The sequence below is a fragment of the Pseudomonas sp. JC1203 genome (assembly GCF_056175065.1).
Map to the genome: position 1 here is coordinate 1 of NZ_JBWCAM010000019.1, position 54,900 is coordinate 54,900.

General features: G+C 66.1%; 57 protein-coding genes (1 of these 57 only partly in view). 29 read left to right on the forward strand and 28 right to left on the reverse strand.

Annotated elements, in window-relative coordinates; genetic code table 11:
* From AC0SZ7_RS24415 to AC0SZ7_RS24455, 9 genes are all read right to left on the reverse strand, one after another.
* Window positions 1-460, reverse strand: a 460-nt coding sequence (locus tag AC0SZ7_RS24415; RefSeq protein WP_475506787.1) for a contractile injection system protein, VgrG/Pvc8 family, incomplete at its 3' end; no start/stop codon positions are given.
* Window positions 461-991: 531 nt separating this feature from the next.
* A complete protein-coding gene (locus tag AC0SZ7_RS24420; RefSeq protein ID WP_475506788.1) occupies window positions 992-1,732 on the reverse strand; it encodes an AraC family transcriptional regulator in 741 nt (246 codons plus the stop codon).
* Between the two features lie 7 nt (window positions 1,733-1,739).
* Window positions 1,740-2,237 carry a hypothetical protein gene (locus AC0SZ7_RS24425; RefSeq protein WP_475506789.1) on the reverse strand — a complete coding sequence of 166 codons (498 nt, stop codon included), beginning with the start codon at window positions 2,235-2,237 and terminating at the stop codon, window positions 1,740-1,742.
* Window positions 2,238-2,251: 14 nt separating this feature from the next.
* The gene (locus tag AC0SZ7_RS24430; RefSeq protein WP_475506790.1) at window positions 2,252-2,755 is read right to left on the reverse strand and encodes a nucleoside 2-deoxyribosyltransferase; all 504 of its coding nucleotides are present in this window, start codon (window positions 2,753-2,755) and stop codon (window positions 2,252-2,254) included.
* A 17-nt stretch (window positions 2,756-2,772) separates the two neighbouring features.
* Entirely contained in the window at window positions 2,773-3,213 is a 441-nt protein-coding gene (locus tag AC0SZ7_RS24435) for a spore coat protein U domain-containing protein (RefSeq protein WP_475506791.1), read from the reverse strand.
* 12 nt (window positions 3,214-3,225) lie between these two features.
* Complete coding sequence (locus tag AC0SZ7_RS24440; RefSeq protein ID WP_475506792.1) at window positions 3,226-5,514, reverse strand: fimbria/pilus outer membrane usher protein; 2,289 nt, start codon at window positions 5,512-5,514, stop codon at window positions 3,226-3,228.
* Window positions 5,511-6,236, reverse strand: a complete 726-nt coding sequence (locus AC0SZ7_RS24445; RefSeq protein ID WP_475506793.1) for a fimbrial biogenesis chaperone — start codon at window positions 6,234-6,236, stop codon at window positions 5,511-5,513. Before AC0SZ7_RS24445 ends, AC0SZ7_RS24440 begins: the two co-directional genes overlap by 4 nt.
* A gap of 19 nt (window positions 6,237-6,255) precedes the next feature.
* A complete protein-coding gene (locus tag AC0SZ7_RS24450) occupies window positions 6,256-6,762 on the reverse strand; it encodes a Csu type fimbrial protein (RefSeq protein ID WP_475506794.1) in 507 nt (168 codons plus the stop codon).
* A gap of 155 nt (window positions 6,763-6,917) precedes the next feature.
* Window positions 6,918-7,634 carry a LexA family transcriptional regulator gene (locus AC0SZ7_RS24455; RefSeq protein ID WP_475506795.1) on the reverse strand — a complete coding sequence of 239 codons (717 nt, stop codon included), beginning with the start codon at window positions 7,632-7,634 and terminating at the stop codon, window positions 6,918-6,920.
* Between the two features lie 217 nt (window positions 7,635-7,851).
* Between AC0SZ7_RS24455 and AC0SZ7_RS24460 the strand changes: the two genes are divergently transcribed.
* Window positions 7,852-8,934 (forward strand): GlxA family transcriptional regulator, encoded by a 1,083-nt coding sequence (locus AC0SZ7_RS24460; protein ID WP_475506796.1) that lies wholly within the window; start codon window positions 7,852-7,854, stop codon window positions 8,932-8,934.
* 82 nt (window positions 8,935-9,016) lie between these two features.
* Here the strand turns inward: AC0SZ7_RS24460 and AC0SZ7_RS24465 are convergent, their stop codons facing one another.
* Window positions 9,017-10,288: a serine/threonine transporter gene (locus AC0SZ7_RS24465; protein ID WP_475506797.1), complete on the reverse strand. Its 1,272-nt coding sequence runs from the start codon at window positions 10,286-10,288 to the stop codon at window positions 9,017-9,019.
* Between the two features lie 344 nt (window positions 10,289-10,632).
* On the opposite strand from AC0SZ7_RS24465, the gene AC0SZ7_RS24470 reads away from it, so the two are divergent.
* From AC0SZ7_RS24470 to pseH, 11 genes are all read left to right on the forward strand, one after another.
* Complete coding sequence (locus AC0SZ7_RS24470) at window positions 10,633-11,184, forward strand: hypothetical protein (protein ID WP_475506798.1); 552 nt, start codon at window positions 10,633-10,635, stop codon at window positions 11,182-11,184.
* Window positions 11,174-11,359 (forward strand): hypothetical protein, encoded by a 186-nt coding sequence (locus tag AC0SZ7_RS24475; RefSeq protein WP_475506799.1) that lies wholly within the window; start codon window positions 11,174-11,176, stop codon window positions 11,357-11,359. Before AC0SZ7_RS24470 ends, AC0SZ7_RS24475 begins: the two co-directional genes overlap by 11 nt.
* Before the next feature lie 184 nt (window positions 11,360-11,543).
* Window positions 11,544-12,179 carry a histidine kinase dimerization/phospho-acceptor domain-containing protein gene (locus AC0SZ7_RS24480; RefSeq protein ID WP_475506800.1) on the forward strand — a complete coding sequence of 212 codons (636 nt, stop codon included), beginning with the start codon at window positions 11,544-11,546 and terminating at the stop codon, window positions 12,177-12,179.
* A gap of 566 nt (window positions 12,180-12,745) precedes the next feature.
* A complete protein-coding gene (locus AC0SZ7_RS24485) occupies window positions 12,746-13,168 on the forward strand; it encodes a DUF1810 domain-containing protein (RefSeq protein WP_475506801.1) in 423 nt (140 codons plus the stop codon).
* 66 nt (window positions 13,169-13,234) lie between these two features.
* Window positions 13,235-15,376, forward strand: a complete 2,142-nt coding sequence (gene egtB / locus AC0SZ7_RS24490) for an ergothioneine biosynthesis protein EgtB (protein ID WP_475506802.1) — start codon at window positions 13,235-13,237, stop codon at window positions 15,374-15,376.
* A 178-nt stretch (window positions 15,377-15,554) separates the two neighbouring features.
* On the forward strand, window positions 15,555-15,746 hold the full coding sequence (locus AC0SZ7_RS24495; protein ID WP_268140763.1) for a con-10 family general stress protein: 192 nt from the start codon (window positions 15,555-15,557) through the stop codon (window positions 15,744-15,746).
* Between the two features lie 65 nt (window positions 15,747-15,811).
* Window positions 15,812-16,369 carry an ATP-dependent Clp protease proteolytic subunit gene (locus AC0SZ7_RS24500; RefSeq protein WP_475506803.1) on the forward strand — a complete coding sequence of 186 codons (558 nt, stop codon included), beginning with the start codon at window positions 15,812-15,814 and terminating at the stop codon, window positions 16,367-16,369.
* 79 nt (window positions 16,370-16,448) lie between these two features.
* Entirely contained in the window at window positions 16,449-16,673 is a 225-nt protein-coding gene (locus AC0SZ7_RS24505; RefSeq protein WP_475506804.1) for a DUF6555 family protein, read from the forward strand.
* A gap of 125 nt (window positions 16,674-16,798) precedes the next feature.
* Window positions 16,799-17,734, forward strand: coding sequence for a ketopantoate reductase family protein (locus tag AC0SZ7_RS24510; protein WP_475506805.1), 936 nt, complete (start codon window positions 16,799-16,801; stop codon window positions 17,732-17,734).
* Between the two features lie 37 nt (window positions 17,735-17,771).
* Entirely contained in the window at window positions 17,772-18,350 is a 579-nt protein-coding gene (locus AC0SZ7_RS24515) for a TetR/AcrR family transcriptional regulator (RefSeq protein ID WP_475506806.1), read from the forward strand.
* Window positions 18,347-18,898 (forward strand): UDP-4-amino-4,6-dideoxy-N-acetyl-beta-L-altrosamine N-acetyltransferase, encoded by a 552-nt coding sequence (gene pseH, locus AC0SZ7_RS24520; protein ID WP_475506807.1) that lies wholly within the window; start codon window positions 18,347-18,349, stop codon window positions 18,896-18,898. Before AC0SZ7_RS24515 ends, pseH begins: the two co-directional genes overlap by 4 nt.
* 133 nt (window positions 18,899-19,031) lie before the next feature.
* Here the strand turns inward: pseH and AC0SZ7_RS24525 are convergent, their stop codons facing one another.
* A complete protein-coding gene (locus tag AC0SZ7_RS24525) occupies window positions 19,032-19,799 on the reverse strand; it encodes an AraC family transcriptional regulator (protein ID WP_475506808.1) in 768 nt (255 codons plus the stop codon).
* An 82-nt stretch (window positions 19,800-19,881) separates the two neighbouring features.
* Between AC0SZ7_RS24525 and AC0SZ7_RS24530 the strand changes: the two genes are divergently transcribed.
* Complete coding sequence (locus tag AC0SZ7_RS24530) at window positions 19,882-20,775, forward strand: ATP-binding protein (protein ID WP_475506809.1); 894 nt, start codon at window positions 19,882-19,884, stop codon at window positions 20,773-20,775.
* On the opposite strand, the gene ptrR is transcribed toward AC0SZ7_RS24530, so the two are convergent.
* Window positions 20,745-21,623 (reverse strand): putrescine utilization regulator PtrR, encoded by an 879-nt coding sequence (gene ptrR, locus AC0SZ7_RS24535; protein ID WP_475506810.1) that lies wholly within the window; start codon window positions 21,621-21,623, stop codon window positions 20,745-20,747. The genes AC0SZ7_RS24530 and ptrR overlap by 31 nt on opposite strands.
* 102 nt (window positions 21,624-21,725) lie before the next feature.
* Here ptrR and AC0SZ7_RS24540 point away from each other — a divergent pair, with 102 nt between their 5' ends.
* Both AC0SZ7_RS24540 and AC0SZ7_RS24545 read left to right on the forward strand, forming a co-directional pair.
* On the forward strand, window positions 21,726-23,117 hold the full coding sequence (locus tag AC0SZ7_RS24540; protein ID WP_475506811.1) for an aldehyde dehydrogenase family protein: 1,392 nt from the start codon (window positions 21,726-21,728) through the stop codon (window positions 23,115-23,117).
* Between the two features lie 92 nt (window positions 23,118-23,209).
* Window positions 23,210-23,500 (forward strand): hypothetical protein, encoded by a 291-nt coding sequence (locus tag AC0SZ7_RS24545; protein ID WP_475506812.1) that lies wholly within the window; start codon window positions 23,210-23,212, stop codon window positions 23,498-23,500.
* 134 nt (window positions 23,501-23,634) lie between these two features.
* On the opposite strand, the gene AC0SZ7_RS24550 is transcribed toward AC0SZ7_RS24545, so the two are convergent.
* From AC0SZ7_RS24550 to AC0SZ7_RS24560, 3 genes are all read right to left on the reverse strand, one after another.
* A complete protein-coding gene (locus tag AC0SZ7_RS24550; protein ID WP_475506813.1) occupies window positions 23,635-24,177 on the reverse strand; it encodes a diguanylate cyclase domain-containing protein in 543 nt (180 codons plus the stop codon).
* Between the two features lie 153 nt (window positions 24,178-24,330).
* The gene (locus tag AC0SZ7_RS24555) at window positions 24,331-25,449 is read right to left on the reverse strand and encodes an L-dopachrome tautomerase-related protein (protein WP_475506814.1); all 1,119 of its coding nucleotides are present in this window, start codon (window positions 25,447-25,449) and stop codon (window positions 24,331-24,333) included.
* Between the two features lie 30 nt (window positions 25,450-25,479).
* Window positions 25,480-26,634, reverse strand: coding sequence for an SMP-30/gluconolactonase/LRE family protein (locus tag AC0SZ7_RS24560; protein WP_475506815.1), 1,155 nt, complete (start codon window positions 26,632-26,634; stop codon window positions 25,480-25,482).
* A 191-nt stretch (window positions 26,635-26,825) separates the two neighbouring features.
* Between AC0SZ7_RS24560 and AC0SZ7_RS24565 the strand changes: the two genes are divergently transcribed.
* The 7 genes from AC0SZ7_RS24565 to AC0SZ7_RS24595 all read left to right on the forward strand — a co-directional run bounded on the left by AC0SZ7_RS24565 (window position 26,826) and on the right by AC0SZ7_RS24595 (window position 34,323).
* On the forward strand, window positions 26,826-27,350 hold the full coding sequence (locus AC0SZ7_RS24565) for a GlcG/HbpS family heme-binding protein (RefSeq protein WP_475506816.1): 525 nt from the start codon (window positions 26,826-26,828) through the stop codon (window positions 27,348-27,350).
* Between the two features lie 44 nt (window positions 27,351-27,394).
* Window positions 27,395-27,913: a hypothetical protein gene (locus AC0SZ7_RS24570; RefSeq protein WP_475506817.1), complete on the forward strand. Its 519-nt coding sequence runs from the start codon at window positions 27,395-27,397 to the stop codon at window positions 27,911-27,913.
* Between the two features lie 128 nt (window positions 27,914-28,041).
* Entirely contained in the window at window positions 28,042-29,049 is a 1,008-nt protein-coding gene (locus AC0SZ7_RS24575; RefSeq protein ID WP_475506818.1) for an iron ABC transporter substrate-binding protein, read from the forward strand.
* A 1-nt stretch (window position 29,050) separates the two neighbouring features.
* A complete protein-coding gene (locus AC0SZ7_RS24580; protein ID WP_475506819.1) occupies window positions 29,051-30,640 on the forward strand; it encodes an ABC transporter permease in 1,590 nt (529 codons plus the stop codon).
* Window positions 30,637-31,677, forward strand: a complete 1,041-nt coding sequence (locus AC0SZ7_RS24585; protein ID WP_475506820.1) for an ABC transporter ATP-binding protein — start codon at window positions 30,637-30,639, stop codon at window positions 31,675-31,677. Before AC0SZ7_RS24580 ends, AC0SZ7_RS24585 begins: the two co-directional genes overlap by 4 nt.
* A gap of 154 nt (window positions 31,678-31,831) precedes the next feature.
* Complete coding sequence (locus AC0SZ7_RS24590) at window positions 31,832-33,646, forward strand: monovalent cation:proton antiporter-2 (CPA2) family protein (RefSeq protein ID WP_475506821.1); 1,815 nt, start codon at window positions 31,832-31,834, stop codon at window positions 33,644-33,646.
* Between the two features lie 110 nt (window positions 33,647-33,756).
* On the forward strand, window positions 33,757-34,323 hold the full coding sequence (locus tag AC0SZ7_RS24595) for a DUF4337 domain-containing protein (protein ID WP_475506822.1): 567 nt from the start codon (window positions 33,757-33,759) through the stop codon (window positions 34,321-34,323).
* Between the two features lie 255 nt (window positions 34,324-34,578).
* Here AC0SZ7_RS24595 and AC0SZ7_RS24600 read toward each other — a convergent pair whose 3' ends face one another.
* Window positions 34,579-35,718, reverse strand: coding sequence for an N-acetylmuramoyl-L-alanine amidase (locus tag AC0SZ7_RS24600; RefSeq protein ID WP_475506823.1), 1,140 nt, complete (start codon window positions 35,716-35,718; stop codon window positions 34,579-34,581).
* A gap of 174 nt (window positions 35,719-35,892) precedes the next feature.
* On the opposite strand from AC0SZ7_RS24600, the gene AC0SZ7_RS24605 reads away from it, so the two are divergent.
* From AC0SZ7_RS24605 to AC0SZ7_RS24615, 3 genes are all read left to right on the forward strand, one after another.
* Window positions 35,893-36,570, forward strand: a complete 678-nt coding sequence (locus tag AC0SZ7_RS24605; RefSeq protein ID WP_475506824.1) for a response regulator transcription factor — start codon at window positions 35,893-35,895, stop codon at window positions 36,568-36,570.
* Entirely contained in the window at window positions 36,548-37,921 is a 1,374-nt protein-coding gene (locus AC0SZ7_RS24610; protein ID WP_475506825.1) for an ATP-binding protein, read from the forward strand. The genes AC0SZ7_RS24605 and AC0SZ7_RS24610 overlap by 23 nt, the downstream gene beginning before the upstream one ends.
* 155 nt (window positions 37,922-38,076) lie before the next feature.
* Window positions 38,077-39,252, forward strand: a complete 1,176-nt coding sequence (locus tag AC0SZ7_RS24615) for a D-alanyl-D-alanine carboxypeptidase family protein (protein ID WP_475506826.1) — start codon at window positions 38,077-38,079, stop codon at window positions 39,250-39,252.
* 291 nt (window positions 39,253-39,543) lie between these two features.
* On the opposite strand, the gene AC0SZ7_RS24620 is transcribed toward AC0SZ7_RS24615, so the two are convergent.
* The 6 genes from AC0SZ7_RS24620 to AC0SZ7_RS24645 form a co-directional block, all read right to left on the reverse strand.
* A complete protein-coding gene (locus AC0SZ7_RS24620; protein WP_475506827.1) occupies window positions 39,544-40,899 on the reverse strand; it encodes an MATE family efflux transporter in 1,356 nt (451 codons plus the stop codon).
* A 62-nt stretch (window positions 40,900-40,961) separates the two neighbouring features.
* Window positions 40,962-41,417 carry a DUF5625 family protein gene (locus AC0SZ7_RS24625; RefSeq protein WP_475506828.1) on the reverse strand — a complete coding sequence of 152 codons (456 nt, stop codon included), beginning with the start codon at window positions 41,415-41,417 and terminating at the stop codon, window positions 40,962-40,964.
* A gap of 174 nt (window positions 41,418-41,591) precedes the next feature.
* Window positions 41,592-42,425, reverse strand: a complete 834-nt coding sequence (locus tag AC0SZ7_RS24630) for a sugar phosphate isomerase/epimerase family protein (protein ID WP_475506829.1) — start codon at window positions 42,423-42,425, stop codon at window positions 41,592-41,594.
* 2 nt (window positions 42,426-42,427) lie between these two features.
* On the reverse strand, window positions 42,428-43,660 hold the full coding sequence (locus AC0SZ7_RS24635; protein ID WP_475506830.1) for an NAD(P)/FAD-dependent oxidoreductase: 1,233 nt from the start codon (window positions 43,658-43,660) through the stop codon (window positions 42,428-42,430).
* Window positions 43,657-43,977, reverse strand: coding sequence for a MocE family 2Fe-2S type ferredoxin (locus AC0SZ7_RS24640; RefSeq protein WP_416425545.1), 321 nt, complete (start codon window positions 43,975-43,977; stop codon window positions 43,657-43,659). The genes AC0SZ7_RS24635 and AC0SZ7_RS24640 overlap by 4 nt, the downstream gene beginning before the upstream one ends.
* Window positions 43,974-45,065, reverse strand: a complete 1,092-nt coding sequence (locus AC0SZ7_RS24645) for a fatty acid desaturase family protein (RefSeq protein WP_475506831.1) — start codon at window positions 45,063-45,065, stop codon at window positions 43,974-43,976. Before AC0SZ7_RS24645 ends, AC0SZ7_RS24640 begins: the two co-directional genes overlap by 4 nt.
* A gap of 169 nt (window positions 45,066-45,234) precedes the next feature.
* Here AC0SZ7_RS24645 and AC0SZ7_RS24650 point away from each other — a divergent pair, with 169 nt between their 5' ends.
* Window positions 45,235-46,275: a LacI family DNA-binding transcriptional regulator gene (locus AC0SZ7_RS24650; protein ID WP_475506832.1), complete on the forward strand. Its 1,041-nt coding sequence runs from the start codon at window positions 45,235-45,237 to the stop codon at window positions 46,273-46,275.
* A gap of 90 nt (window positions 46,276-46,365) precedes the next feature.
* Here the strand turns inward: AC0SZ7_RS24650 and AC0SZ7_RS24655 are convergent, their stop codons facing one another.
* The 3 genes from AC0SZ7_RS24655 to AC0SZ7_RS24665 form a co-directional block, all read right to left on the reverse strand.
* Entirely contained in the window at window positions 46,366-47,559 is a 1,194-nt protein-coding gene (locus tag AC0SZ7_RS24655) for an amino acid aminotransferase (protein ID WP_475506833.1), read from the reverse strand.
* A gap of 27 nt (window positions 47,560-47,586) precedes the next feature.
* The gene (locus AC0SZ7_RS24660) at window positions 47,587-48,198 is read right to left on the reverse strand and encodes a YitT family protein (RefSeq protein WP_473003505.1); all 612 of its coding nucleotides are present in this window, start codon (window positions 48,196-48,198) and stop codon (window positions 47,587-47,589) included.
* A gap of 199 nt (window positions 48,199-48,397) precedes the next feature.
* The gene (locus AC0SZ7_RS24665) at window positions 48,398-48,856 is read right to left on the reverse strand and encodes an Lrp/AsnC family transcriptional regulator (protein WP_475506834.1); all 459 of its coding nucleotides are present in this window, start codon (window positions 48,854-48,856) and stop codon (window positions 48,398-48,400) included.
* Window positions 48,857-48,988: 132 nt separating this feature from the next.
* Here AC0SZ7_RS24665 and AC0SZ7_RS24670 point away from each other — a divergent pair, with 132 nt between their 5' ends.
* The 3 genes from AC0SZ7_RS24670 (at window position 48,989) to AC0SZ7_RS24680 (ending at window position 52,327) form a co-directional block, all read left to right on the forward strand.
* On the forward strand, window positions 48,989-50,362 hold the full coding sequence (locus tag AC0SZ7_RS24670; protein WP_475506835.1) for an amino acid permease: 1,374 nt from the start codon (window positions 48,989-48,991) through the stop codon (window positions 50,360-50,362).
* Between the two features lie 55 nt (window positions 50,363-50,417).
* Window positions 50,418-51,383, forward strand: a complete 966-nt coding sequence (locus tag AC0SZ7_RS24675; protein WP_475506836.1) for a 5'-nucleotidase — start codon at window positions 50,418-50,420, stop codon at window positions 51,381-51,383.
* Window positions 51,384-51,454: 71 nt separating this feature from the next.
* Window positions 51,455-52,327: an undecaprenyl-diphosphate phosphatase gene (locus AC0SZ7_RS24680; protein WP_475506837.1), complete on the forward strand. Its 873-nt coding sequence runs from the start codon at window positions 51,455-51,457 to the stop codon at window positions 52,325-52,327.
* A gap of 54 nt (window positions 52,328-52,381) precedes the next feature.
* On the opposite strand, the gene AC0SZ7_RS24685 is transcribed toward AC0SZ7_RS24680, so the two are convergent.
* The 3 genes in view from AC0SZ7_RS24685 to AC0SZ7_RS24695 are tightly spaced (at most 20 nt apart) and all read right to left on the reverse strand, a layout consistent with a single transcriptional unit that may run on beyond the window.
* Complete coding sequence (locus AC0SZ7_RS24685) at window positions 52,382-53,494, reverse strand: acetoin dehydrogenase dihydrolipoyllysine-residue acetyltransferase subunit (RefSeq protein ID WP_475506838.1); 1,113 nt, start codon at window positions 53,492-53,494, stop codon at window positions 52,382-52,384.
* Window positions 53,494-54,510: an alpha-ketoacid dehydrogenase subunit beta gene (locus AC0SZ7_RS24690; RefSeq protein ID WP_475506839.1), complete on the reverse strand. Its 1,017-nt coding sequence runs from the start codon at window positions 54,508-54,510 to the stop codon at window positions 53,494-53,496. The genes AC0SZ7_RS24685 and AC0SZ7_RS24690 overlap by 1 nt, the downstream gene beginning before the upstream one ends.
* A 20-nt stretch (window positions 54,511-54,530) precedes the next feature.
* On the reverse strand, window positions 54,531-54,900 hold the 3' portion of the coding sequence (locus AC0SZ7_RS24695) for a thiamine pyrophosphate-dependent dehydrogenase E1 component subunit alpha (protein WP_475506840.1). The gene runs 608 nt beyond the window's last position; the window shows 370 of its 978 coding nt (coding positions 609-978); the start codon falls outside the window, past its right edge; it ends in the stop codon at window positions 54,531-54,533.

The following is a 54,900-nucleotide window of genomic DNA, read 5'->3' on the forward strand; positions in this document are numbered from 1 at the left end:
TGTGGAACTCGTAGCCTTCGAAATAGTGGCGGCGCAGGATGCTCTCGACGATTTCCGGCACGCTCTGCCGCTGGTAGATGCGGTACTGCTTGCCGCGCGCCAGCAGCGCCAGCTTGGGTTGCAGGGTGACTTCGTAGCGCGCCTCGTCGCGCGAGCCGGACAGCCGTCGGAAGCCGGTGATCACCCCGCGCACGCTGCGCAGCGGCTTGGGCGGCGGCACCACGTGGCCGCGGTACAGCGGTTTCACCGGCAACGGGAACAGGCGGAAAATGGCGTCGCAGCGCAGTACCTGTTCGGGTGAGATGTCCTGCACCGGGCTGGTGAATTCGATGCGGTAGGTGAAGCACTGGCTCAGGCGCTCTTCGCCTGCGAAGGCCAGTACGTCCAGGGGCGCTTGCAACTGGCTGATGCTGAGGCGGTGGCGGGTGTGGTCGAAGAGGATGCGCGGGGCTTCAGCCATGGTCAGGCCTCCTGGGTCAGCGGGTGATAGTGCGGATGCAGATTTCGAATACTTTGGTGCATCAGATACGGGCGCACGAATATAAAACTCGCCACCCCATACATCATTTACGGACAGGAATTGCTGCACACCGAACATCGCCGGTGCAACCAGTAAAGTGTTCGACTCTGTATCTGTTGCGCCGCGTAAAATGCGGGCAAACCCCTTGATAGATGAGCAAGAAAAACTAGGGCAAGATTGCGGGAATTACTACCCTATACCGCCACTAGAGAGGCATCCCACGAAGCGAGTTGATAATTCCTACAGATAGCGCCCGCAGACTTGACGAGTTACAAACCGCAATACAAAAAACAAGTAACAACAATTAAGCAACATATTGAAACCAGACAAAGAACTGAGATAGTTAAAAACAAAACAAATAGGCCAACTGGGAATCAATAAATGTGAATCCCGCATCGAAGGAATACTGGAGATAAACGCCGTGCTCGAAGGCCAGCGCAGCCTGGCGGCAGCGGCTACGCAGCCGGCAGGTCAGGCAGGTTGATAATGACTCGGCGCATGCCCCAGTTCGCGCTTGAACATGGCGCTGAAGGCGCTGGGGCTCTGGTAGCCGTGTTCCAGGGCCACTTCGAGAATGGATTTGCCCGAGGCCAGGCGTTGCAGGCTGAGGATCAGCCGCGTGCGGGTGCGCCATTCGCCGAAGGTCATGCCCAGCTCACGCTGGAACAGCCGCGCCAGGGTGCGCGAGCTCATGCTGCTCTGGTCGGCCCAGTCCTGCAGGCAGGACTCGCGCGACGGGTCTGCGACGAAGGCTTCGCACAGGGCCTTCAGCCGTGGCTGGCTGGGCAGCCGCACGTGGGCGGCCAGCGGCGGCGCGGTTTGCAGTTCGGCGAACAGCAGGCCCAGCAGGCAGTGGTCACGCCCCTCGCGCTGGGCCTGGCCCAGGCTGCCGATAGCGGCCAGGATCAGCTCACGCACCAGCGCCGTCACCTGCACCACCTGGCAGGCAGGCACGGCGAAGCCCAGCGCCGTGGGGTCGATGAACAGCGTGCGCATGCGCACCTCGCCGGTCATGCGGATGTCGTGTTCCACCGCCGCCGGTACCCACAACCCGTGGCCCGGCGGCACCACCCAGCTACCCTGGGCGGTCGTCACGCGCATCACCCCGCCGATGGCATGGATGAACTGGATCTGCGCGTGGCAATGGGGGGCGATCACCTCGCCGTGAACATAGTCGTCGGCGCAGGCCTGCACGGGGTAGCGGTCGAACATGCTGGCGTCAGTCCCGATGCGGCCGAGGGATGAGCGCCTGCAGCTGTTGCGCCAGGTAGTCGGCGGTCAGCGCGTGGGTCTCGGCTTCCTTGACGCCACGGTCCTTGCGCCACTGCCAGTCCTCGGACGGCGGCGTGCACACCAGGCTGATGCTGCCGTAGCGGTCGGAGGTCAGGCCCATCACTGCCAGCGAGATCACGCCCTTGGCGCCCATTACCTCGGGCACGAATTCAACGCTGCGCAGCGCCAGGGTAATACTCAGCTTGTGGCTGGCGAAGGGCGACAGCGGCGCCGGGAAGCTGGCGTTGGCGGCCAGGTAGGGCTCGCGGCTGATCTCCACCAGGCCGCCTTCGCGCAGCGGCTGCAGCCACTGTTCGATGCGCTGGTACAAGGCATTGATGCTTTGGGTCCAGTGGCTGCACTGGGCCTCGAACTGCTGCTTCTTGTGTTCTTCACTCAGGGCGTATTGTTTGAGCATTTCGCCCAGTTGCTGGACTTCGTCCATTGCCGTCTGTCTCCTCAAGGTGCCGATGCCAGGTGCCGGCGCAAATCGCCAACAGCCTGTTCGACCGTAGCACTGTACCCTGCCCAGCTGGCCGCCAGCATCAAATTGCGCGGCAGGTTGAAATCTTCCACCGCGAAACCCTGGGCGTCATAGCCCTGGACATCGTGGGGCACCTGTTCGCGCAGGCTGCGGTCGGGGGCGAAATAGGCCCACACCGGCTTGCCCAGGGCCACTGCCAGGCCTACTTCGAAGGCAGTGCCGGAGTCCGGTTCCTGGCCGCGAAACACATTGAGATTGGCCAGCACCGCGTCGCTGCGGCGGATCATCTCGATGTTCTGCGCACAGATCCAGCGCGCCGCCGGCAGCCCCGCAAGGCCCGCGGGCAGGTCGTTGTCGAAGGGGTAAAGACCGTCCAAGCCCTGCTCGGCGCACAGGCTCTTGAGGTATTGCCCGTAGGCCACGGCATCGCGGCGGAATACATCGAAACCGGCCAGGTACACCGGCCTGCGCGGGGTCATGAATAGCCTCCTGAACATCAGTACACCAACCGGATGGCGTTCACCGCCTGGTAGGTGCCAGGTGAACCCTGGCGCCCCGGCTGCATGCGCGCGTACACCGTGTAGGTGCGGCTGACGCTGGCGTGGGCGGCCAGGGTGTAGCTGTCGCTGGCGAAGGCCTGGCTGCCCACGATCGGCTGCCGGCCGTTGGCCGTGAACAGCTGATACTGGGCCGTGCCGCTGCCGTTGCGCAAGCTCTGGGTGGTGCTGCCGTCGGTGTCCAGGTACAGGCTGTAGCCGACGCTGGCGGCACTGGCGCCCGCCTGGCAGGTGACGGTGACGCTGGCGGTGCTGGTGCGGCTCTGGTCGGCGATGCCGGCGACACTGCCGAACAACAGGGGTGTCGACGCCACCGAGCAGCTGTAGGCCAGCGCGGCGGGGCTCAGGGGTAACAGCATCAGCAATAACAGATAGCGCATGGCGCAAGGTCCTCATTGGCAGGTCAGGGGGCCGATGTCGGGGATACGCCCCGGCTCGGCGTGGTAATCGAAACGGGCCGTGCACGCCGGGCGCCCCGCGGCTTGCACGCGCACCTGGTCATGGGCGGCCACCTGCTGGAAAAACACCTCGCCGTCATAGCCCACCACCGCTTGCTCGCCGCTGGCCACCAGGGTGGCGGTGGCACCCACGGGCAGTGCGTGCTGGCGGGCGTCGCGCAGGTGCAGGGTGGCGTTCTGGCTGCGATGCACGGCGAAGTGCGCGCGCACCGCGCTGCGGTCGCCGGGCGTGAGGTGCAGCTGGTCGGTGCCCAGTTCGACGTCCAGCGGCACGTCGCCTGGTTCGATGGACAAATGGTTGTCCTCGAAGGCGCGCAACTGGTCGACGAACAGCAGGCCGTTGCGGTCGGTGCGGCCCAGGTCACGGTTTTCCTGGCGCACGGTGACGTTGGCGAGGCCATCGGTGTCCACCAGGGCGAAGGCATCATCGATGGTGTTGGAGGCGAACAGGTGGCCGCCGAGCAGCGTCACCGCGCCCTGGGCGCCGGCGCGCCAGTCGGTGCTGGCAGCGGTGCGCTCGGTCTCGCCACTGACCAGGCCATAGGGCGATTTGTAGCTCAGGGCCAGGTCGTCGCGGTCCAGGTCGCCGGTCTCGTGGGCCACCCGCCAACCCAGGTCCCCGCGCTCCACCGCCGGGCGTTCGGCCTGCACGGTCTGGTAGCTGCTGTTGCCACTGCGGTTGCTGCTGGCGCTGAGGGTGGCGCCGTCACCGAAGGGTATCGACAGGCCCAGGAACAGGCCATTGCCGGTAGTGCCGGTGTAGTCATGCAGCGCGGTGATCGAGCCGTAGGCGCCCCAGGGCAGCGGCCGCGAATAGGTCACCGACAGGGCCGTGGTCTGCACGCTGCTGGAGGTCAGGGCGTAGTCGTCGTAGATGTTCACGCGCTTCCTGGTGAACACCACGCCCAGTGAGCCCATGCCCGGCAGCGACCAGCCCAGGTTGGCGCGCAGGCTGGTGCCGGGGCGATCGTCACCGTTGGCCGAGGCCAGGTCATTGAAGGCATGGTCGGCACGCAGCACGCTGAAACCTGCGTTGAACACGCGGCTGGCATGGCTGAAGCCGATGCCGTACTGCTGGCCGGCCTGGCCCTGGTACTGGCTGCCGGCCAGCGACAGGTTGAGCACGCCCACCTGGCCCAGCAGCCAGTCCAGCCCTGCCCCGCCCATGGCCAGGGTATCACTGGCTTCCAGGTGGCTTTCCCATGTCAGCCGGTCGCTGGCGCCGTGCCGCCAGCTGAACGACGCCGCGCCCTGGGCGTAGTCGGCGGACTGGCTGGCGTAATGTTTGCGCACGCTGCCGGCTTCCACGGACACCGCATCCAGGCCGGGGCTGAGCAGCAGGCTGCTGGTGTAGAACGGCAGGGTCTGGGTGGTCTGCCGGCCGCTGGCGTCCTTGACCACCACGGCGATGTCGCCGCTGCCGGTGGCCACCGGCAACTGGCTGGCTTCGAACGGCCCCGGCTCGACCTGGCCGCTGAGCTGGTGCAGGCCGTTGACGTAAATGTCCACCGAGGAAGGCACCGCCACGCTGGAACTGATGCCCGGGCGCGGGTAGGTGACCAGATCCGGGCGCAGGCCGAAGTTGGTAGCCATCTGCAGGCCGGCCAGGCGCACCGGGCGGGTCCAGCCGAGCCCGCCGTTGACCACATCACCCACCTTCCAGCTGCGCAGGTGGTCAAGGTCGGCAAGGCTCCAGGTGGTGTCCAGGCGCACGGTGCTGTCCAGGGTGGGGCTGCGGGTCTGCAACGTGCTGGTCTCCAGCACGCCGGGGCCGCCCAGCAGGCGCAAGGTGGCCAGGGTGCTGGTGCTGGCCTGGCCACTGGCGCGGGTGTATTGGGTGTCGTAATTGAGCACGGCGGCAGGGTCGCTGCGCAGGCCGCTGGCCTCGGGGCGAGCGGGGTCGTGGCGCAATTGCTGGGCGACCAGGTCGCGGTCGGGCAGCTCCAGGTAGAGCCGCTGGGCGGCCTGGTCGTAACGGCAGTGCCCCCCTGCCAGTTGGGTCAGGTCGACCTGGGCTTCGGCGTTCTGCGGGCGGCGAATGCCCAGCGCCGCCAGGTCATCGGCGGCTACCAGCAGTTGCCCACCCTGCGCGTCCACTTCCTGGGCAGCGGCGCGGCTGCGGCCGTTCACCAGCACTTCCAGCAGCAAGGTGTCGGCATGCGCCGACAAGGGGCTGGCCAGGGCCAGCAGCAACAGCAGGCGCCGGCAGGGCTGGGTGTTCAACGGCCCTGGTCGAGGGTCAGCCAGCTGTCCATTGCGCTGCCGCGGCCGCTGGTGGTCAGGTGCAGGCGCGCGCCGGCCTGCAGCGGTTGGGCCGCAGCCTTGATCAGCCAGCGGCCATCCTGGCCGGCCAGCAGGTAGGGCAAGGCCGGGCGGCTGAGTTTCAGCGCGTGGCCATCGGCTGCTGCCAGGCTCAGGTTGGCCAACTGCGCGTGGGCCTGCCCGGCATTGTGCGCCAGCAAGTACCACTGGCCGTTGTCCTGCACGGTGCGCCATTGCACGTCGGCCTTGGCTGGCCCTGCCGGGTTGGCGAACACCGGCACCGTCAGGCGGAACGCCAGGGCGACTTTGCTGGGGTCGGCGTCGGGCAACTGGTCGAACACCACGCGGTAGGCTTGCTCGGTGGCACCGGTTGGCTGACGCAGCAGGATACGTATGGTCTGCGACTGGCCGGGGGCGATGCTGGCGAACGGCGGGCTGACCAGCAGCGCCTGGGTGGGCGTCAACTGGTCGGCATTGCCGGCCTGGGCCCATTGAAAGCTGCGCACCTGCACGCGGGTGACGCGGTCGCTGCGGTTGCTGAGGGTGAAACTGGCGGTGTGCTGGCCGGCGTCCAGCACCTGGGCGATGGGGATAATGTCCAGTGCCTGGGCGCGGGCCTGCGGCGCGAGCGCGCACAGGCCGGCCAGTGCACAGGCCATGGATAGGCGTGTGACAGGGTTCATGAGGGGGCTCGCCGACGGCTCAGTAGTTGACGGTGACAACCACGGTGTCGGAGTAGCTGCCGGTGCTGGCGGTCAGTTGGCTGGCAGGGATCTTGCCGTACACGGTGATCGCCTGCGCGGCGCCCGAGCCAGTGCCGGCCAGGGTGTCGGTGCCGGTGGTGTCGCCCCAGCTGGTGGCGTAGCTGCTGTCCTGGTACAGGCCATAGCTGAGGGTGGAGCTGCTGTCCGAGGCGTTGGTCAGCAGGCGCGCCGAAGTGGTGGCGTCGGTGCCGCTGCCCGCGCCCAGGGCGATGGTGTAGGGCGCATCATTGGTGCAGGTCACCGACAGGGCAGCGCTGGAGGTGACGGCGGTGCCGGAGTAGGAACCGAACGCCATGGCGCCGGCGGACACCGAGCACGAGGCGACCACGGTGGCGCTGACGCTCATGTCGGCAGTGGCGGTGGAGGCGTTGGCATTGCTGGCAAAGGCGATGCCCAGGCCGATCAGGGCGACAGCCCCGGCCTTGAGGAACTTGGAGTCGAGCATGGGGGAATTTCCTGCGAAAAGCGTTGCGTAAGTGGGCAGGTCCCGAGCGTCTGGAATGCCGCCTGGTGACCTTTTTCCAGCTTACGTGTCGAGCCCTTCGCAGGGGCGGCCAAACCGTTGCACATCCGGCCACAAGCGCGGCATATCCGGCCAATTCAGCCTTGCCAGCTGCAGATCCACACCACGCGGCCGATGACGCTCAGTTCCGCGTGGCGTTTTTGCGGCAATTGCAGGTCGCGGAACTGTTCATTGATGGCCAGCAGCAGCAGCGAGCCATCGCACTGGAATTGCACGCGCTGCACCCGCACCGCGCCGCCCAGTTCCAGCAGGTACAGGCCGTCACCGGCCAGGCCCGGTGCGCTTCGGTCGATCAGCACCGTGCCGCCCTGAGCCAACGGCGCGCAGCCCTGGCCACGGGGCACCTGCACCGCCAGCAGGCTGTGCTCGGCCAGGCCATGTTGCTGCACTTCGACTCGGTTCAGGGCCAAAGGTTCGATGGCCGCCACGCTGCCCGGCCAGGGCAGGCCGGCGGCGCAGGCCAGGGCCGGGTAGCGTTGCACCAGCACACTGTGGTCCGGGTTTGCGGGCAGCGGCGCCTGCCCGGCAATCAGCCAGTCCAGGCTCACACCCGCCGCACGCGCCATGGCCACGCACACCGCCAGGCTGGGCGCGCTGCCGCCACGGATGTATTTGTACAGCTGGGTCTCGTGCACACCAGACTGGCGCGCCAGGTTGCGCTTGCCGCCTAGCGATTCAGCTATATCGGAGATGCGCTGGCCCAGGCCGTCCAGGGACGGGCCCAGCGCCTCGATCACTGTCAATCCTTTGGCATCTACCGGGGAAGTAGCGCCGACCGACTGCTCCATCTTCATGCTGTTGAACTCTCAAGATGCATAGCTTTAAGGCTTGACCCTCTATAGCTAACTGACTATATTTTGACGTCTATGTTTTGACGGCGCGTCAATATCCCGTGTCAGCGCCAAAAGCGCGACCCGTAGATGACAGCCAATGGCCACATTTCTTCGCGGCCGCCGAAAATATTTCTGCCTTGAAGGTATTAACGGCACAGTTGGCCGGGGCTTGATTTTTTTGCACACCACCACCCACATTCCCTCCCCGGGCCCACGTGCCCAGGCGCCTGGCGCCGGCCTTGCCGTGCTGGGCGAAACCGTGCGGGAGATCGCCATCCTCAGCTACCCGGGCTGTTATGTGGGTGATGTGATAAAGCTGCTGGAGACCCTGCACGCCCTGGACCTGCGGCCTTGCTGCAACCTGCGCAGGGGCGCCAGCCTGCGGGCGCGGGTGTATTCGCTGGATGGCGCGCCGCTGCGCTCGCCGGGCATGCCATGGGTGAGCGTGCAGACCCAGCCCCTGGAGGCCCACCTGCCGCTGGCCCCCGACACGCTGATCATCGCCCATGGCCCTGCCCACGCCCTGGACAGCCCGTGCGCACCGCTGTTGCAGTGGCTGCGCCAGGTGCAGCCGGGCGCGCGGCGAGTGGTGGCGTTGGGTGCGGGGGTGTTCTGGCTGGCGGCGGCGGGGCTGCTGGACGGCCGCCAGGTCACCACCCACGGCGCCCTCAGCGCCTTGCTGGGGCAGCGCTACCCGGCGCTGCGGGTACACAGCCGCGGCAGCTTGCAGATAGACGGCCCGTTCTACACCACCAGCGAGCGCATGAGCGCCAGCGACATGGCCCTGCTGCTGTTGCGCGACCACTGCGCCGCCGTGCGCGGCCTGCCCTGCCCGCCCCCCGGCGCAAACCTGCAGGCACCCACCGCCGATGGCCCGGCCCTGCGCCTGTGCCGCTGGTGGCTGCCGCGCCTGGACCAACCGTTGAACATGGCCCAGGCCGCCGCCCAACTGCACACCAGCGAACGCACCCTGCGCCGGCTGCTGCGCCAGGATTGCGGCTGTTCACCCTATGGACTGCTGGTGTTATTGCGGCTGGACATGGCACGCCAGGCGTTGCTGGACAGCGACCTGCCGGTGGACAAGATCGCCCGCCGTGGCGGCCTGGGGGATGGCCAGCAACTGGCGCGGGCGTTCCGCAAATACCTGGGCCTGGCGCCCGGCGAATACCGGCGCACGCGAGTACCGGCGCGGCTGCACCCGGATTATGGAAGGCTGTTTGATGGGCTGCAGCAGCCGGGTTGGCTGCTGCAGTTGCGTTAGCCCACTCGCCCGTAGCAGCGGCCGTCAGGCCGCGTCACGGCTGGACGCAGCCTTCGGCAGCTGCTACGGGTGGGTTCGCGTTTTAGAGGGTGTAGACCAGTGCCGAAATGGCCACCAGGCCGACGATCACCACGAACAGGTTCGACAGCTTGCCGGCGTATTTGCGCATGGCCGGCACGCGGCGGATGGCGTACATCGGCATCAGGAACAGGATGGCAGCGATCACTGGGCCACCCAGGGTTTCGATCATGCCCAGGATGCTCGGGTTCAGGGTCGCCACCAGCCAGCACACCACCAGCATGAATGCCGCCACAACGCGGTCCATGGTCTTGGCGGCCGGGCGGCGGCCACTTTTCACGATCAGGCCCTTGAGACCTTCACTGGCACCGATGTAGTGGCCCAGGAACGACTTGGCAATGGCCACGAAAGCAATCAACGGCGCGGCGAAGGCGATGGTCGGGTTGCTGAAGTGGTTGGCCAGGTACGACAGGATCGACAGATTCTGTGCCTTGGCTTCCGCCAGTTGCTCCGGCGACAGGGTCAGCACGCAGCTGAACACGAAGAACAGCACCATCACCACCATCAGGCCGTGGGCACGGGCCAGGATCTGCGAGCTGCGCTGTTCGGCGTTGGCGCCGTAACGGCGCTTCTGGTCAACGGCGAAGGCGGAGATGATCGGCGAGTGGTTGAACGAGAACACCATCACCGGAATCGCCAGCCACAGCGTGTGCAGAAACGCCGATGGCTCAGGCACATTGCTGGCGGTGCTGAGGATGCCACCGGTCCAGTGCGGTACCAGGAACAACGCCAGCAGCAGCAGCGCGACGATGAACGGGTACACCATCAGGCTCATGGCCTTGACGATGAAGCGCTCGCCGCAGCGCACCACGCCCAGCAGGCCGACGATCAGCACCAACGCCAGCAGGGCACGCGGTGGCGGCTGCAGGTGCAGCTGGTGTTCGATGAAGCTGCCCACGGTGTTGGTCAGCGCCACGCTGTAGATCAGCAGGATGGGGAAGATGGCGAAGAAGTACAGCAAGGTGATCAGCGCGCCGGCCTTGGTACCGAAATGCTCTTCCACCACCTCGGTGATGTCGGCGCCTTCACGGCCCGACAGCACGAAGCGGGTCAGGCCACGGTGGGCGTAAAACGTCATCGGGAAGGCCAGCAAGGCCAGGATCAGCAGGGGCCAGAAACCGCCAAGGCCTGCGTTGATCGGCAGGAACAGGGTTCCGGCGCCGATAGCCGTGCCGAACAGGCCCAGCATCCAGGTAGTGTCGTGACGGTTCCAACGGCTCAGCGTCGCTTGTGGCGCCGCGTAGTGTTGGTCGAGGCTGTTGGCCTGTTCATTCATCCGGTCGAATCTCCGCTTGCCGGTTATTCATACGTGGCCGAGACGGGATGAAACATGAAGCAGGCAGCGCCCCAGCCATAAAAGGGGGGGCGATTGTCCGGGATTGTGCTTGAGAAGCAAAGACTTAGCTGAGCAACGGTCGCAAATGCGAGTGGTTTTCAGCGTGGCAGTTTGCCGCAGCCCTTCCATCCCCCTCCACACTTCCAAGCCGCGAAGGCCCATTTTTACTGGCGTTCCATCTACACCGTCGAATCGAAAAATCTCCATACAGAGTTTCGCCTGCTTCCCAGCAACTCAAGGCTTACCATCCCGCCCAATGGAGTTGCTGCTCAGGGAAGCCGTACGTGAATCTCGAAACACTCAGAAGTTTCCAGGATGCCGCCCGTGAAGCGGCGATACAGGAATTTACAACCAGACCGGTGCGTTACAAGCGGCCCCTGCTGGCCATGAAGGAAATCGATGGTAGCGCTGTGGCACAGTATGAAGCCTGGTTGACTGCGTATGACTTCGGCTGGGAGAGGGTTCTTGCATGGAAGACCAGGCCAGCCCACTTCGTGGCCCTAGACGTAGCCATCTGGTACGAAGGAACTCTGGCAGGGCTGTGCTGGGCGACGCCCAAGGCGAGCCGGGAGAAAATCTTTGTCCTGTACCTGGAGCGTAATCCCGACGACAGCCTGCCTACCCGTGGGTATATCGCACCGCTGGCGTTGAGTGCCGCGCGCAACTACGCCCTGCTGCTCGGCATGAATTATGTCGTTATCAACGACCCTAACCCCGGAGCGCGCGACGCTTATTATCAAGAGGGGTTTGAGCACGTCGCCGGAGTCGGTCTTGCCTATGACCTTCGGCCAACCTATGATGACCTTACCAGCGAGGTACATGAAGATGACCGCTAACGCCAACCCCAGAATCAAAGAAGAAGCACTTGCGAAGCTCGAACGCATCCAGCGCTCGCCGCACTACAGAAGCTTTTTCTCCGAGGCAGCAATTGATGCCTTTGCCAAGGTAGAAGGCTCGGTGTTCGCTGGCAAGGCGGGTAGCCGCACACCGGACGCTGACATTCCGCGCTGACTATTTTCCGAAGATCTCTAAAACCGGGCTAATGCCCGGTTTTTTGTTTCTAGCGATTTCAAACCTGTACCTTCGCCACAAACCATCCATTTTTCCCGCATTTACCGATACATTCGTGAAATCAACGCGACACAACCGGGCGCGATGCTGGTTGCTCGGATCTATCCGGCCCAAGAGCCCCCGCATGTCCAGCTTTCGTCTGCCGCGCTTCGCCAATTCCCTGTTCGCCCGCCTGTTCGGCATTTCCGTGCTGGCCATCATGCTCGCCCATTGCCTGGCATTCGTGTGGTTCCAGGCCTATGGCAAGCAGCAGGAAGACGCGCGCTTCCACGCCATGGAGCTGCGCGAGCTGGACCTGGACGAGCCCCTGCCACCGCCACCGCCGCGCACCCCGTTCGACGGCCCGATCGTGCCGCTGGTGATTCAGATCAGCACCCTGGTGGTGGCAGCCTGGTACTGCTCCAAGCTGCTGTCGCGGCCCATTCGTCACTTTAGCGCGGCGGCGGAGCGCCTCAGTGATGACCTTGATAGCCCGCCGCTGCCGGTGCTGGAATACGGCCTGCTGGAGGCGCGGCAGGCGACCCAGACCTTCAACCGCATGCAATGGCGTATCCGCGAACAGCTGCGCCAGCGCGGCTACCTGCTGGGGGCAGTGTCCCATGATCTGCGCACGCCGCTGTCGCGGCTCAAGCTGCGCCTGGAACTGCATGATGAAGCGCGCCAGCACATGGACATGCGCCGGGACATCGATGAGATGGTGAAACTGCTGGATGCGACCTTGGCATTGGTGCATGAGCGGCCGCAGCCGCCCTCCCTGTAATCGCAGCGCGGCCGGACGCAGCCTCGGCAGCTACGTCATCCTGGTTTCCGGCAAACCTTCAGGTCAACCCGCTGTAGGAGCGCCCTCTGGCCGCGAAGGCCTCACCGCGCAGGGCCAGAAATACTGCGGCGTCTGCTTCGCGGGCACGGCCCGCTCCTACAGGTGCCCAACAGACAGTTGCTGCTACGCAGGCCGCTGTAGCAGCGGCCACAGCCGCGTCTTGGGCGCCGCAGTGAGCCTGATGCACCGCGCATGCAAGACGCAGCCTGCGGCAGCTGCTACGTCATCGTGGTTTCCGGCAAACCTTCAGGTCAACCTGGCCCGCTGTAGGAGCGGCCCGTGGCCGCGAAGGCCTCACCGCGCAGGGCCTGAAATCATGCGGCGTCTGCTTCGCGGGCACGGCCGGCTCCTACAGGTGCCAGGCTGAAACCAACAGACAGTTGTTATCAGCACCGTTCCCGTAGCAGCGGCCGCCAGGCCGCGTCCCGGCCCCCACACCGAACTATTTAGAACTCACCGCCACCGCCACGGTCATCAGAAGACCTGCCCCTTGCGCGGTGAGCCCCATGGATACCTACAACCTCCAGCGTTTCGTCGAAGCCCAGCGCCCGGTGTTCGAGCAGGCCCTGCACGAGTTGCAGGGCGGCCAGAAGCGCACCCACTGGATGTGGTTCATATTCCCGCAGATCCAGGGCCTGGGGCGCACGGACATGGCGCGCCAGTTCGCCATCAGCGGTGCCGGCGAAGCGCTTGCCTACCTGCAGCACCCGCTGCTGGGCCCGCGCTTGCTGCAGGCGACTGCAGCGGTAGGGGCACTGACAGGACGAGCGGTCGGGCAGATCTTCGCCCCGCCCGATGACCTCAAGCTACGCTCGTGCATGACCCTGTTTGCCAATGCCGCCGATGACCCCAGCCCGTTCAACCAGGTGCTGGCGGACTTTTTCGACGGCCAGCCCGACGCCAAGACACTCGATGCCCTGGGCCTGTAGGCCGCTTGCCGGGCAGTCACCTCGCCAACTCACGTCGCCATCGACGCAGCCGCGGAGCCTTGACTGATGAACCTCATGCCACGCCACGCCCTGGAAACCCTGCCTACCCTGGCCGATGAACGGCTGCAGCGCTACCGCCAGGTGCGGCGCCATAGCGAACGCCTGGCCAGCCCCCTGAGCCCGGAAGACATGGTGGCGCAGTCGATGCCCGACGCCAGCCCGACCAAATGGCACCTGGCGCACATCACCTGGTTCTTCGAGACCTTCCTGCTGGTGCCCAACCTGCCCGAATACCGGCCGTTCGATCCCAGCTTCGTCTACCTGTTCAACTCGTACTATGAAGCCGTGGGGCCACGCCAGCCGCGGCCCCAGCGGGGGCTGATGACCCGCCCGGCGCTGGACCAGGTAATGGCCTATCGGCAATACGTCGACCTGCACATGGGCAGCCTGCTGGCCATGGACCTCGACGCCGCCACCCTGGCGCTGGTGGACCTGGGACTGGCCCATGAACAGCAGCACCAGGAACTGTTGCTGATGGACATTTTGCACCTGTTCAGCCTGTCGGCGCTCAAACCCGCCTACGACCCGGCCTGGCCCGCCGACGCCGCCGGCCGCGAAGGTCAGTTCAAGGCGCTGGACGGCGGCCTGGTGGACATCGGTCACGACGGCGACGGCTTCGCCTTCGACAACGAGGGGCCGCGCCACAAGGCTTACCTGGCGCCCTTCGAGATCAGCGACAGGCTGGTAACCAACGGCCAATGGCTGCGTTTCATGGCTGCCGGCGGCTACTCCACCGTGGGCCTGTGGCTGTCCGACGGCTGGGCCGTGGCCCGCGAGCATGACTGGCAGGCGCCACTGTACTGGCAGCAGGACGGCGAGCAATGGCAGGTGATGACCCTGGCCGGCCTGGTACCCGTGGACCCGGATGCGCCCGTCACCCACATCAGCTATTACGAGGCCTGCGCCTTCGCCACCTGGGCCGAAGCGCGCCTGCCCACCGAAGCCGAGTGGGAGCTGGCGGCCACCACCGGCCTGCTGGAGCAGGTGGACGATGTGGCCTGGCAGTGGACGCAAAGCGCCTATTGCGCCTACCCAGGCTTCCACCCGGCGCCATCGGCCGTGGGCGAGTACAACGGCAAATTCATGGTCAACCAGATGGTACTGCGCGGCGGCGCCAGCATCACCAGCCCCGAGCACTGCCGCCCCAGCTACCGCAACTTCTTTACCCCCGGCTTGCGCTGGATGTTCTGCGGCCTGCGCCTGGCCCGCGACGTGTGCCAGGACGGCCTGCACAACAGCGAGTTCGCCCGCGACGTGATCGCCGGCCTGTCGGCGCCGCACAAGAGCCTGTCGCCGAAATACTTCTACGACGCCGCCGGCTCGCAGCTGTTCGAGGCCATCTGCACCACACCCGAGTACTACCCGACCCGCGCCGAAACGCGCTTGCTGACTGACGTGGCGGCGCAGATCGGCGCGGTGATCCCCGACGGTGCGGCGCTGGTGGAGTTCGGCAGCGGCGCCTGCGACAAGATCCGCATGGTGCTGGACGCTGCGCCGCAGATCAGCGTCTACGTGCCCATCGACATTTGCCAGGACGCCCTGGACAACGCCGCCAGCAACCTGCGCGCGCATTACCCCCAGCTGGAAATAGCGCCGCAGGTGGACGACTTCACCCGCGCCCTGCACCTGCCCGACGCGGTCAAGGGCAAGCCACGGGTGGGCTTCTTCCCCGGCTCCACCATCGGCAACTTCACCCGGCCCCAGGCCGTGCAGTTCCTGCGCTCGGCGCATACGTTGCTGGGGCGCAACGCCTGGTTCATCGTTGGCGTGGACATGGTCAAGGCGCCGGCCATCCTGGAGGCCGCCTACGACGATGCCGCCGGTGTGACGGCGGCGTTCAACCTCAACCTGCTCAAGCGCATGAACCGCGAGTTGAACGGCAACTTCGTGATCGACGATTTCCGCCACCTGGCGCTGTGGAACGCCGAGTTGCAGCGCATGGAGATGCACCTGGTCAGCCAGCGCGAACAAGTGGTGCAAGTGGCCGGCCAGGCGTTTCACTTCGCCGCAGGCGAGCGCCTGCACACCGAGAACTCGCACAAGTTCACCGTCGAGTCATTTACCGAGATGGCCGCGCTGGGCGGTTGGCGCGTCTGCCACCAATGGATCAGCGCCGAGCCGCAAGTGGCGCTGTTCTGCCTCTGTTGACAGCACACCGGCGAGACGGGCGGGGCGACAGTCGTTTTGGCACTAAATATTCAAGCCAAAAACACTAAGACCGCCCGTCTCGGCTTTCTATAATCAATAAACTTTTATCGGCTTTGCCTTTCACAGTTAATGCAGGGCCACTGGCCTTGCACATCCGATAAAACAGAGGAAGAGAATCATGGCTAACACAGGCAAGTCGAACCCAGGAAACTTCTCCAATGATCGTGAAAAAGCCTCCGAAGCCGGCAAAAAAGGCGGACAGGCATCTTCCGGCTCGACTGCAGGCAAAATGCCAAACGACCGGAGCAAAGCAACTCCCGATAGCAGCAAAAAAGGCGGTCAAGGCAGCCACGGTGGCGGCCGCAGCTAATCGCTGAGTCAGGGCCGGGGCAGCGTCCCCGGCCTGCATACCCCCGCAGAAACAAGGACATGACGGTGAGCCAACACATTGTTCATTTCCATTGCCAGATCGACCAAAGTACCCACGAACGCCTGCGTGACCGTTGCCTTGAAGCCTTGAAGGCCGGCGCCGATTCCTTGTGGTTGAACATGTCGTCCTCGGGCGGCAGCACCAACTTCGGCTTTACCATCTACACCTTCATCAAGTCGCTGGGCATACCGGTGCGCACCATCAACTCCGGCAACATCGAGTCCATGGGCATCATCGTCTACCTGGCCGGCACCGAACGCGTTGCCGCGCCGCAATCGCGTTTCCTGATACACCCCATGAACTGGTACTTCAGCCAGAACTCGGTGGACCATTCGCGCCTGCGTGAATACCTGTCCAGCCTCAACAACGACCTTGAGCGCTACGTCACCATCTTCAAGGATGAAACTGCAGACGCCGAGCAGAAACTGGACATCTTCAAATGCCTGTCGGCCGAAGAGAAAGTCATCGCCGCCGACGACTCGCTGACCTGTGGCATCGCGCACCGCCTTGAGCAGGTGGTGTTTCCCAAGGACGCGGTGCACTGGACGGTCAGCGGCGAGTAACCGCCTGTCTTACAATCCGACTGAATTTTTTTCCGCCCCTGTACTCACTAAAAAAGTCACAGGGAGGAACTTCAGCTTTATGAACAGTGCAAAACTCTACGTCATTGACTACACCCTTCATGGCGTACCGAAGTCATTCATCATCCGCGCGCAAACCATGGACAACGGTGAGGCGTGGCATTGGGCAAGTTGCGACGCCGGGGTGGGCCGTATCGGCCGCTTCGGCCGCGAACGCGTGAAGAAAACCAGCAAGCCGCTGGCGGAAAAATTCGGCATCGAAGGGGTGAACTGGCGACCGGCATAAGTTCCCCTCACCCGTAAAAAAATAAAGGTCGATCACACTCTATTCTTGCGAGGGTGATCGGCCTATATTTTATGGGGGCATTAATGCCCTTCCACCTGGACCTCAGAAAAAGGAGCTACGAGATCATGCGGATTTTGATCGTGGGGGCCGGTGCCGTCGGCGGCTATTTTGGCGGGCGCTTGCTGGCGGCCGGGCGCGACGTCACCTTCCTGGTGCGCGCGGGGCGCGGCCAGCAACTGGATGAGCAAGGGCTGCAAGTGCGCAGCCCGCGGGGCGATATCAACCTGGCCCGGGTGCCGTGGCTGCTGGCATCTGCCATCGACAGCCCATTCGAGCTGATTCTGCTGAGCTGCAAGGCTGGCCAGCTGGACGCCGTGATGGCGGACATAGCCCCGGCCGTGGCGCCGGGCACGTTGATACTGCCGTTGCTCAACGGCATGCGCCACCTTGACCTGCTGGATGCCCGTTTCGGCGCCGACAAGGTGCTGGGCGGCAAGTGCTTCGTGTCGTTGGACAAGCGTGCCGACGGCACCATCGTGCACTTCAACGACCGCGACGACCTGGCGTTTGGCGCCCGCGTGGGCCAGGACAGCGCCCGCGTGCAAGCGGCCTTCGAGGCCCTGGACCACGCCGGTTTCGCTGCGCAACTGAGCCCGGACATTACTCAGGAGATGTGGGAAAAGTGGCTGTTCATCGCCACGGGCGGCGGTATCACCTGCCTGATGCGTGCCAGCGTCGGCGACGTGGTGGCCGCAGGCGGCGAGGACCTGATCTGCGATTTGTTCGAAGAGTGTTCGGCCATTGCCCGCCGGGCCGGTTACCCGCCGCGCGAAGCGGTGCGCGATGCCTTCCTGCAAGTGCTGACGCAGCCAGGATCGGCGCTCACCGCCTCGATGCTGCGTGACGTGGAACGCGGCGATGCCACCGAGGCTGACCACCTGCTGGGGGACCTGCTGCGCCGCCGGCCCGCCGAAGACGTGGAAACCCCGGACCGCTCGGTGCTGCGCCTGGCCTATACGCACCTGCTGGCGTACGCCGCGCGCCGCGCCCGCGAACAATGAACTGCCCCTTTTTTGCTTCAGCAACGCCGAGATCATCATGCCCCGCGTATCCCGCCAACAAACCGAACGCAACCGTGAAATCATTCTGCAGGTGGCCACGCGCCTGTTCCGCGAGCGCGGCCTCAAGGGCCTGAGCGTGGCCGATGTAATGAGCGCCGCCGGGCTCACCCACGGTGGCTTCTACGGCCACTTCGAATCCAAGGAAGCCCTCGCCGCCCAGGCCTGCAAGCAAGCTTTCGAGCAGTCCGTGCAGCGCTGGGCCGAACGCACGGAACCGACCCGCGACCGCAAGGGCGCCCGCCGCGTATTGATCGACAACTACCTGGCCGACAGCAACCGCGACGCGCCGGGCGATGGCTGCCCCACCGTCGGTTTTGCCGGCGATGTGTGCCGCGAGCCCACCGCCAGCCCGCTGCGCCAGGCCTATACCGATGGCGTCGGCGCCTTGCTGGACGACTACGAAGCGGTGATGGGCCAGGAGCAGGCCGAGCAGCGCCGCCAGGCGGCGCTAATGGAATTCACCCTGATGGTCGGTGCCATCACTTTGGCGCGGGCCACCGAGGGGCATCCGCTGTCGGATGAAATCCTGCAGGCGGCGCGGGACTACCTGGCATGATCGCCTTCGTGCCGATTCTGGCCACCAGCGCCCAAGTGCAGGAGCGCGTACGCCAACTGCGCAACCAGCCCCAGGTGCGCAAATACATGTACACCGACCACGAAATCAGCCCCGGCGAACACCAGGCGTGGCTGGCCAGCCTGGCGGGCAACGCACGCCAGGCGGTGTTCGTGGTCATGGTCGACGACCTGCCCCGTGGCCTGGTTTCGCTGAACGCCATCAACACCCTGCACCAGAGCGCCGACTGGGCCTTCTACCTGGACAGCGAGCTGCAGGGCAAAGGGTTGGGCAGCCAGGTGGAATGCTGGCTGCTGGACCATGCCTTCGACGACGTGGGCCTGGCCAAGCTCAATTGTGAAGTGCTGGCCAGCAACCCGGCGGTGGTGCGCCTGCACCAGAAGTTCGGGTTCGTGCTGGAGGGTGTGCGCCGGCAGAACGTGTGCAAGGATGGCGAACGGCTGGACGTGATGTTGCTGGGCATCACGGCCCAGGAGTGGCGTGCGCAACGGCCGTCTATCGTCGAGCGCCTGGCGCGGTTGCAGGGGTAAGGCGACGCGGTTCCAAGACAGTTGCTGCTACCTCTTGTGGGAGCTGGCTTGCCAGCGAGATGTTGGGGCCATAAAAGCTCGCTGGCAAGCCAGCTCCCACAAAGACAGTTGCTGCTACCGGGTTTGCGTGGCGTCACCACTCACTGGGCGACACGCCGAACTGGCGGCGGAACATGGCACTGAAGGCGCTGGGGGTGTTGTAGCCGACTTCCAGCGCCACCTCCAGCACGCTGTGGCCCAGTGCCAGGCGTTGCAGGGCGGTGAGCAGGCGCGCCTGCTGGCGCCATTTGCCGAAGGTCATACCGGTGTCGCGCACGAACCAGCGCTGCAAGGTCTTGGGGTTCACGCCGAGCTGCCCGGCCCAGTCGTTGAGTTCCAATTCCAGGCCCTGGCCCTGCAGAATCTGCTCGCTCAACGGCTGCAACGCCGGGTGCCGCAGGTGCGGCAGGTGCAGCGGCAACGGCTGCTGCTGGTTCAGCTCATCGAGCATCAGTGCCATGACCCGGCCATCGCGGCTATCGGCGGCGGGCGGGGTGCGGATGGCCACCGCCGCCAGGATCAGCTCGCGCAGCAGCGCCGACACCCCCAGCACACAGCAGCTGCCCGGCAGGTGCGCGGGCACCTGCGCCGGCTCGATGTACAAGGTGCGCACGCGCACCGCGCCGACCATCCGCGTCCAGTGCTCCACCCCCGGCGGTATCCACAGCCCGCGGTCGCTGGGCACCAGCCAGTGGCCCTCGGCGCTGCCCACCACCAGTACGCCCTGGGTGGCATACAGCAGTTGCGCCTGAGGGTGGCGGTGGTTGGCCACCCAGTGGCCGTCGTCGAAATCCAGGGCCACGGCGGCAACGCTGCGGGCGTCCGCAGGCTCGCCATGGTCGCCAATGTCCATTTTGCGCATGCAGGCGCCCTTTTATCGTTAGACGCACACTTTGCCCTATCCCTAAGCTTGTGCCCAGACTTCCCTGCCTTGTGAAACCACCATGTCCACACCCCTCGATACCACCGCCCTGCTCGCCCAGCTCGAACGCATCGCCAACAGCCTGGAACGCGCCTTCCCGCCCGACCAGGCGCTGGTGTTCGACAGCAATGCTATCGCCTTCCAATGGCACTACCGGCGCGTGCGCGGTGTGGAACAGGCAGTGCTGGGGGCGGTGAAAAACCCCAGTCTGATCAGCTTTGACGCCCTGCAGAACATCGACCGGCAGAAGCGCCTGATCGAGCAGAACACCCGCCAGTTCGTCGAAGGCCGCCCGGCCAACAACGTGCTGCTGACCGGCGCCCGTGGCACCGGCAAGTCGTCACTGGTGAAGGCCTGCCTGCAGCGCTTTCACAGCCAGGGCCTGCGCCTGATCGAGGTGGACAAGGCGCACATCGGCGACCTGCCGCAAATCCTCGACTTCACCACCGGCCGCCCCGAGCGCTTCATTCTGTTCTGCGACGACCTGTCCTTCGAAGAAGGCGACATTGGCTACAAGAGCCTGAAGACCGTGCTCGATGGCTCGGTGGCCGGGCAGGCGGCCAACACGCTGATCTACGCCACCTCCAACCGCCGCCACCTGATGGCCGAGCGCGCCAGCGACAACCTGAATTGGAAACGCGGTGAGAACGGCGACTTGCACCCCGGCGAAGAATCGGAAGAAAAGATCTCGCTGTCAGAACGCTTCGGCCTGTGGATCTCGTTCTACCCCTTCTCCCAGGACGAATTCCTGGGCGCGGTGAACGAATGGCTGGCGACCTGCGGCGTGCCACAGGATGCGTACGCCCAGGCCCACGTCGAGGCCTTGCGTTGGGCCACCCAGCGCGGCTCGCGCTCGGGGCGCATTGCCGCGCAGTTCGCCCGTGATTACGCCGGGCGCCTGGCCGCCGAGGCCTGAGCTTCAAGCATTTCCTGCATGCCCAGCAGGTTGGGCGAACGCGTGCCACGGCGCCAGGTCAGCCAGGTCTGGCGCCAGCTGTATTCACCGCCCAGCGGCCAGGCGCTGACGTTGCTGCTGCCCGGCATGCTTTCCAGCATGCTGCGCGGCACCATGGCCAACCCGGCGCCGGCGCTGACGCAGGCGAGCATGCCGTGGTAGCTCTCCATCTCGAAAATACGCCCCGGAGTGGCGCCGTCGGCGATGAACCAGCTTTCCAGGTGCCGCCGGTACGAACAGTTGGCGCGGAAGGCGTACACCGTCTCGCCACTCACATCCAGGGCACGAGTCACCGGCGCATGGCCCTTGGCGGTCACCAGCAGCATTTCTTCCTCGAACACCGAAATGCCGTCGAGCAGCGGGTGCAGCGGGCCGTCGACGAACGCGGCAGCGAAGCGTCCGGCCAGCACGCCGTCGATCATGTCGCCCGAGGGCCCGGTGGACAGGTCCAGCTCCACCTTGGGGTAGCGCTGGTGGTAGGCCGCCAGCAAGGGCGGGATACGCACCGCCGCCGTGCTTTCCAGCGAACCCAAGGTGAACACGCCCTGGGGCTCGCCGCTGGATACCGCCAGCCTGGCCTCGTCCACCAGGTCGAGGATGCGCCGGGTGTAATCGAGAAAACTGTGGCCGTTGGCCGACAGCCGCAGGCGCAATTTCTCGCGGATGAACAGGTCCACGCCCAGCTCGCTTTCCAGCTGCTTGATGCGCGTGGTCAGGTTCGACGGCACCCGGTGCACCTTGGCGGCAGCGGCGGTGATGCTGCCCTCCTCGGCCACCGCCTTGAACAGTTCAAGCTGGGTAAGGTCCATACTACTTTCTCGCTTCGTGAGTGTTTCACTTATTATTATTCATTATTCATGAAGCCAACAAGGGCCTAAGGTAACCCTCATCTACTGCCTTGGAGGTTTGCCATGAATGCCCCCGCCGTTATCGACTACGCCGTTTCCCTGAACCCGGCCACCGGTGAAGAACTGGCCCGCTACCCGTTCCAGACCGCCGCCCAGCTGGACCAGGCCCTGGGCCGCAGCGCCGACGCCTACCGCCAGTGGCGCCAGGTGTCGGTGGCCGAGCGCGCCACAGTGCTGGTGAACGTAGCCGCAGCGCTGCGCAACAACAGCGAAGCGCTGGCCCGCAGCATGACCCTGGAAATGGGCAAGCCGATTCTGCAAGCCCGCGCCGAAGTGGAAAAATGCGCCGGCCTGTGCGAATGGTATGCCGCCCAGGGCCCTGAGCTGCTGGCCCCGGAACCGACCCAGGTGCCGGGCGACAAGGCCTTCATCGAGTACCGCCCGATTGGCCCGATCCTGGCCGTGATGCCGTGGAACTTCCCCATCTGGCAAGTGCTGCGCGGTGCCGTGCCGATTCTGCTGGCCGGCAACACCTACGTGCTCAAACACGCGCCGAACGTGATGGGCAGCGCCCTGCTGCTGGCCCAGGCCCTGCGTGAAGGTGGCCTGCCGGAAGGCGCGTTCGAGGTGCTGAACGTGGGCAACGACGGCGTCTCCAGCGCCATCAATGATGGGCGCATTGCCGCCGTCACCGTCACCGGCAGCGTGCGCGCTGGCGCCGCCATCGCCTCCCAGGCGGGTGCCGCGCTGAAGAAATGCGTGCTGGAACTGGGTGGCTCCGACCCGTTCATCGTGCTGGCCGACGCCGACCTCGACGAAGCGGTGAAAGCCGCCGCCATCGGCCGTTTCCAGAACGTTGGCCAGGTGTGCATCGCCGCCAAGCGCTTCATCATCGAAGACAGCGTGCTGCCGGCCTTCACCGAGAAACTGGTGGCTGCGGTCAAGGCCATGCAGGTCGGCGACCCGCTGGTGGAAGGCAACTACATCGGCCCCATGGCCCGCTACGACCTGCGCGACGAGCTGGATGGCCAAGTGCAACAGACCCTGGCCGAAGGCGCCACCCTGCTGCTGGGCGGGCACAAGCTGGACGGCGTGGGCAACTACTACGCGCCGACCATCCTGGGCGACGTGACCAGCGAGATGACCTCGTTCAAGCAGGAGCTGTTCGGCCCGGTGGCCTCGATCATTGCCTGCCGCGACGCCGCCCATGCGGTTGAGTTGGCCAACGACAGCGAGTTCGGCCTGGCCGGCAGCGTCTGGACCGCCGACGTCAACCTGGCCAAGCGCCTGGCCGCAGAGCTGGACACCGGTGGCGTGTTCATCAACGGCTACTGCGCCTCCGACCCCCGCGTCGCCATCGGCGGCGTGAAGAAGAGCGGTTTCGGCCGCGAGTTGTCGCACTTCGGCCTGCGCGAGTTCTGCAACGCCCAAACCGTGTGGGTTGACCGCCGGTAACATGAAACATCGCCGTCGGTCGCAGGATTGGATCGACGGCGCGTCGGCGCGTGCCTAAGCTGGTGAAACGTCATCATCGAGGGAGCGCCACCATGTTCAGGAAAACCATGCTCACCCTGGCGGTTGCCAGCCTGCTGTCTGCCACCTCGGCGGTTGCCCTGGCGGCGTCCGACATTTCCATCAACAACGGCACCGACGCCTCGCCTTCCAGCCCAGGCGCAGACCCGCGCACCCAAGGCGCCGACCCAGGCCGCAGTGGCGGCACCGACAATGGCGGCGGTGGCTACAGCGGCAAGCAGGACACGTCAGGCGGCGCTGGCACCAGTGATGACGATGACGACGATGATGATGACGGCGACAGCGCCGCAGCTCCGCCTAACTGATCGTGCCTTTGCAAGACGTCGCTGGCACTGCCCTTGTGGGAGCTGGCTTGCCAGCGAGCCTTTAGGGCCTCAACAGCTCGCTGGCAAGCCAGCTCCCACATGTGCATCTGCTGAAGCAGCGGGTTCCCCCGCCTTCAGGCGCGCATGGCGCCGCTGCTGGACTGGCCGAAATGCCGCGTCGCCACGCGATCGCCGCCCGCCCGGGCGGCTTCGTCGCACAACTGCGCTACCGCATTGAAAAACGCCGAATGCCCCGCCTCGCTGCGGGGTATCAGCGTGCCCGCACCAATGCTGGCGCTCAGCCCGTGCTCGGCCTGGGCTGCGCCAATGGCCTGGTGGCAGCGCTGGGCGACCAGCTGCGCGCCATCCGCCGGGGTTTCCGGCAGCAGCAGCACAAAGGCATCCGCCGAACAGCGCCCGGCGCTGTCGCGGGCACGCCGGGCAATGGCCTCCAGCAACAGGCCGACGTGCCGCAGGTGTGCATCGCCCTGCTCCCGCCCGTGCTGGCGGCAGAATGCGGGGAAGTGATCAATCGCCACCACGATCAACGACAACGGCTGCCGCAATCGCAGGGCCTGCGCCCATTCGGTGGCCAGCAGCGCCGCCACCGCGCCGGTGGGGGCGCCCAACGGACCGTCGTTGGCAGCGCCGGCCAGCCGTTCTGTGTGCAAGCTCACCGTCGGCTCCTTGAGGCTCATGCATGAACGAATGCGCCGGGTTGGAAGGTTCCGCCCGGCGTGGCGACCACCTTATCGCCTGCGCTTTCGCACTGTCCAGCATAGAGCCTGGTAGCCGCGTAGCCAGTGGGTAACAACCCTGACACGCAGTTTTTACAGAGCAGTCTTGAAGCGCAGGATGTTGTACGGCGCAGTGCGCAGGTCCTTGCCACCGTGCAGCCCCGGCACCCGCTGCCACTGCCCCACCGTGACGTACAGGTAGCCGCCCTGCCAGTACAGGCCGTCTGGCCAGATCAGCCGCGGGTCGCGGCCCACCAGGGCGAACTGGCCGGCAGTGTCGCGGCTGATGATGGAGTAGCGCGAGGCGTCGCCGAAGTACAGGGTGCCCTTGGCGTCCACGGCAATGCCGCCGTTGGAGGCGGTCTGGCCTTCGAAATGGATGTCCTTGACCAGCGCATCCTCGGGGCGGTTGAAGTCGCTGAGCGCGGCGGTGTCGATGCTGTAGTAGTTGGGGTTGGTGGGGATGGTCCAGTACAGCTTCTTGTGGTCGGGCGACAGCTCGATGCCATTCACCCCGCCCTGGGGCATGCTCGGGTGGTCGAGGCTGTAGGCGTGGGGCTGGCCCTCCACGTAGGTCATGTAGCCGGGCGCCGGCGAGGTCTGTGGCAGGTTGTGGAACAGCTCGCGCATCTTGCCGCTGGCAATGTCCACCACAATCAGCGAACAGTCCGAGGGGCTGGAGAAACCGTTGTTGGAGATGTACACCGTGCCCTGGGCGCCGTGGTCGGGGTCGATGCGCAGGTCGTTGAGCTGCACGCTGTCACGCAGGAACGGCTTGTGGAAGACGATGGTCTTGAGCACCTTGCGGCTGGTGATGTCGATGCCCACCAGCTTCGCCGAGCCGTCGGGAATGCCGTCGATGCCCGGGCGCTTGCCTTCGTCCAGCACCCACAGGGTATTGCCGGCAAGCGTCACGCCCAGGGGCGACACCAGCCAGTCGGTGAGCGGCTTGCCCGTGTCGGTGGTGGTGGCCAGGTCCGGGAACGGCACCTGCTTGCCTTTCACCAGCTCGACGACCGACGGGAACGTGTGGTTGCTGCCGGCCCGGGGCAGCGTCAGGAAGGTGCGGCCGCCGGGGGTGACGACAATGCCGCTGGCTTCGGTGTTCTGCAGGGCGGCCACCAGCTCGCCCTGTTGCACCGGGGCTGGCTGGGCGTTAGCGGCAGTGGCTACTGCCAGCAGCGCCAGGGTCATGGGTTTTATCGCGTTCATTGCGGGGGGTGCCTCCATGTCAGTGAGCAATCATTGCGGTTGCGCGTCGTACACCGGCGTGCCGTCGATGGGCGTGCGAATCAGCAGGTATGGCGGCTTGCGGGTGTCGCTGTGCTGGCCCAGGCGGTCCCACTGGCCCAGGGTCACGTAGACCTGGTTGCCGGCCACGAAGATGCCGTCCGGCCATACCAGCCGCGGGTCGCGCAGCACCACGTCGAAGTGGCCGTCGGGCCAGCGGCGCAGGATCTGCCGGTGTTCGGAGTCGGTCAGGTAAATGCGGTCCTGGGCGTCGGTGGCGATGCCGTCGGTCATGACCTTCTCGCCTTCGTCACGAATCTGCGCGGCGAGCTGCTTGTCGCTGTAGTCGAAGTTGGCCAGGGCGGCGGTGGGAATGCTCCACAGGTGGCGGCTGGTCAGCGGCGAGTAATACAGGCGCGAACTGTCGGCGCTGAGGGTGATGCTGTCGACGCCGCCATGGGGGAAGGCGCTGGCCTTGCCCTGGTAGCGCATCGGCACGCCGTCCAGTTGGGTGACGAAGTCCTGCTGCGGCAGCACCGACGGGTCTTTGCTCAACACCCGACGCTGGTGCCCGGTGGCCAGGTCGACGACGACAATGGCCGGGGCTTCGCCAAAGGACGAGTCGGCGACGTAAGCGGTGCCCTGGGCGCCATGGGTGAGGTCGATGCGCAGGTCGTTCATGTGGCTGTCCTGGCGCAGGGCGTCCTTGAGCACCACCGTGGCGAATACCTTGTTGGTCTGCGGGTCGATGCCCACCACCTTGGCGGCGCCGGGCTTGATGCCGTGGATGCCGCCGCGCTTGCCATCGTCGATCAGCCACAGGCGGCCCTGGGTGTCGGTGGTCATGCCGTGCACGGAAATCAGCTTTTGCGCGTCACTGCGGTCGGACGGCAGGCTGGTGGCCGCGTCCGGGTAGGGCACCAGCTTGCCGCCCACCAGCTCGCCCAGGGTCATGCCGCTGTGGTTGATGGCGTGGCGGGGAAAGCCGATGAAGGTGCGCCCCGACGGTGTGACGACGATACCGGACGGGCCCAGGCCCTGGAACGCGGCCACCTCGTCCAGGGAGCCGATGGGAATGCTGCTGCGGTCGACGGTTTCGGCAAAGGCTGGCAGGGCGCTGCCCAGCAACAGCCCTGCGGTTAACAACAGGCTTGCGGACGTTTTCACACTTCATCTCCGGATTTGACTGAAACCGGTTTCAGGCCGATGCTGAAAAAAACCCGAGCAACAGCATCGGGCCTGGTCAAAGCGTCTGAAACCCGATCTCAGTGAAGGTTCCGGACGCCAGGCCAGTATTGGGAACTGATTTCGCCACGGCGAGTGAAAGGATTTTCATCAACCTCGAAAAGGAAACTGCCATGCCTACCTCCCCCCTGCTGCGCACCGGCGCCACCCTGGTTCTGACGCTGGCCACCCTATGCGCCCAGGCCGCCCCCAGCCACCTGGTCAGTAGCCAGAAACTGCCCTGGCAGGTAGCCCAGCAACTGGCTGCCGAGGCGGTGCAGACCTGCGCCGCCAAAGGCTGGTCGGTGACCGCCACGGTGGTTGACCCATCGGGCCATGCCCAGGCGGTTATCAAGGGCGACACGGTGCCGCTGCAGTCGCTGTCGGTGTCGTACCGCAAGGCCTACACCGCGTTCTCCTACGGCCAGGCGTTCGACAAGGACACCATCAGCGAGCTGCTGGCGGCCAAGCTCGACGGCCCCGCCAACGGTGCGTTGAATACCGTGCCGCAGGTGCTGTTCATTCCAGGTGGGGTGACCCTGCGCAAGGCCGACCGCCAGGTGCTGGGCGGCCTGGGCGTTTCCGGCGCGCCGGGCGGGGACAAGGACGAAGGCTGCGCGCTGGCTGCGGTGAAGAAATTCCAGCCGCAGTTCGAATAAGCCGTAGCAGGCATTGTGGGAGCTGGCTTGCCAGCGACCGTTTTATGCCCCAAAAGCTCGCTGGCAAGCCCGCTCCCACACAAACAGCCGCTGCTACAGGGATCAAAAAAAGCCGCCGTAATGAAAGTATTTTCACCTTGGCGGCTTTTCACATCGCCTTCACAAAACAAGGTGCAAAGTACACCCACTCCTTTGTGATGATTCATTTGGCCCGCCTCGTTGCGGGCTTTCTTTTGCCTGGCGAAAAGTGCCGGTCAACGCGAACCGCCACCTGGGCCACCGCCGCCGCCATTGCCGCCTGGCCCACCGCCACCGCCTGGGCCACCACCGCCTGGGCCACTCATGCCGCCACCACCGTGGCCACCTCCGCCGCCGCCGTGGTGCGGGTCAAAAATCCAGCAACCGCCCAGGCTCGACATCAGCACGGCGACCAGGGTCAGCTTGGCAAAGTATCTCTGCATGGCATCGTCTCCAGGTTGCGAACGGCAACGCCGTCCTTGTCAGTTGTGACCCGCGTTCCACCGGTTTGCTCGCAGGATTTGGAAACAAACTCGATACATTGACAAAAAACCACTGCCGTCTTGACGCTTTTTTGTCATCTGAAACCCTACCGTCCGGCCTGAATAATCATGCAAATGATTCTTATTGGATTATTCTTTTTCAGACAATAACAACCCTGGAGCCACGGTACATGAAGCCTTCCCTTCCCCTGTTGAAAACCACGGTGCTGGCCTGCACGCTGTTTGGCGCCAGCCATGCCCTGGCGCAAGACACCGACCTTGTGGTGTACAACGCCCAACACGAAACCCTGACCAAGGCCTGGGTCGCAGGCTTTACCCAGGACACCGGCATCAAGGTCACCCTGCGCAATGGCGACGACACCGAGATGGCCAACCAGCTGGTGCAGGAAGGCGCGGCGTCGCCCGCCGACGTGTTCCTGACCGAGAACTCGCCAGCGATGATGCTGGTACAGAACGCCGGCCTGTTCGCCCCCGTGGCGCCCACCACCCTGGAGCAGGTGGGTGCCCCCTACCGCCCCGCCCAAGGCAAATGGGTAGCCATTGCCGCGCGTTCCACGGTGTTCGTCTACAACAAGGACAAGCTCAAGGCCGACCAACTGCCCGCCTCGCTGATGGACCTGGCCACCCCCGCCTGGAAAGGCCGCTGGGCCGCCTCGCCGGCGGGCGCCGACTTCCAGGCCATCGTCGCCGCGGTGTTGGCGCTCAAGGGTGAAGCCGCCACGCTGGACTGGCTCAAGGGTATGAAAGCCAACGCCACCGCCTACCGCGGCAACAGCGCGGTGCTCAAGGCAGTCAACGCCGGGCAAACGGAAGGTGGGGTGATCTACCACTACTACAGCTTCGTCGACCAGGCCAAGACCGGTGAAAACAGCAAGAACACCGCCCTGCACTACTTCAAGCACCAGGACCCGGGCGCCTTTGTCAGCCAGTCCGGTGGCGGCGTGCTGGCGTCCAGCAAGCACCAGGAACAGGCCCAGGCGCTGCTCAAGTGGATCACCAGTGCCAAGGGCCAGGCCATACTGAAGGACGGCAAGTCGTTCGAATATGCGGTGGGCCAGGGCGCAGCCTCCAACCCCAAGCTGGTGCCTCTGGCAGAGCTTGATGCGCCGGCGGTCGACGTTTCCAAGCTCGACAGCAAGAAGGCCGTCGAGCTGATGAACCAGGCCGGGCTGCTGTAAATTGCTGCCATCTTCAGGCTTGACCGAGGCCGCCGCAGCGGCGGCCGCCTTGCCCCTGCGCCGCCGCCAGCGGCGGCGCAACGCCTGGCTGGTGGGCGCTGCCCTTGGCATGTCGCTGCTGGCGCTGCTGCCGCTGGGCTTCATCGCCGGGGTGGCCCTGCAGCAGGGCTGGCAGAACATTGCCGCCCTGGTGCTGCGCCCGCGCATGGCACAGTTGCTGTTCAACACCCTGGCGCTGACGCTGCTGACCCTGCCGCTGTGCGTCCTGCTGGGTGTTTCGCTGGCCTGGCTTACCGAACGCACGCGGCTACCCGGGCGGCGAATGTGGGCCTTGCTGGCCACCGCGCCCTTGGCCATCCCGGCGTTCGTGCACAGCTATGCCTGGGTCAGCGTGGCGCCCGGTTTGCACGGTTTACCAGCGGCGGTACTGATCTCGGTAATCGCTTATTTCCCCTTCCTGTACCTGCCCGTGGCCGCCACCCTGCGCCGCCTGGACCCGGCCCTGGAAGACGTCGGCCAGTCCCTGGGGCTCAAACCCTGGGCAGTGTTCTTTCGCGTGGTGCTACCGCAACTGCGCCTGGCCATCAGCGGCGGTACGTTGCTGGTGGGCCTGCACCTGCTGGCCGAGTTCGGGCTGTACGCACTGATTCGTTTCGACACCTTCACCACCGCCATCTACGACCAGTTCCAGTCCTCGTTCAACGGCCCGGCCGCCAACATGATGGCCGGCGTGCTCGCGTTGTGCTGCCTGTTGCTACTGACGGTCGAGGCAGCCAGCCGTGGCCACGCCCGCTACGCGCGGGTGGGCTCCGGCAGCCCGCGCGTGCTTCCCGGCTGGCGCCTGAACCGCCGCGACACCGCGCTGGGCCTGGGCCTGATGCTGGCCACCTGCGCGCTGACGCTGGGCGTGCCGCTGCTGACCCTGGGCCGCTGGCTGCTGGCCGGCGGCCTGGAGGTGTGGCGCAACGACGAACTGTGGAGCGCCCTGTGGCAGACCCTGCTGCTGGCCAGCGCCGGCGCGCTGTTGACCACCCTGGCGGCGATACCGGCGGCGTGGCTTTCGGTGCGCGCGCCCAGCCGCCTGCAGCGGCTGCTGGAGGGCGGCAATTACCTGTCCAGTTCGCTGCCGGGCATTGTCGTGGCGCTGGCGCTGGTAACGCTGACCATCCACCTGGCGCCGCCGCTGTACCAGACCCTGTTTACCGTGCTGCTGGCCTACCTGCTGATGTTCCTGCCGCGGGCACTGGTCAGCCTGCGCGCCGGCATTGCCCAGGCGCCGGTGGAACTGGAGAACATCGCCCGCAGCCTGGGCCGCTCGCCGGCCCAGGCGCTGTGGCGCGTCACCCTGCGCCTGGCCGCCCCGGGCGCAGCGGCGGGTGCGGCGCTGGTGTTCCTGGCCATCTGCAACGAGCTCACCGCCACCCTGCTGTTGGCCCCCAGCGGCACGCGTACCCTGGCCACCGGCTTCTGGGCCATGAGCAGCGAGATCGACTATGCCGCCGCTGCGCCCTATGCGCTGATCATGATTGTGCTGTCACTGCCGCTGACCGCCCTCCTCTACCAACAATCAAAACGGACCGCCGGCCGATGAGCGCCCTTGAACTGCACCACCTGCACAAGCGTTTCGGCGCCTTCACCGCCCTCGCCGACGTCAGCCTCAACGTACCCAGCGGCAGCCGCACGGCCATCGTCGGGCCATCGGGTTCGGGCAAGACCACCCTGCTGCGGCTGATTGCCGGCTTCGAGTTCCCCGACCAGGGCAGCATCAGCCTCGGCGGCCAGGCGCTGGCTGACGGCAGCCGCGAGGTACCCGCCCACCAACGCCAGATCGGCTACGTACCGCAGGACGGCGCGCTGTTTCCGCACCTGGACGTGGCCGCCAACATCGGCTTCGGCCTGCCTGGCAGCACCGCCGCCAAGCGCACCCAGGTCGAGGCGCTGCTGGAGCGCGTGGCCCTCGACCGACGCCTGTTGCACAGCTGGCCCCACGAGCTGTCCGGCGGCCAGCAGCAACGGGTGGCCCTGGCCCGCGCCCTGGCTCAGCGCCCGCAGCTGATGCTGCTGGACGAGCCCTTCTCGGCGCTGGACACCGGCCTGCGCGCCTCCATGCGCAAGGCCGTGGCACAACTGCTGAGCGAGGCCGGCATCACCACCGTGCTGGTCACCCACGACCAGGGCGAAGCACTGTCGTTCGCCGACCAGCTGGCCGTGATGCGCCAGGGCCGGCTGGTGCAGGCCGGCCCACCGCTGGAACTCTACCGCCACCCCAACGACGCCCAGACCGCGCTGTTCCTCGGCGACGCCGTGCTGCTCCCCGCCCAGCTCGCCCACGGCCTGGCTAGCTGCGCGCTGGGCAACCTGCCGGTGCGTGACCCCAGCCTGCACGGCAGCGCCCAGATCATGCTGCGGCCGGAGCAACTGCACCTGTGCGATGAAACGCCGGGCGCGGTGCGCGGGGTGGTCAGCGAGACTGACTTCATCGGCAACAGCTGGACGCTGACAGTGCAGCTGGATTCAGCCCGGACAACGCCATTGCGACTGCGCAGCGCCGGGGTGGAGGTGCCTGGGGTGGGTAGCCGGGTTTATGTGCGGGCGCAGGGGGTGGCGCATGTGGTGGGGATGGGTTGAGGCCATGTTCTAACAGCAAGAACTTTATCGAGGCATCAGTTGAGACGCGGCATAGCGCCTGTAGGTTGGTCCTACCTACCCACCTGCATAATATAAAGGGGCGTCATAAAACCAGTAGACTACCCGTTTCGCCTCACCACCCAGGAGTAACCCAATGCCCCAAGAAGGGAGCCTGCTACAAGCCGCCGTGGTCTTTCTGTTCGCCGCCGTCATCACCGTACCGCTTGCCAAGCGCCTGCAACTGGGCGCGGTGCTGGGGTATCTGTTCGCGGGGGTGATCATCGGCCCGCAGGTGCTGGGCCTGATCGGCAACCCGCAGAGCGTGTCGCATATCTCCGAGCTGGGCGTGGTGCTGCTGCTGTTCATCATCGGCCTGGAGCTGTCGCCGCGGCGGCTGTGGGTGATGCGCAAGTCGGTGTTCGGCGTTGGCCTGGCGCAGGTGCTGTTGACCGGCGCGGTGATTGGCGGCGTGGCGATGCTGGGCTTTGGCCAGCCGCTGCCCACGTCGGTGGTGCTGGGCCTGGGCCTGGCGTTGTCGTCCACGGCGTTCGGGCTGCAGAGCCTGGCCGAGAGCAAGCAGCTGAACAGCCCCCACGGGCGGCTGGCATTTGCCATATTGCTGTTCCAGGACATCGCCGCCATTCCGTTGATTGCGCTGGTGCCGCTGCTGGCCACCGGCGACCATGACACGGCGCCAGGCGACAGCCTCAACCATGGCCTGCGGGTGCTGGGCAGCATCGCCGTGGTGGTGATCGGCGGCCGCTACCTGCTGCGCCCGGTGTTCCGCGCCGTGGCCCGCACCGGCCTGCCGGAGGTGTCCACCGCCACCGCGCTGCTGGTGGTGATCGGCACGGCGTGGCTGATGGACCTGGCCGGCGTGTCCATGGCCCTGGGCGCCTTCCTGGCCGGCCTGCTGCTGGCGGATTCGGAATACCGCCATGAGCTGGAATCGCAGATCGAGCCGTTCAAGGGCCTGCTGCTGGGGCTGTTCTTCATCAGCGTGGGCATGGGCGCCAACCTGCAGTTGCTGCTGGATGCGCCGGCCACGGTGCTGGGGCTGATGCTGCTGTTGATCGCCATCAAGCTGCCGCTGTTGCTGTTCATCGGTCGCCTGGCCGGGGGCTTGAGCAAGCTCAGTGCGGTGCGCCTGGGCGTGGTGCTGGCGGCCGGCGGCGAGTTTGCCTTCGTGGTGTTCAAGATCGGCAAGGACGAGGGCCTGTTCGACCAGCACCTGTTCGACACCCTGCTGCTGACCATCACCCTGTCCATGGCGGTGACGCCGCTGTTGCTGCTGGCCTGCGCGCGCTATATCAAGGCGCAGCCCAAGCCGGTGAAGCCGGTGCCCGAGCACCTCAAGGCCATCGACGCCGACGCGCCGCGCGTGGTCATCGCCGGCATGGGCCGCATGGGCCAGATCGTCTCGCGTATCCTGCGCGCGCAGAACGTCTCGTTCGTGGCCCTGGACACCTCGGTGGACACCATCGAGCTGACCCGCAGCTTCGGCAACGTGCCGGTGTTCTACGGCGACCCGCTGCGCCCGGAGATCCTCAGCGCGGCCAAGGTGGGCGAGGCTGAATACTTCATCATCGCCACCGATGACCCCGAGACCAACATCAAGACCGCCGAGCTTGTGCACCGCCTGTACCCGCACATCAAGATCATCGCCCGCGCCCGCAACCGCCAGCACGTGCACCGCCTGGTGGACGCCGGGGCCGTGGCCATTCGCGAAACCTACTACTCCAGCCTGGAGATGAGCCGCCGCACGCTGGTAGGCCTGGGCCTGACCCAGGAGCAGGCCGACTGGCGCATCCAGCGTTTCAAGCAGCACGACGAACAGGTGCTGGCCGCCCAGTACCTGGTGCGCGACGACGCGGCCAAGGTAATGCAGACCGCGCAAGAGGCGCGGGGCGAATTGGCAACGCTGTTCGAGTCCGACAGCGGCGAGCAGGACCGCGCGCATCTGCCGTAACGCGGGCCGCATGAAACTTGCAGGGTGCGGCCTTTGGGCCGCTAGGCGGGCGCAGGGTTTTACCCTATATTCGCGCCCGCGTTTCCACCCCCCAAGGCAGCCCGAGCACCATGTCCGAGTCGTTCGAAGTCCCCTCCCCCCATGAAGAACACGTCGAGCACGCCCACCACCGTGGCGACAGCTTCGCCAGCAAGATCGCGGTGATGACGGCGGTCATGGCCACCATCGGCGCGCTGCTCAGCTACCAGGCCGGCTCCACCGAGAGCGAGGCGGCGATGAACAAGAACAACGCCGCCATCAAGAAAACAGAAGCCGCCAACCAGTGGAACTACTACCAGGCCAAGTCCAGCCGGCAGAACCTGGCCGACCTGGCCAGCCACATCCCGGGCATGGACGTTGCCCACTACCAGGCCGAGGTAGCGCGCTACAAGCAGCAGAAGGAAGAGGCGCGGCAGAAGGCCGAGGCCATGGAGAAGGAAGCGGCCGAGTGGGACGTGAAGTCCGAGACCATCCTGCACCAGCACCACCGCTGGGCCCAGGCGATGATGGCGATCCAGATCGCGATCTCGCTGGCGGCCATGACTTTGCTGACGCGCAAGGAGTGGCTGGAAAAAATGTCCTTGGGCGCCGCCGCCCTGAGCCTGGTGCTGGGTGGGTTGGCGTGGTTCCACGTCTGACACCGCGTGCGGGTGCACCACGGCGCTCCGCCATGCCTGGACGCCGCCTGACGGCAGCTTGCTACGCAGGGCCCCTGTAGCAGCGGCCGCAGGCCGCGTCATGGGCACCGCAGTGAGCCTGATGCACCGCGCAGGCAAGACGCAGCCTGCGGCAGCTGCTACGCAGGGCCCCTGTAGCAGCGGCCGCAGGCCGCGTCATGGGCGTCGCGGTGCGCCTGATGCACCGCGCAGGCAAGACGCAGCCTGCGGCAGCTGCTACGCCACCCGCACCGGGTATTTGCGGAAATAATCGCCAATCGACGCATGCAGCGCCTGCGCCAGTTCCACCTGGTGGCGGTGGTCGATCAAGCGCCCGCAGTCGTACGGGTTGCTCATGAATCCATGCTCCACCAGGATCGACGGGATGTCCGGCGACTTCAGCACCGCGAACCCGGCCTGTTCCACGCGGCGCTGGTGAATGTTGGTGACCTGCTTGAAATGCCCCAGCACCGTGCGGCCCAGGTCGAGGCTGGAAGCGATGGTGGCGTTCATCGACATGTCCACCAACACCCGGGAGACCATGGGGTCGTCGTTGCTCAAACTGTTGTCGAACACCCCGGCGTAGGCGTCGGAGCTGTTCTCGCTTTCGGCGATGTAGCGCGCCATGGCCGACGTAGCGCCGTGGGGCGACAGCACGTACACCGAGGCGCCACGGGCTGAACGTGATGGCGCCGCGTCAGCGTGCAGCGACACCAGCATGTCGGCGCGGCGCTGGTGCGCCAGCAGCACGCGCTGGTGCAGCGGCACGAAGAAATCGCTGTCGCGGCTCATGGTCGGGGTGAAGCGCGGGTCCTTGGCCAATTGCTGGTGCAGCAGGCTGGCGATGCCCAGCACCACGGTCTTCTCGTAGTGCTTGCCGCCACCCACGGCGCCGGGGTCCTTGCCGCCATGGCCGGCGTCGATGGCAATGATCGCCGGGCGCTGGCGGGGGGCATGGCGCGCCAGCACGGCAGCCGCCTTGCCCACCGGCAAATCCACTACCAGGCGTTGATGCCCGCCGGCCAGCGGCACCAAGCGCGCCTGGGCGTGGGCTGGCTGGTGCATGTCCAGCACCAGGCGCAGGCCGGTCTTGGTGGGGCCGCTGCGCAAGCCCTGCACCGGCGTGCCGGCAAAATTCAGCGCCGCCGGCGGCAAGTGCGCCGCCACGCCGTGCAGGTCGATCACCACACGGTCGGGGCCGCTGAGGGTAAACACCTGGTACTCAACCTTGCCGGCCAGGTCCAGCACCAGGCTGGTCACGCCGCCATGGTGGCTGACCTGGCAATGGCTGACACCCGGCAACGGCGCGGCCAGCAGCCAGGCGGGCGACATCAGGGACACGGCGCTGATCAGGCCGAGAAAATTGCGACGGTTCACGGCAGGGCCAACCTCGGTTCACGGGGGTAGCCCATTAAACCCTTGCGCGTGCAAGCAACTGAATTAAGTCGATTAAATTAAAATTTAATAGAGCCCGACGCGCGGTCTCCCTAGGGTAGCCAAGCCTTTACAATGGCCACCCCGAAAAATCGCGGAGCAACAGAGGATTCCCCCATGAGCAGCGCCCTGGTCATCGAAGACGACGAAGTGACCGCCCACGTCATCATGACCGAACTGAGCCTGCACGGCTTTACCGTGGAATGGTGCGCCAACGGCCGCGAAGGCCTGGCCCGGGCAATTGCCGGCGGCCACGATGCCATTACCCTGGACCGCATGCTGCCCGACTTCGACGGCCTGACCATCGTCAGCACCCTGCGCAGCCTGGACATTCACACGCCGGTGCTGATGATCAGCGCCCTGTCGGACGTGGACGAGCGCGTGCGCGGCCTGCGCTCGGGCGGCGACGACTACCTGACCAAGCCGTTCTCGCCGGTGGAAATGGTGGCGCGCCTGGAAGTGCTGCTGCGCCGCCCCGCCAACGGCGCCAGCCATCCGCGCCTGCAGGTGGGCGACCTGTGCCTGGACCTGGTGGAGCACCGCCTCAACCGGGGCGAGGAGCACATCGCCCTGCTGCCCACCGAGTTCAAGATTCTCAACTACCTGATGCGCAACGCCGGCCAGTTGGTGACGCGCACCATGCTGTTCCAGGAGGTGTGGGGCTACCACTTCGACCCGGGCACCAACATCATCGACGTGCACCTGGGCCGCCTGCGCAAGAAAATCGAGGGCGAGCACTCGCCCATCATCCAGACCGTCAGGGGTACCGGCTATGTCCTCGCGCCCCGCGCTTGAACCCTGGGGCTCGTCCAGCAGCCGCCTGATCGGCTTCTACGCGCTGTTCTTCGTGGCCTGGGGCGCGCTGTTCACCGGCGTGCTGTACTGGCAGATCTCGCAGTACCTGGGCAGCATCGCCGAGCGCACGCTGATGCAGCGCGCGCACTACTACGCCAAGGTCGACGACGACAACCTGCTGGGCGAACTGGCCGCCAGCGAAGCCTATTCCACCCCCAACATCGACGCCTACGGCCTGTTCGACGCCGAGGGCCGGCACTTGGCCGGCGACCTGCTGAAACTGCGCGCCAGCCTCGCCGACGACGGCCAGGTGCACTACCTGCAAAAGGGCCTGAGCGTGGCCCAGGCCAGCGAAGAACCGCGCAGCAGCTACGCGCTGCTGGTGCACCGCGGCGACGGGCGCATGCTGGTGCTGGCCCGCGACGGCGGCTCGGTGTCGGCGGTGGGCGGCATCATCCAGCAGGCGCTGGCGTGGGGGCTGTCGCTGACACTGATACCCGGCCTGATCGGCTGGTGGCTGTTACGCCGGCGCCCGCTCAAGCGCGTGCAAGGCTTGCAGCGCAGCACCGAGAGCGTGGTGTCGGGCAACCTCGCCGACCGCCTGCCGCTGTCGCCACGGCGCGACGAACTGGACATGCTGGCCAGCGCGGTGAACACCATGCTCGACCACATCGAACAGCTGATGCTGGAGGTGAAAGGCGTGTGCGACGGCATTGCCCATGACCTGCGCACGCCGCTGACGCGCCTGCGCGCGCGCCTGCACCAGCTGGACCAGATGCCGCTGGACGCGCCCCAGCGTGCCACCCTGGAACAGGCGCTGGCCGAAAGCGAGTCGATCATGGTGCGCTTCCAGGGTCTGCTGCGCGTGGCCGAGCTGGAAGACACGCGCCGGCGTGGCGCCTTCCAGCCCTACTCGCCGGTGGAGTTGCTGCAACAGGCCCACGAGTTCTACGAGCCCCTGGCCCTTGAGCGCCAGCAGACCCTGACACTGGACATTCAAGGCCCGCTGCCGACCTTGATGGGCGACGTGGCGCTGCTGTTCGAAGCGCTGGTGAACCTGCTGGACAATGCCATCAAGTTCACCCCGGCGGGCGGCGCCATCGTCCTGCGCGCCCGCTGCCAGGGGCGACAGATGACCCTGGACATCCTCGACACCGGCCCCGGCATTGCCCCGGCGGAACGCAGCCTGGTCATCCGCCGCCTCTACCGCGGGCCCAGCGCCGACGCGCAGCCCGGGCATGGCCTGGGGCTGTCACTGGTGGCGGCGATCGTGCGCTTGCATGGCTACACCTTGCACATCGGCAACGCAGAGGGTGGCGGTGCTCAGGTCAGCATTCATTGTGCGACTTGACGCCAGTGTGCCAACACCCGCCCGTAGCAGCTGCCGAAGGCTGCGTCCGCGATCAACCCCAATGTTCATTAATTTTACTTAACCCAGGTTAAGTTGAGCCCCCAGGCAGCCCCCGCCACAGTCTCGGCCCCCTTCCCCACCGAGGCCCCACTGCCGTGAAACGCCTGCTCCTGCGCACCCTGATCGTGTTGATCCTGCTCGCCTGCCCCTATGCCGTGTTCGCCCAGCCCGCGCCCGCCGCGCCGCTGGTGCCACGCCCGCCGAGCCTGGACGCCAAGGCCTGGGTGCTGATGGACGCGCGTACCGGCACCCTGATTGCCGAGCACGCCGGCGATGAGCGCCTGCCGCCCGCCAGCCTGACCAAACTGATGACCGCCTACCTGGCCACCCGCGAAATGCAGGCCGGGCGGCTGAAGCCCGAAGACCTGGTGCAGATCAGCGAAAACGCCTGGCGCACCGGCGGCTCGCGGATGTTCCTCGATCCCGGCAGCCAGGTCAGCGCGCACGACCTGCTGCGCGGCATCATCATTGATTCAGGTAACGACGCCAGCGTCGCCGTGGCCGAGCACATCGCCGGCAGCACCGACAGCTTCGTGCCGCTGATGAACGCCGCCGCCGACACGTTGGGCATGCACAACACGCACTTCGCCAACCCCACCGGCCTGCCGCTGCCCGACCACTATTCCTCGGCCCACGACATGGCCATCCTGGCGCGGGCGATCATCGACGACGAGTCCGGCTACTACGAGCTGTACGCACACAAATACCTGACCTGGAACGGCATCCGCCAGGCCAACCGCAACCTGCTGCTGTGGCGCGACCCCAGCTACGACGGCCTGAAGACCGGCCACACCGAGGCCGCCGGCTACTGCATGGTGACCTCGGCGGTGCGCAATGGCCGGCGCCTGATCAGCGTGGTATTCGGCGCCCCCAGCGAGCGGGCGCGGGCCGAGGCCAGCGCGAAACTCATGGGCTACGGCTTCCGCTTCTTCGACACCCAGACCTACGCCACCGCCGGCCAGCCACTCGCCACCCCCAGGGTGTGGCTGGGCAGCAGCGCCAGCGTCAACGTCGGCCTGGCCAAGGACGTGGTGCTGACTCTGCCGGTGAACCACCAACGCCATCCGCGCACCCAGCTCAACGTGAATGAACCGCTCAAGGCGCCGCTGGCCGAAGGCGGCCTGGTAGGCGAACTGACCCTGTACGACGGCGACCAGCTGCTGGGCAGCCAGCCACTGGTGGCGCTTGAGGCCGTGCCTGCGGGCAGCTGGCTGGGGCAATGCTGGGATCGGTTGCAGCTGTGGATAAGAGGCCTGATCGCCAGCGCTTGAAGCGTCGAAAATACGACAAGATTCGTAACGTAAATGCCCAATTAAATCCGCGTGAAACAGGCGCTTACAGCTTGACCCCAGTGCCTGTGCGTGCCTCGAAAGCCTTCACCCATCCAATTGATCATTTCTTGGCCAGTGCCGCCAACGTACTGTACTGACTGGCTTTGGCAAAGTTATCCACAGAGATACCCACGATTTTCGGGGACAACTACCTGAGGGGAGTTTTTGCGAGGGTGGGCGTGTCAATCCCCAATTGCGCCGTCGTCCCCAGGACGCAGCCTTCGGCAGCTGCTACACCAACCGCTCGATCTTGCGGTGCTGCCACACGCCCTTGTAGTACGCGACCTGCAGCGCCAGCATGGCCAGGTAGGTCACCGGGAACGCCATCCACACCCCTTGCAGGCCAAAGTGCGCGTTCAGCAGCCAGGCCGCCGGCAGTTCCACGCCCAGGATGCAGAAGATCGAGATCAGCACCGGCACCAGCACCGTGCCGCTGGCGCGCATGATGCCGCCCACCAGCGCCTGGAAGCCGAACACCAGCATGCTCCAGAGCATGATGTGCAGCAGGTGCTCGGCCTGGGCCAAGGTGCTGGCGTCGGTGATGAACAGCCCCAGCAGCCAGTGCGACAGCAGGTAGCCCAGCAGCACCAGCCCGCCGGTGAGCCACACGTTGATCAGCAGGCCGGTGCGCAGGATCGGGCCCATGCGCTCCAGGCGGCCGGCGCCGATGGCCTGGGCGCCGAGGATGGACGCGGTGATGGCGATGGACAGCGCCGGGAACTGCACGTAGTTGACGATTTGCGTGACCGCGCCATAGGCCGCCGTGGCTTTGGAGCCGTAGCCGTTGACCAGTGACAGGATGACCAGCTCGGACAGCGAGATGACCACCATCTGCAAGCCCGTGGGCAGGCCGATGCGCAGCACCTTGGCGAGAATCCAGCGGTCCAGGCGCAGGGCCTTGAAGAACGCCCGGTCCGGCGCCAGCACGTGGCCTTGGCGGTTCAGGCGCCAGGCCAGCAGGGCGATGGCGGCAATGTTGCCGGCCAGGCCCGCCAGCGCCGCGCTCTGGATGCCCATTTGCGGCAGGCCCAGCCAGCCACGGATCAGCGCCGGCGTCAGGGCCAGGCCGACGGCGGTGGACACCAGCAGCGCCAGCAGTGGCGACAGCGTGTCGCTGACCCCGCGCAGCAGCTGGGTGAACAGCACGAATACCAGCAGGATCGGCATGATCCACATCATCACCCGGGCGTAGGCCACGGCGTCATCCAGCACGTCCACCGGCGTGCCCAGGCCTTGCAGCGCCTGGCGCGCGAAGACGCTGCCGAACACCGCCGCCACCAGGCCGATCAGCGCCCCTAGCAGCAGCGTGGAACCGGCGATCTGCTTGACCATGTGCGGCTCGCGCGCGCCCCAGGCCTGGCCGATCAACACCCCGGCACCAGCACCCAGGCCGATCACCAGGGCAATGAAGAAGAACACGATGGGGAACATCCCCGACACCGCCGCCAGCGCCTGGGTACCAAGCATCTGGCCAATGTAGATGCTGTTGAGGGTACCGGACATGGACTGCAGGAAATTGGACAGGACCATGGGGGCCAGGAAGGCCAGGTAGGTCTTCCACAACGGGCGTTCGGCTGGGGTTGGCATGAAGATCTCGGGCAGGTGATGAAGCACCGGGGCATTCTAGCGCAAACCCCGTGGCCGCAGGTTCAGTACGCCCTGACCACGCTGACCCCGGCACGGTAGTCGTCGACCGGCTCGGCACTGCCGCGGCGCTCGATGGTGATTTGGTAGTGCCCCGGCCGCAGCCGTACCTCGCTCAACTCGGCATGCAGCACCCCGCTGCCCCACGACGACACGGTGGGGTGGCTGATACGCCGGTCCTGCACCACCACGGCAGCGTCGATGTCGTAGATGCGCAGGAACACGTTGAACGGCGCGCCCTGTTCGTGCAGTTGCCCGGCAGGGTCTTGCCAGGCGCCGCCCACGCCTTCCCACAATACCTTGCGGGCGGCGCCGTCAGTGGCCGGGTAGAAGTAATCGATGCGCACCGAATAACTGTCGTCCTCGACGATGCGCACGGCCAACCCGGCAACCGCACCCGAGCTTTTCAGGCTCAGCGGCGCGGCTTCGGCGGCCTGCACCAGGGTGCTGCAGCGGGCCATGCAGAGGAGACACAGGGTGAACGGCAAACCTTTCAAAACCAGACCTTCGATGCGTGCATGTGTGTCAAAGCTTAAACGATTTTTCACACCTTGCCCGCGACCGCGGCGCCTGGGACGCCGCCTGCGGCCGCTGCTACGGACTATGTAACCCTGTAGCAGCGGCCGCAGGCCGCGTCAGCGGCAGGTCTGATGCCACAGGTCGCGCATCATTTGCTTGAGGTGCAGCGCCTCCTGCCAGCGGTCGGTCAGCTCCAGGCCATGGGCGTCGGTAATGGCGTAGGGCGGCGGGCCCAGCTCGCAGGTGAACGACAGGCTGGCCTGGTCGGTGCCCGGGCGCGCCAGCCAGTCGCGGATGCCCCACTGCCACCACGCCTGGAAGCGCTGCACCCAGGCCTGGTGCTGGGGAAACGCCAGGCCCACCTGCACCTGCTCGCTGCTGGCCACGCGGCCGTGGAATCCCCAGCTGCGGCGCAGCACCTGGTGAATCGCCTCGTCGTCATCGACGCAGGCGGCTGCGGGCAACTCGCGGCCCACCACGTAATGCGACAGGTCGGCCAGCAGCTTGAGTTCCGGCAGCTCCGCCAGCAACTGCAGGGTGAACGGCAGGTCATTGGTGACGCGGTAGCGATGGGTCTCCAGCAACACCGGGAAATCCACCTGCTCGATCAGCCGTTGCCAACCGTGCAGCAACGGCAGCACCTGCGCCAGCGACGCGGCGCGCACGTCGGCCTGCACGGTCAGGTGATGGCAGCCATTGTGGCTGGCCACGTCCAGCGCTGCCGCCAAGTCATCAACGGTGCGCGGGAACACCTGCCCTTCAATGGCCAGGCCCAGACTGCCGGCCACCTGGCTCAGGCGCCGAGCCTGCGCGGGTTGCCAGTAATGATCAGTGACGCCGTCGAACCCGGCGGCGGCGATCTGCTCCAGCTGCGCCTCCAGCGGCAAGGTAGCCCGGCCCTGGTGGTCGAGCATGGCCCACAACGATTGAAACACCAGCAGACGCGGCATGCTCAGTTCCTCAGCAGGGTTTTCAGGGGCAGGCTGGGGTCGCCCAGCTGGCTGGCGGCCAGGGGCTGGCCGGCCGTGATCAGGCGCTCGCACAGCTTGATGTCCTTGGCCACGCTGTTGCCCACGCCCCAGCCACAGGCGCCTTGCAGGCGTTGCTGGCGGTCGAGGTAGAACAGCAAAAAGCCACCGGCCAAGGCCCGTCGCGCCGACGCCGGGCCTTCGGCCAACTGGCCGACGGTCTGCAGGCCATGGTCGTACTGATCGGACCAGAAACCCGGCACCTGCTGGAACGGCACGCCGGCGCCCAGCAGGTTGAGCGCGGCGTGGCGGCCCTGGGCCTCGGCGTTGCGCCAGGTTTCCTGGCGCTGGTAGGGCCCTTCGGGGTGCAGGCGAAACTCGCAGACATCACCCGCCACGAACACCTGCGGCGCACTGGCGCGCAAGCAGGCATCGACGCGAATACCCTGCCCCACCGCCAGCCCCGCCGCCTGCGCCAGGCCTATATTGGGCTGCATGCCAATGCCCACCACCACACTGTCACAGGGGATGCGTGAGCCGTCATCCAGGCGCACATACTCCACCTGCCAGGTGCCTTCGAACGCCTCGATGCGCGCGTTCAGGCGCACCTCCACGCCCTGCTGGCGATGCAACGCCAACACCGCTGTCGACACCTCCGGCGGCAACACCCGCCCGGCCAGCCGCGGGCCCGCTTCCAGCACCGTCACCGCACAGCCAAGGGCCCTGGCGCTGGCCGCGACTTCCAGGCCGATGAAGCCACCGCCAACCACCACCAACCGCACGCCGCCGCGCAGGCTGGCGCGCAAGGCCAGGGCCTCGTCGTGGGTGCGCAGGTAGCGCACATTCGCAAGGCCCGGCGCCACCCCGGGCAGGCGCCGGGCGCTGCCGCCGGTGGCCAGCAGCAGGCCGCTGTAGGGTAAGCGCCGGCCATTGTCCAGCTGCACCTGCCGCGCGCCGACGTCCAGCTGCTGAACGCCCTGCCCGGCCACGTGCTCGATGCCCAGCCGCGCCAGCTCATCGGCGCCGCTCAGCGAGTAGCCGCCCAGCTCGGCAGTGCCCTGCAGCACGCTTTTGGACAACGGCGGCCGCTCGTACGGCGCGTGGGCCTCATCGCCAATCAGCAGCAGCTCACCGTCGTAGCCCAGCTCGCGCAGGGTCAGCGCCGCGCGGCCACCGGCATGGCCAGCACCGACGATAATCAGTGGCGCAGCGTTCATGGCTGCACCGCCAGCAGCACGCGGCCGCCTTCGACCCGCACCGGGTAGGTCTTGAGGTTGACGCACACCGGCGCGCCCAGGGCCTTGCCGGTGCGGTAGTCGAAGCGGCCGTTGTGCTTGGGGCACTCGATCACATGGTCCAGCACCAGGCCGTCGGCCAGGTGAATGGCTTCGTGGGTGCAGCGGCCGTCGGTGGCGAAGAATTCGCTGGCGGCCGAGCGGTACACCGCGTAGCTGTGCTGCTGGTGGTCGAAGCGCATGACGTCTTCGGCGTCGATGTCATCGATGGCGCACACATCAATCCATTGCTCGCTCATGCTGGGCACTCCTGGCGTTCGGCGGTGGCAGTGGGCACGGGGCGGCGCACGTGCCAGGTGGGGTCGCGGCGCTGGCGCCACAGGGTCGGCAGAATCTCGCGGTAGGCCGCCAGCAGGTTGGGGTACGGCGGCGGGCAGTCGTGGCGGATGGCTTCATGCAGCTGCGGCAGCGCGTGGTACGGCACCATCGGGAACATGTGGTGTTCCAGGTGGTAGTTCATGTTCAGGTACAGGAAGCGCAGCAGCGGGCCCATGTAGATGGTGCGGCAGTTGTAGCGATGGTCCAGCACATCCTCGGCCAGGCCCACGTGCTGGGACACGCCGAACACGTAGTTGAGCCAGCCGCCGTACAGCGTCGGCAGGCCGATGAGCATCAGCGGCAGCCAGCTGTGCCACAGCAGCGCGGCGGCGACGGTACCGGCCAGAATCGCCAGCCAGATGCGCGCGGTCCACACCACTTTCGGCCATTCGGATGCAGGAATGAACGTCTGTTCCTGGGCATCCAGCCGCCCGCCGGCATGCCGCAGCAGCGCGCCCAGGGTCTTGTGAACGTGCGGCAGGCTGAACAGGCTCAGGGCCATTTTCAAGAAGCTGGGCGGGCGTGGCTCGACGATTTCCGGGTCGCGGCCGACGATGATGGTGTCGGTGTGGTGCCGGGCGTGGCTCCAGCGCCACACCTGGGGCTCGAACAGGATCATGAAGCTGGCGAGGTGGTAAACCCCATCGTTCAGCCAGCGGGTGCGGAACGCCGTGCCGTGCCCAGCCTCGTGCCAGCGGGCGTTGGCGGCGCTGCCGTAGAGCACGCCGTAGGCGAAAAAGCACGGGACGCAGGCCCAACTGCCCCACAACCAGCAGCCGGCGGCGCCGGTCACCAGCAGCGCCAGCAGCCACAGGCCGGTGTCGCGCAGGGCCGGGGCGTCGCGGCGTTGCATCAGCGCCTTGAGCTGTTTGCGCGAAACAGGTGACTGGTACCAGGTGGCCGAGGCCAGGCCCAGGTCCACCGCGCGTTGGGCTTCATGGCCGGTCAAACGGTAATCGCGGCGCGCGGCAGGCGCACGGCGGGCAAAGGCTGCACTGGGGTCGCTCATCTTGTTGTTCTCCGCAGGCGTATGGCTGGGCGGCCCGAATGGCGCGCTTGCGGAAAATATAGGGAGGCCCCCCGTGGCCCTCAATGCCTTGAAGGCATTCACTCTCAAGCTATCATCGCAAGGCATGGACGCTTGATAGTTTTCTCTCAAGGCATGCACAAGGGCCCTCATGAACAACAAACGCCCCACCATCGCCACCGTCGCCGCCCAGGCCGGGCTCAGCGTGGCCACCGTCGACCGGGTGCTGAACGCCCGCGCGCCGGTCGCCCGCGACACCGCCGAGCGGGTGTTCCACGCCGCCGAGGCGGTGGGCTATTTTGCCGCCCGGCTGATTGGCCAACGCCTGCACGAGCGGCGCCCCACCTACCGCTTCGGCATTTTGCTGCTGGCCACCGCCCAGGCCTTCTACGGCCAGCTGGCGGCCGCCATCGAGCATGCCGCCCGGCGCCACGGCAGCGCCAACCTCAGCTGCCAGTTCGAGTACGTGGTGGACCGCAGCCCGGCGGCCATCATCGAGCAGATCGAACAACTGGCGGTGCAATGCGATGCCCTGGCAGTGGTGAGTTTCACCGACCCGCGCATCAACGCCTGCATCGAGCAGATACGCGCGGCCGGGGTGCCGGTGGTGGCGTTGCTGTCGGACGTGGATATTCAGGGGCAAATGCCGTACGTGGGCCAGGACAACCGCCAGGTGGGGCGCACCATGGGCTGGCTGCTGGCGCACCTGTGCGGCGCGGCGCAGGGCAGCGTCGCGGTGCTGTTGGGCGGTTATCGGTTCCTGGGGCACCAGGCGCGGGTCGATGCGCTGCGCGGCTACCTGGCCGAACACGCGCCGGGGCTGCGCCTGCTGGACGCGGTGATCAACCTGGATGACGACCGGCTTACCGAAGAAGCAAGCCTGGAGTTGCTGGCCCGCCACCCGGACTTGCGCGGGTTATGCGTGGTGGGCGGCGGTGGCGACGGCGTGATCAGCGCCCTGCGCCAACGGCCGGCGGGGCCGGGGTTGTGCAGCATTGTCCCGGAGGCCACCGCACTGTCGCGCCAGGCCCTGGCGGACGGCGTGCTGAGCCTGGTGATCGACTCGCAGGTGCAGGCCATCGCCGAGGCCTTGATCGAGGTGCTGTTGGGGCTGCAGGAACAACCGGCGTTCGACGCGGCCACCCAGCGGGTGTTCGTGCCGTTGCAGATCATCACCCGCGAAAACCTGTAGCAGCAACTGTGTTGTGGGAGCTGGCTTGCCAGCGAGCTTTTATGGCCCCAACAGCTCGCTGGCAAGCCAGCTCCCACAGGCCGCGTCCGGTCAGGCCAGACGGGCGATCGCCTGGGCCACCGCGGCAACGTTGTGCTCGTTGAGGCCGGCCAGGCACAGGCGGCCGCTGTCCACCAGGTAGATGCCCGAATCTTCACGCAGGCGGCGTACCTGTTCGGCGCTCAGGCCGGTGTAGCTGAACATGCCCTGCTGGCGCAGCAGGTAGTCATGGCGGCCGTCCGGGCATTCGTCGCGCAGCAGCGACGCCAGCTGGGTGCGCATGGCCTTGATGCGCACGCGCATCTGCTCCACCTCGGTCAGCCACTGGGCACGCAGTTGCGCATCGCCCAGCACGCCCGCCACCAGGCGCGCGCCATGGCTGGGTGGGCTGGAGTAGTTACGACGCACCGTGGCCTTCAGTTGGCCCTGCACGTTGCCGGCGGTGGCCGCATCGGCGCACACCACCGACAGGCCGCCGACGCGCTCGCCGTACAGCGAGAAAATCTTCGAGAACGAATTGCTCACCACCAGCGTCAGGCCGGCCTCGGCCATGGCACGGATGGCGTAGGCGTCCTGCTGCATGCCCTCGCCCAGGCCCTGGTAGGCAGTGTCGAGGAAGGCGATCAGCTGGCGCTCGGCGAGAATCCTCACCACTTCATCCCACTGCCCCGGGGTCAGGTCGGCGCCCGTGGGGTTGTGGCAGCACGGGTGCAGCAGCACGATGCTGCGCGCCGGCAGCTCGGCCAGGGTTGCGCACATGGCAGCGAAGTCGACACCACCGGTGGCGGCGTCGAAGTAGGGGTAGGTGTTGACGGTGAAACCCGCGCCGCCGAACAGCGCGTGGTGGTTTTCCCAGGTGGGGTTGCTCACCCACACCTGTGCGTCCGGGAACCACTGGCGCAGGAAGTCGGCACCGACTTTCAGCGCGCCCGAGCCGCCCACGGTCTGGATAGTGGCCACGCGGCGCTCGGCCAGCACCGCGGCCTGTTCGCCGAACAGCAGGTGCTGCACCTGCTGACAGTAGTCGGCCAGGCCGTCCATGGGCAGGTACAGCGACGGCCCCTGCTCGCTGGCCAGCCAGCGGCGCTGGGCCTCGGCCACCGACGGCAGCTGCGGGATGCGGCCCTGGGCGTCGTAATACAGGCCGATGCTGAGGTTGACCTTGTTGGCGCGCGGGTCGGCCTGGTAGGCCTCCATCAGCGACAGGATAGGATCACCGGCGTAGGGACGGACGTGTTCAAGCATGTTGAGCTCCAAGCAGAAAATGGCAGGTCAGGCCAGGTAGCGACCGGCGCGATGGTTGAGGGCCACGATCAGGTTGAGCACCACCACGCCCACCACCGACACCGCCAGCACCACCGGCGATACCGTGGTCAGCGACAGCGACAGCACCAGCACGTCGGTGCCCATCTGCAGCCAGCCGGCGCGCCAGCCCAGGCGCTGTTGCAGGTACAGCGCCAGAATGTTGAAACCGCCAAGGCTGGCACGGTGACGGAACAGGATCAAGAAGCCGGTGCCCAGAATGATGTTGCCCATCACTGCGGCGTACAGCGGCTGGATCTGCGCCAGGGCGATCAGCCCGTGCAAATGGTCGGAGAACAGCGACACCAGGCCGATGCACAGGAAAGTCTTGAGGCTGAATGCCCAGCCCATGCGCCGCACGGCCAGGTAGAAGAACGGCAGGTTGAGCAGGAAGTAGCTCAGGCCGAACGCATAGCCGAACGCGTAGTGCAGCAGCAGCGCCACGCCGGCCATGCCGCCGGTCATGATGCCGCCCGTGCGCAACAGCAACAGGCCGAAGGAGATCATTACCGTGCCCACCAGCAAGGCCAGGCAATCCTCGACTCGGCTATGGGGGCACGCAGGGGCGGTGGCTGTATTCATGCTGCACTCGACTGTAGAAAATTCACGGGGGCATGGCGGGCCGCTATGGCCACGATGCCTGAATCGAGCGCGAAATTAGCAAAAAACAAAATTAATGTGTATTTAAAAATCACTTCATGCACACATCACGCATACATACCGCAATTTATGCACTAAGCAGGTGCAAAATTACCCCCTCAAGCTCACTTGCGGTGCGCTTTTACAGCGCCGCGATCCCTGCTTCTTTTATGCGCTGCAACACCACCGCCGTCTTCATATGGCCGATGCTGCCGCTGTCGGCCAGGCGCCCCATCAGCGCGTTCAACTCACCCAGGTCGGCCACCGCCACCTTCAGCGTGTAGTCGGCGTCGCCCGTGGTCTTGTAGGTGTCGATGATCGCCGTTTCATCCTGCACGAACGCCTCGAACGCCTGGGATTGCGCCGGGCTGTGGCTGACCAGGCGCACCTCCACCATGGCCACCATCTGCGTGTTCATGGCCTGGGGCGCCAGGCGCGCGTGGTAGCCCAGGATCAGGCCGGCCTGTTCCAGGCTGATACGCCTGCGCGAACACTGCGACGCCGACAGCCCCACCAGCTCGCTGAGGTCCTGGTTGGTGAGGCGGCCGTTGGCCTGCAGCAGGGTCAGGATTTTCAGGTCGAAATCGTCGATGGCGGACATGCTGGGCTCCGTTGCGCATGGGGGTGGGCGGGCAGGTTACCAGCAACTGGCACCTGAATTGCAAACGAGCCTTGCCAAGACGTCGCGCAGGGCATCGGCCAATGCCCGCCTCCCATTGATCAGGACATCGCCATGAGTCAAGCACCCACCCCTGCGTTGCACCGGGGTTTGAAAAACCGCCACATCCAGCTGATCGCCCTGGGCGGTTCGATCGGCACCGGGCTGTTCCTGGGCATCGCCCAGACCATCAACATGGCCGGCCCCGCGGCTATCCTGGGCTACGCCATTGCCGGCGTGGTGGCCTTCATGATCATGCGCCAGCTGGGCGAAATGGTGGTGGAAGAGCCGGTAAGCGGCACGTTCAGCCACTTCGCCCACCGCTACTGGAGCCCGTTCGCCGGCTTCATGTCGGGCTGGAACTACTGGGTGCTGTACGTGCTGGTGGGCATGGCCGAACTGACGGCGGTTGGCCTGTACGTGCAGTACTGGTGGCCGGCCATTCCCACCTGGGCATCGGCGGCGGTGTGCTTCGTGCTGATCAACCTGATCAACCTCACCCACGTGAAATGCTATGGCGAGGTGGAGTTCTGGTTTGCGCTGATCAAGGTGGTGGCAGTGGTCAGCATGATCGCCTTCGGCGGCTGGCTGCTGGCCACCGGCACCGGCGGCCCGCAGGCCGGGGTCAGCAACCTGTGGGCCCACGGCGGCTTCATGCCGCACGGCTGGACAGGGCTGGCCATGGCCATGGCGGTGATCATGTTTTCCTTCGGCGGGCTGGAACTGGTGGGCATTACCGCCGCCGAGGCCGACGACCCGCAGCGCAGCATTCCCAAGGCCACCAACCAGGTGATCTGGCGCATCCTGCTGTTCTACATCGGTGCCCTGGCCGTGCTGCTGTCGCTGTACCCGTGGCAGAACGTGGTGACTGGCGGCAGCCCCTTCGTGCTTATCTTCCATGCGCTGGACAGCAACGTCATCGCCTCGGTGCTCAACGCCGTGGTGCTCACCGCCGCGCTGTCGGTGTACAACAGCTGCGTGTTCAGCAACAGCCGCATGCTGTTCGGCCTGGCGCGCCAGGGCAATGCCCCGGCCGCCGTGCTGCGCACCAACCGCCGTGGCGTGCCGGTGGTGGCGCTGGGCGTGTCGTCGCTGGCAACCGGCGCCTGCGTGGTCATCAACTACCTGATGCCCGGGGATGCCTTCGGTTTGCTGATGGCGCTGGTGGTATCGGCGCTGGTGCTGAACTGGGTGGTGATCAGCGTCACCCACCTGAAATTCAAGCGCCAGCGCCTGCGCGAGGGCCTGGCCAGCCTGTACCCCAGCTGGGGCTACCCGCTGAGCAATTGCCTGACCCTGGCGTTCCTGGCCGGCGTGGTGGTGGTGATGTGGCTGACCCCGGGCATGCGCCTGTCGGTGTACTTGATGCCGGTGTGGCTGGGGGTGTTGGCGGTGGCGTATGGCAGCCGGGGACGCGGCCTGGCGGCCGCTGCTACAGGGGCTGCGTAGGCCGTTTCCGGGCCAACACGATACACTGGGGGTTCCCACCACAAGGATGCCCCCCATGCCCTACGCCCTGGACCACCGCCTCGTCATCGGCGTCGCTTCGAGCGCGGTGTTCGACCTGTCCGAATCCGATGCGGTGTTCAAGCGCCAGGGCGAGCAGCAGTACCGCAGGTTCCAGGAGGAACACCTGGACACGCCGCTGCCCAAGGGCATCGCCTTCTCGTTCATTCGCCGCCTGCTGTCGCTCAACGACCTCAGCGACGACCCGCAGAATGACCCGCTGGTGGAGGTGGTGCTGCTGTCGCGCAACGACCCCGACACCGGCCTGCGAGTGATGCGCACCATCGAGCACTACGGCCTGGGCATCACCCGCGCCATCTTCATGCAGGGCCGCTCGCCTTACGAATTCATCCCGGCGCTGAACATCGCCCTGTTCCTGTCTGCCAACCAGGAAGACGTGGAGGCCGCCATCAAGGCCAATTTCCCGGCCGGCCAGGTGCTGGACTCGACCCTGGTGGACGACGAGCAGGACAACTCCCTGCGCATCGCCTTCGACTTCGACGGCGTGCTGGCCGGCGACGAATCGGAACAGGTGATGCAGCGCGAGGGCCTGGGGCCATTCCACGCCCATGAGGTGAAAAACGTGATGCAGCCACACAACCCGGGGCCACTGAAGGAGTTCCTGGTGCGCATGGGCCGCATCCAGACCGCCGAGGAACAGCGCAAGAAGCTCGACCCCACTTACGAGAACCGCTTTCGCGTGTCCATCGTCACCGCGCGCAACGCGCCGTCCCACGAGCGCGCGCTGAACACCCTGAAAAGCTGGGGGGTGATGGCCAACGACGCGTTTTTCCTCGGCGGCATCGAGAAAGGCAAGGTGCTGGGGGTGCTGCGCCCGCACATCTTCTTCGACGACCAGCCGGCCCACCTGCGCTCGGCCAGCACCGTGGTGCCCTCGGTGCATATTCCGTTCGGGGTGACCAATCACGGGCCCGTGGATGAAATTAAGCGGCAGTCTGAGTAGCGCGGTTTACGCGTCACACATCCCGGCTACGCTCTTTGCTCAAGACCCACTTCACCTGCAAGGACCTCGCCTTGGCGACTATTTGTTCCAGCGGCCTCGACACCGGCTTCGCATCACTCGACTACCTGCAAATCGGCATTCTGGGGGTTATCCAGGGCATTTCCGAACTGCTGCCCATTTCCTCCACCGCGCACATGCGCATCGTCCCTGCCCTGCTGGGCTGGCCCGACCCAGGCTCGGCCTTCTCCGCCGCCATGCAACTGGCGGCGTTGGCGGCGGTGGTCAGCTACTTCTGGCGCGACGTGCAGCAGGTGGTCAGCGGCAGCATCAGCGCGGTACGCCGCGAAGATTACTACGACCCCTGGTTCAAGCTGGCGGTGGCGATCATCCTGGCGACCACCCCCATCGTGATTTTCGGCGTGCTGCTGTCGCCACTGCTCAACACCTGCAACTCGCCCTTGCGCGGGCTGATGGTGATTGGCGTGTCGTGCCTGGTGATGGCGGCGCTGCTGGCGGGTGCCGAGCTGAGCTGCAAACACCGGCGCGACATGGAGCAGATGCGCCTGCGCGATGCCTTGATCGTCGGCCTGGCCCAGATGGGCGCATTGATTCCGGGCGTTTCGCGTTCGGGCTCGACCCTGACAGCGGCGCTGTTCTTGAACTTCAAGCGTGAAGAGGCGGCGCGCTTTTCGTTCCTGCTGGGGCTGCCGGCCATTGCCCTGGCGGGGCTGAAGGAATTGTGGGTGCTGCTGCACGCCGGCATTGGCGCCGAAGCCTGGGGGCACCTGGTGTTCGGGCTGGTGATTGCCAGTATCTCGGCATTCTTTGCCATCTGGGGGTTGATGAAGTTCCTGGAGCGCTTCAGCACCTGGCCGTTCATTGTCTACCGGGCGGTGTTGGGGGTGTTTTTGATTGTGGCGGTGAGCAGCGGTTTGTTAGCGTAATCGCGCGTGGACCCGGCCTGGCGGCCGGTGCTACAGGGCACCGGCCGCGCGGACTCATGAGCGCCTGACAAAGGCCTCGATCAAGCGGTTGACCTGCTCCGCCGCCTCCATCTGCACCATGTGCCCCTGCCCTGCCAACACTTCTACCTGCGCCTTCAGGCCCTCGGCGTGGGCCGCCGGAATGATGGCGTCGTCACTGCCCCATATCACCAGCGCCGGCACCCCGCCTTCCTGCACCACCGCGCGCAAATCATGGCGCTGGCGGCCGTCGGCGAACAGCTCGCCGACCAGGCTGCGCAACGCCGTGTCCACGCCTTCCAGGCGTTTGTACTTGAGCATGTCTTCGAGCATTTGCCGGTTCACCCGTTCGGCATTGGAGAACAGTTGCACCAACTGCGGTTTGAGGGCGTTGCGGTTGCTGGCGTCGACAAAGCCTTGCAGGTAGCTGCCGTTGATTTCGGCGCCCAGCCCGGCGCTGGCGATCAGCGTCAGCGAACGCACCCGCTTCGGCGCCAGGCGCGCGGTATTCAGCGCGACGGCGCCGCCCATGGAATGGCCCGCCAGGTGCGCCGCCGGGACGTCCAGGTGGTCGAGCAAGGCCAACAGCGCTGCGCTCAGCTCATCCAGGCTGCCGCGCACCAGCTGCTTGCCCGACTCGCCGTGCCCCGGCAGGTCCAGGGCAATCACCCGGCGCCCCGCCGCCAGCGCCTCGTGGTTGAACAGCCAGTTGTTGAGGTCACCGCCAAAGCCGTGCACCAGCACCAGCGGCTCGCCGCCCTCGCCGCGCTCGAAATAGCGGATCATCCGGCCGTCCAGCTCGACCTTCTGCGGCGCTGGGCCGCTGTCCTCGTCGCCGCCGGCGCCGGGCACGAAGCTGGCCTGGAACTGCGCGATCACCGCGTCTATCTCGGCGTCGCTGGCCTCGCCGTCGACGACGATGGCCAGCAACGCGCCCACTGCCAGGGTTTCATCCTGGCGGGCGATGCAGCGGCGCAACACCCCTGAAAACGGCGCCTCGACACTGCTGGAGATTTTGTCGGTTTCCACGTCCAGCACTTCGTCGCCCTTGGTGATCGGCTGGCCCTGCTCCTTGAGCCAGGCATCCACCCGGCCCTCGGTCATCGACAGGCCCCACTTGGGCATGGTCAGGGTATGTATCTGGGTCATCAGCGCTTGCTCCACTCGATCAGCTTGAGCACGGCAGTCTCGATTTTCGCCGCGTCGGGAATGTACAGGTCTTCCAAAGCATCGGAGAACGGCACCGGGGTGTGTGGGGCGGTGACCATTTCAATCGGCGCCTTCAGCGCGCCAAAGGCTTTCTGCGCCACCAGCGCGGCGATATCGGTGGCCACCGAGCAACGTGGGTTGGCCTCGTCGATCACCACCAGCCGCCCGGTTTTTTCCACGCTTTCCAGGATGCTGTCCTCGTCCAGCGGGCTGGTGGTGCGCAGGTCGAGCACCTCGCAGTCGATGCCGCGCCCGGCCAGGCTGCGCGCCGCGTCCAGCGCAGTGTTCACCGTACGGCCGTAGGACACCAGGGTGACGTCCTTGCCGTCGCGCAGGAAGTTGGCCTCGCCGAAGGGGATGGTGTACAGCTCTTCGGGCACGTCGCCCTGCACGCTGTAGAGCAACTTGTGCTCGCAGAAAATCACCGGGTCGTTGTCGCGGATCGCCTGTATCAGCAGGCCCTTGGCCTCGTAGGGGGATGAGGGGCACACCACTTTCAGGCCGGGAATGTGGGTCCACAGCGAGGTGAGCATCTGCGAGTGCTGGGCCGCCGCGCGCAGGCCGGCGCCGACCATGGTACGGATGACCAGCGGCGTGCTGGCCTTGCCGCCGAACATGTAGCGGAATTTGGCCGCCTGGTTCAGCAGCTGGTCCAGGCAGCAGCCGGCGAAGTCGACGAACATCAATTCGCACACCGGGCGCACGCCACAGGTGGCCGCGCCCACGGCGGCGCCGACGTAGCCGATCTCTGACAGCGGGGTGTCCAGTACCCGCCCGGGGAACTGGTCGTACAGGCCCTTGGTAACGCCGAGCACGCCGCCCCAGGCATCATTTTCGCCCGGCGCACCGGCGCCGCCGGCCACGTCTTCGCCCATGATGAACACACTGGGGTCGCGGCGCATCTCCTGGGCCAGGGCTTCGTTGATGGCCTGCTGGTAACTGATTTTTCTCGCCATGATAGTGATCTCTCTTGTTCTTAGGGGTAGGCGACGTAGACGTCGGTCAACAGGTCGGCGGCGGTGGGCTTGGGATCGGCCTTGGCCTTGCGCACGGCGTTGTCGATCAGCTGGTCTACCTCGCGGTCGACCTGGTCCAGCTGGCTGGCCTGCAACTGCCCGGCGCGGGTGGTGCGCGCGCGGAACTGCATCAGGCAGTCGCTGCGTTCACGGAAATTTTTCACCTCGTCGGGCGCGCGGTAGGTCTGCGCGTCGCCCTCGAAGTGGCCGTAGTAGCGGGTCAGCTTGACCTCGATCAGCGACGGCCCCTCGCCGGCGCGGGCGCGCTCGATGGCGGCGCCGGCGGCTTCGTGCACGGCGAAGAAGTCGAAACCGTCGACGGTGACGCCG

Excerpts from the sequence above, each read along its gene's own strand:
- AC0SZ7_RS24420 (WP_475506788.1), bottom strand. The coding sequence starts at position 1,732 with ATGTTCGACCGCTACCCCGTGCAGGCCTGCGCCGACGACTATGTTCAC.
- AC0SZ7_RS24425 (WP_475506789.1), bottom strand. The coding sequence starts at position 2,237 with ATGGACGAAGTCCAGCAACTGGGCGAAATGCTCAAACAATACGCCCTG.
- AC0SZ7_RS24430 (WP_475506790.1), bottom strand. The coding sequence starts at position 2,755 with ATGACCCCGCGCAGGCCGGTGTACCTGGCCGGTTTCGATGTATTCCGC.
- AC0SZ7_RS24435 (WP_475506791.1), bottom strand. The coding sequence starts at position 3,213 with ATGCGCTATCTGTTATTGCTGATGCTGTTACCCCTGAGCCCCGCCGCG.
- AC0SZ7_RS24445 (WP_475506793.1), bottom strand. The coding sequence starts at position 6,236 with ATGAACCCTGTCACACGCCTATCCATGGCCTGTGCACTGGCCGGCCTG.
- AC0SZ7_RS24450 (WP_475506794.1), bottom strand. The coding sequence starts at position 6,762 with ATGCTCGACTCCAAGTTCCTCAAGGCCGGGGCTGTCGCCCTGATCGGC.
- AC0SZ7_RS24455 (WP_475506795.1), bottom strand. The coding sequence starts at position 7,634 with ATGAAGATGGAGCAGTCGGTCGGCGCTACTTCCCCGGTAGATGCCAAA.
- AC0SZ7_RS24465 (WP_475506797.1), bottom strand. The coding sequence starts at position 10,288 with ATGAATGAACAGGCCAACAGCCTCGACCAACACTACGCGGCGCCACAA.
- AC0SZ7_RS24475 (WP_475506799.1), top strand. The coding sequence starts at position 11,174 with ATGACCGCTAACGCCAACCCCAGAATCAAAGAAGAAGCACTTGCGAAG.
- AC0SZ7_RS24480 (WP_475506800.1), top strand. The coding sequence starts at position 11,544 with ATGTCCAGCTTTCGTCTGCCGCGCTTCGCCAATTCCCTGTTCGCCCGC.
- AC0SZ7_RS24485 (WP_475506801.1), top strand. The coding sequence starts at position 12,746 with ATGGATACCTACAACCTCCAGCGTTTCGTCGAAGCCCAGCGCCCGGTG.
- egtB (WP_475506802.1), top strand. The coding sequence starts at position 13,235 with ATGAACCTCATGCCACGCCACGCCCTGGAAACCCTGCCTACCCTGGCC.
- AC0SZ7_RS24495 (WP_268140763.1), top strand. The coding sequence starts at position 15,555 with ATGGCTAACACAGGCAAGTCGAACCCAGGAAACTTCTCCAATGATCGT.
- AC0SZ7_RS24505 (WP_475506804.1), top strand. The coding sequence starts at position 16,449 with ATGAACAGTGCAAAACTCTACGTCATTGACTACACCCTTCATGGCGTA.
- AC0SZ7_RS24510 (WP_475506805.1), top strand. The coding sequence starts at position 16,799 with ATGCGGATTTTGATCGTGGGGGCCGGTGCCGTCGGCGGCTATTTTGGC.
- AC0SZ7_RS24515 (WP_475506806.1), top strand. The coding sequence starts at position 17,772 with ATGCCCCGCGTATCCCGCCAACAAACCGAACGCAACCGTGAAATCATT.
- pseH (WP_475506807.1), top strand. The coding sequence starts at position 18,347 with ATGATCGCCTTCGTGCCGATTCTGGCCACCAGCGCCCAAGTGCAGGAG.
- AC0SZ7_RS24525 (WP_475506808.1), bottom strand. The coding sequence starts at position 19,799 with ATGCGCAAAATGGACATTGGCGACCATGGCGAGCCTGCGGACGCCCGC.
- AC0SZ7_RS24530 (WP_475506809.1), top strand. The coding sequence starts at position 19,882 with ATGTCCACACCCCTCGATACCACCGCCCTGCTCGCCCAGCTCGAACGC.
- ptrR (WP_475506810.1), bottom strand. The coding sequence starts at position 21,623 with ATGGACCTTACCCAGCTTGAACTGTTCAAGGCGGTGGCCGAGGAGGGC.
- AC0SZ7_RS24540 (WP_475506811.1), top strand. The coding sequence starts at position 21,726 with ATGAATGCCCCCGCCGTTATCGACTACGCCGTTTCCCTGAACCCGGCC.
- AC0SZ7_RS24545 (WP_475506812.1), top strand. The coding sequence starts at position 23,210 with ATGTTCAGGAAAACCATGCTCACCCTGGCGGTTGCCAGCCTGCTGTCT.
- AC0SZ7_RS24555 (WP_475506814.1), bottom strand. The coding sequence starts at position 25,449 with ATGAACGCGATAAAACCCATGACCCTGGCGCTGCTGGCAGTAGCCACT.
- AC0SZ7_RS24565 (WP_475506816.1), top strand. The coding sequence starts at position 26,826 with ATGCCTACCTCCCCCCTGCTGCGCACCGGCGCCACCCTGGTTCTGACG.
- AC0SZ7_RS24570 (WP_475506817.1), top strand. The coding sequence starts at position 27,395 with ATGCCCCAAAAGCTCGCTGGCAAGCCCGCTCCCACACAAACAGCCGCT.
- AC0SZ7_RS24575 (WP_475506818.1), top strand. The coding sequence starts at position 28,042 with ATGAAGCCTTCCCTTCCCCTGTTGAAAACCACGGTGCTGGCCTGCACG.
- AC0SZ7_RS24585 (WP_475506820.1), top strand. The coding sequence starts at position 30,637 with ATGAGCGCCCTTGAACTGCACCACCTGCACAAGCGTTTCGGCGCCTTC.
- AC0SZ7_RS24590 (WP_475506821.1), top strand. The coding sequence starts at position 31,832 with ATGCCCCAAGAAGGGAGCCTGCTACAAGCCGCCGTGGTCTTTCTGTTC.
- AC0SZ7_RS24595 (WP_475506822.1), top strand. The coding sequence starts at position 33,757 with ATGTCCGAGTCGTTCGAAGTCCCCTCCCCCCATGAAGAACACGTCGAG.
- AC0SZ7_RS24605 (WP_475506824.1), top strand. The coding sequence starts at position 35,893 with ATGAGCAGCGCCCTGGTCATCGAAGACGACGAAGTGACCGCCCACGTC.
- AC0SZ7_RS24610 (WP_475506825.1), top strand. The coding sequence starts at position 36,548 with ATGTCCTCGCGCCCCGCGCTTGAACCCTGGGGCTCGTCCAGCAGCCGC.
- AC0SZ7_RS24620 (WP_475506827.1), bottom strand. The coding sequence starts at position 40,899 with ATGCCAACCCCAGCCGAACGCCCGTTGTGGAAGACCTACCTGGCCTTC.
- AC0SZ7_RS24625 (WP_475506828.1), bottom strand. The coding sequence starts at position 41,417 with ATGGCCCGCTGCAGCACCCTGGTGCAGGCCGCCGAAGCCGCGCCGCTG.
- AC0SZ7_RS24630 (WP_475506829.1), bottom strand. The coding sequence starts at position 42,425 with ATGCCGCGTCTGCTGGTGTTTCAATCGTTGTGGGCCATGCTCGACCAC.
- AC0SZ7_RS24635 (WP_475506830.1), bottom strand. The coding sequence starts at position 43,660 with ATGAACGCTGCGCCACTGATTATCGTCGGTGCTGGCCATGCCGGTGGC.
- AC0SZ7_RS24640 (WP_416425545.1), bottom strand. The coding sequence starts at position 43,977 with ATGAGCGAGCAATGGATTGATGTGTGCGCCATCGATGACATCGACGCC.
- AC0SZ7_RS24645 (WP_475506831.1), bottom strand. The coding sequence starts at position 45,065 with ATGAGCGACCCCAGTGCAGCCTTTGCCCGCCGTGCGCCTGCCGCGCGC.
- AC0SZ7_RS24650 (WP_475506832.1), top strand. The coding sequence starts at position 45,235 with ATGAACAACAAACGCCCCACCATCGCCACCGTCGCCGCCCAGGCCGGG.
- AC0SZ7_RS24655 (WP_475506833.1), bottom strand. The coding sequence starts at position 47,559 with ATGCTTGAACACGTCCGTCCCTACGCCGGTGATCCTATCCTGTCGCTG.
- AC0SZ7_RS24660 (WP_473003505.1), bottom strand. The coding sequence starts at position 48,198 with ATGAATACAGCCACCGCCCCTGCGTGCCCCCATAGCCGAGTCGAGGAT.
- AC0SZ7_RS24665 (WP_475506834.1), bottom strand. The coding sequence starts at position 48,856 with ATGTCCGCCATCGACGATTTCGACCTGAAAATCCTGACCCTGCTGCAG.
- AC0SZ7_RS24670 (WP_475506835.1), top strand. The coding sequence starts at position 48,989 with ATGAGTCAAGCACCCACCCCTGCGTTGCACCGGGGTTTGAAAAACCGC.
- AC0SZ7_RS24675 (WP_475506836.1), top strand. The coding sequence starts at position 50,418 with ATGCCCTACGCCCTGGACCACCGCCTCGTCATCGGCGTCGCTTCGAGC.
- AC0SZ7_RS24685 (WP_475506838.1), bottom strand. The coding sequence starts at position 53,494 with ATGACCCAGATACATACCCTGACCATGCCCAAGTGGGGCCTGTCGATG.
- AC0SZ7_RS24690 (WP_475506839.1), bottom strand. The coding sequence starts at position 54,510 with ATGGCGAGAAAAATCAGTTACCAGCAGGCCATCAACGAAGCCCTGGCC.